Below are 41180 nucleotides of genomic sequence, written 5' to 3'. Positions count from 1 at the left end.
TCCGAGAGCCGGAACGGGTCGGGTGGTGGCCGTGCGCGGTGCCATCCGACCCGTTCCGGCTCTCGGAGCAGGGAGACCTTGCTCCTCCGGCGGCGGCGCCCGCGCAGGCAGATGCCGACGGATCTCAGTCCATGGTGATGCCGAAGCGGTCGGCCTGGCGGCGCACGAAGGCTTCCATGCGCTCGCGCCCGAGATCGGTGAGAACGACGATGATGCGCCGCCGGTCGCGGGCGTCTGGAGTGCGGGTCACGAGCCCGGCCGCCTCCAGGTCATCGATGCGGCGCAAGGCGGTGGTGGCGGGCGCGCCGGAGGCGATGCACAGGCTGCTGACGGAGATCGGCCGCTGGCTCGCCTCCGCCACCGCGAGATCGAGCATCATCTCCCAGGCCGGGTTGGAAAACAGGCCCGCCTGGAAGATGGCGTCGCGGTCGGCGCGGGCGGCCACGAGCACGCGCAGATACTGGACGCGCAGATATTGGGCGCGCAGGTCATCGGGCCGGGCCATGTGCCCCGTCGCTGCCGTCTTGTCCCCGGCAGCCTCGTCCTCCACCAGCGCGAAGGCGCGGGCGATGGCGTGGGCAACGTCTTCGGCGGCGAGCGGCTTCTGCAGGAAATCCACCGCCTGCAGCCGCAGCGCCCCGACGGCGCGGTCGAGGGAGGCGTGGCCAGTGATGACGATGGCCGCCATGGGATTCCTGCGCCGCTGCACCGAGAGCTTCTGCAACAACTCGATGCCATCGATGCGCGGCATCTGCAGGTCGGTGACGATGACCTTGAGGTCATCATTGCGCTGGACGAGATCAAGCGCCTCGACCGCGGTGCCGGCGGTCAGGGCGGCAATGCCCAGCATGCCGAGACCCTCCTGCAACTCCACCAGCATGTCCGGATCATCGTCCACCAGCAATACGCGAGGGGCCGCGCCCGTCTGGCCGTCCATCCTTTCCTCCGGTTTCAGGTCCCGTGCATGGCGTTGGCCGATTTCCACCAGCAGAGCAAGAATGCCACCCGTCCGCTGTCGCGGGGCCGCACCTTCGGCTGCGATTGAATTGTGTTCCCAATCCGATCCAATATGAACTGAATTCGCCTTGACGGCATGACGGCCTCATTGTGCAGTGCATTCCGGTCTCGCAGAGTTCAGGGCGGCTTTTCGATCCGATGGCGGCGTAATCGGGCCGGCAGGGTTGCCTCTCTCCGTCGCTCATACCGTTCAGGTCGGTTCAACCTGATGACGTCCGGCCATGCGCGCCGGAAATGGTCTTGAGCGGTGGCGCATGGACCAGCTTCTTGTCATCGATGACGAGCCCGAATACCTCGCCGAGCTGATCGAGGCGCTCGGCTTTCGCGGTCACGCCACCATTTCGGTCGGACGGGGCGCAGAGGCCATCGCGACGCTTCGGCGCGACCCCGCCATCCGTGTCGTCCTCACCGACATGCGCATGCCGGACATGGACGGCATCGCGCTGATCAAGGCTGTTCAAGACACCTTTCCCGGGCGCAAGATCAATTTCCTGATGATGACCGGCCACGCCGCCCCTGGCGATATGGCGCAGGCGCGCGCAGCCGGGGTGGTGCGGTGCTTTCCCAAGCCGCTGGCCTTCGAGGACCTGTGTGCGGCGCTGGCGGAACTGGATGGCGGCAGGGATGAAGGCGTCTGACACCCGCGGCGACGGCTTGCGGGGCCTCTTCGATCCCGTCACGCTGATGCTGGGCGGCCTCGTCGTCCTCGTGGGTGTCATCCCCTTTGTGGTTGCGCTCGTGCTGTACCAGCTGCACAGCAGCGCCGAGCGGGACGAGGCGGAAGCCAATGCCCGGCGCACCGCGACGCTGCTGATGCGCAGTTTCGAGCAGGCCATCGCGCCCGTCGACCTTCTGCTCTTGAATCTCGTCACTACCTATGATGCCTCCGCCACGCCGGTGCAGGTCCACGCGATGCTGCGCGGCCTGAGCCTTCCCCCGGCCGTGCTGCAGGTGAGCGTCACCGACAGGGCCGGCGCGTTGATCGCGAGCAGTCTGCCCACGGCGGGCATGGAGCAGAAAAACCTGTCGGGGCGCGACTACATGCGCGCCCACCTCGGCCGGGAGCAGGTTCACGCGGGCCTCGATATCAGCAAGCCGGTGCTGGGCCTTTTGTCAAAGAAATGGGGAATCCCGCTCAGCCGGCCGCTTGTCGATGCCTCCGGCCGGTTTGCGGGCGTGGCGGTGGCATCCTACGCCATCAGCGACTTCATCGACTTCTACAAGCAGCTTCGGACCGAGGACGGCATGCTGATCGCCCTCGTCGGCCGGGACGGCATCGTGCGGGCCCGGGCCGCCGAGAGCACCAGCTTCGGCGATGACGTGTCCGCGAGCCCGGCCTTCCAGGCCGCCCTCGCGCGCGGCGGGGCCACCTATGAAGAGGTGAGCGTCGTCGATGGCGTTGCGCGGGTGGGATATACCGTCGCGTCCGGGAAATACCCCATCCTGGTCACGGTGGCCTATTCGATGGCCCATGTGCAGCAACAGTCGAACGAGTTCCGCGCCGCCATCTGGAGCACCGCGCTGGGCCTTTCCATTGCGCTGCTCATCGTGGTTCTCCTGGGCGGGCGCTACCTGAACCTGCAGAAGCGGCTGAAGGCCAATGAAGTGCAGGCCCTGGCGCGCCAGCGCGAGGCGAACGTGCTCGAAGCCATCAGCCGCGTGCCGGGGGTCGCCGTCATGCATGTCACCGCCGCCGGCGCGAGCGAGGTGGGCACCGCCGCCGATCCCACCCTCTCCCCCCTGCTGCGCCGCTATCTCTCCGGCGGCCACTTCCGCGCCCTGGTCCGCGGGCTCAAGGAGCCGCAACTGCGCGACGAGCATCTGTCCGACGGCACCCGCGAACTGGAGGTGGAGATGGTGGTGGCACCGCTCCAGGGCATGGAGCGGGCCTCGCCGCCGGGGGAGGGGGACGACATGGTGGTCTTCGCCGTGGACCGCACCCAGCGGCGGATGGAGGAAAACAAGCTCTACCAGATGTCGAAGCTCGCCTCCCTCGGCGAGGTGGCGACGGGGCTCGCCCACGAGATCAACCAGCCGCTCGGCGTGATCCGGCTGGCGGCGTCCAACGCGCTGGCGGGCCTGAAGATGGGGCTGCCGGCGGAGCATCTTTCCGCCAAGCTCGACCGCATCATCCAGCAGACGGTGCGCATGAGCCGCATCATCGACCACATGCGCATCTTCGGCCGCACGAGCGAGGAGCAGCTTCAGCCCTCGCAGCCCATCCATGCGGTGGATGGCGCGCTGCAGGTGGTGGGCGCCCATTTCCGCCTGGACGAGATCGAGGTGACCACCTCGTCCGAGGCCGACCTGCCCGAAGTGCTCTGCCGCCAGGACCAGCTGGAGCAGGTGATCATCAACCTGTTCCAGAATGCGCGCGACGCCATCAACGAGCGCCGGGCCGCCCTGGGGGAGCACTGCGCCGGCCGCATCGCCGTGCGTGTCGCCCGCGAGGCGAGGGCGGGGGCGGGGGAGCAGGTGCTGATCGAGGTCGCCGACACTGGCGGCGGCATCCCCGAGGCGGTGGTGGACCGGATCTTCCAGCCGTTCTTCACCACCAAACCGCCGGGCAAGGGCACCGGCCTTGGCCTGTCGGTGAGCTTCGGCATCGTCCGCGACCACGGCGGCAGCCTCTCGGTCCGCAACGGGTCCGAGGGCGCCATCTTCAGCATCCGCCTTCCGTCCCGCGCCGCGAGCTGACGAACAGGCCGCGCCGCGAGCCGCAAAGGCTTCCGGCGCCGCGGCGGCCCATCAACACTTCGAGGTCATCTTGGGGGCCACCATCCTGGGGGTCATCTTGCCGGGCGCGATCACTCCGCGGCGGAGCGCATCTCGCTTCCGGCGGGGGCGGCGGCGCGGATGCCGAGGCGGGCGAACAGCGCCGCGTCCTTGTCCCGCTCCGGATTGCCGGTGGTCAAAAGCACGTCGCCGGTGAAGATGGAATTGGCCCCGGCGAGGAAGCACAGGGCCTGCATCTCGTCGCTCATGGCGTCCCGGCCGGCGGAGAGGCGCACGATGCTCTGCGGCATCAAGAGGCGCGCCAGCGCGATGAGGCGCACGAAGGCGATGGGGTCCGGCTTGTCGGCCTTGCCCATCACCGGGGTGCCCTCGATGGCGTTCCACATGTTCAGCGGCACGCTCTCGGGATGGGGATCGAGGGTGGCGAGCACCAGCAGCATGGCGATGCGGTCGTCCACGGTCTCGCCCATGCCGACGATGCCGCCGGTGCACAGGCGGATGCCGCCCGCCCGCACCGAGGCGAGGGTGTCGAGGCGGTCGTCCATGGTCCGGGTGGTGACGATCTCGGGATAGAAGGCGGGCGAGGTGTCGATGTTGTGGTTGTAATAGTCGAGGCCGGCGGCGCCGAGGCGCGTCACCTGATCGGGGGTGAGCATGCCCAGGGTCACGCAGGCTTCCAGGCCCATGGCCTTCACGCCCGAGATCATGGCGCAGACGGCGTCGAGGTCGCGATCCTTGGGGCTGCGCCAGGCGGCGCCCATGCAGAAGCGGGTGGCGCCGCCGTCTTTCGCCGCCTGCGCCTGCGACAGCACCTCCTCCACGCCCATGAGCTTGGTGGCCTTCAGGCCGGTCTCGTGGTGGGCGCTCTGGGAGCAGTAGCCGCAATCCTCCGCGCAGCCGCCGGTCTTGATGGAGAGCAGCGTCGCGGTTTCCACGGTGGTGGGGTCGAAATGGCGGCGGTGCACGCTCTGGGCGCGGAACAGCAACTCGGGGAAGGGCAGGTCGTAGAGCGCCCGGGCCTCGGCCTCGGTCCAGTCGGAGCGCAGCTGGCTCCCCTCCGCCGCGGGGGCGGTTCCGGTCCCGGTGCTCGTGGTCATGCGCTGCTCCTGAAGATGCCTCGATCTGGAGGCTAGGATTACGCCGCAACGCACATGCGGCGCAATCCTCCCCTGGTCGGTCCGTCAGGCGGCGGTCAGGAACGGTACCAGCACGCGGGTGAGCGCGGCAGGCTGCTCCACGCAGGGAATGTGGGAGGCATCCACGATCACCTCCAGCCGGGCACCGGGGATCGCCGCGGCCAGCGCCTCGGCAGAGGCGGGGGGTGTCGCCGGGTCCTGGTCGCCGACGATGACGAGGGTGGGCGCGGTGATGGTGGCCGCCGCCGCGCGCAGGTCGGCGTCGCGCACCGCCATGGCGCAGCCCAGATAGCCATCGAGCGTGGTGCGCGCCACCATGTTGGCGTAGCCGCGCATGAGCTGCGGCGCCTTCTCCCGGAACGGTGCGGTAAACCAGCGCCCCATCACCCCCGGCGCGATGGCGGCGAGGCCGTCGCGGCGGATGCCGGCGATGCGCTCGTCCCACACCGAGGCGGGGCCGATAAGGGCGGCGGTATCGCACAGCACCAGCTTGTTCACCCGCTCCGGCGCGGTCGCCGCCAGGTGCTGGGCCACCATGCCGCCGATGGAGAGGCCGCACGCATGGGCCTTTTCGATGCCGAGGGCATCCAGCAGCGCCAGCGCGTCGGCGGCGAGGAGGGGGATGGAATAGCCGGTGCCGTCCTCGGGCAGCGGCGTCGCATCGGTGAGGCCGTGGCCGCGCATGTCGTAGCGCAGCACCCGGAAGGCGGCCGCCAGGTCGGCCATCACCGGGTCCCACACATGGAAGCTGGTGCCGAGCGAATTTGCGAGCAGCAGCACCGGCGCGCTCTCGGGGCCTTCGAGGGCGTAGTGGGTGGTGATCTCTCCGGCGGCGATGAAGGGCATCCGGCGGTCTCCGGCTGGAAGGGGCGCCCGCCGCTCGGGCGGGGGCAAATCGGGGCGCAAAGGAAAGCCGCCCGGCCGCCCCGGCGCAAGGGGCCGGCCGTGCGACGCAATGGGCGGCCGGGGGCGCCCCCGGCCGCGCCTCGGGCTCAGCTGGCGCGGATCCCGATGCCGGCGCGCGCGTTCAGCGCCTCGAGGCTCAGGCCCGGCGGCAGCAGGCGCGCCACGAAGCCCTCGGGGGTGATGTCGATGACGCCGTGGTCGGTATAGACCCGGGAGACGCAGCCGAGGCCGGTGAGCGGGTAGGTGCAATGCGCCACCAGCTTGGATTCGCCCTTCTTGGTGAGCAGCTCCATCATCACGAACACGTTGCGGGCGCCCACCGCGAGGTCCATGGCGCCGCCCACGGCGGGGATGGCGTTGGGATCGTTGGTGGCCCAGTTGGCGAGGTCGCCGTTCACCGCCACCTGGAAGGCGCCGAGGATGGCGATGTCCAGATGCCCGCCGCGCATCATGGCGAACGACAGGCTGTGGTCGAAGAAGGCGCCGCCGTCCAGCAGCGTCACCGGCTGCTTGCCGGCGTTGATGAGGTCGTAGTCCACCTCGTTGGGCGAGGGCTTGGGGCCCATGCCGAGGATGCCGTTCTCGCTGTGGAGCAGGATTTCCTTGTCCTGCGGCAGGAAGTCCGCCACCAGTTCGGGCATGCCGATGCCGATGTTGACGATGGCGCCGTCCGGGATGTCGGCGGCGATGAGCTGCGCCATCTCGGCGCGCGTCCAGGGCTTGAAGGCGGTGGCGATTTCGCTCATTGGGCGGCTCCCGTGCCGATGGCCACCAGGCGGTCCACGAACACGCCGGGGGTGACGATGTCTTCCGGATCGAGCGCGCCGAGGGGGACGATGTCCTCCACCTGCGCCACGGTGATGGTGGCCGCGGTGGCCATGACCGGCCCGAAATTGCGCGCCGTCTTGCGGTAGGTGAGGTTGCCCCAGCGGTCGCCGCGGTGGGCCTTGATGAGGGCGAAGTCGGCCTTCAGCGGATATTCCAGCACATAGTTGCGCCCGTCGATCTGCCGCGTCTCCTTGCCGTTCGCGATGGGGGTGCCGTAGCCGGTGGGGGTGAAGAAGGCGCCGATGCCGGCGCCGCCGGCGCGGATGCGCTCCACCAGGTTGCCCTGGGGCACCAGTTCCAGCTCCAGCTTGCCCTCGCGATAGAGCTGGTCGAACACTTGAGAATCCGCCTGGCGCGGGAAGGAGCACACCACCTTCTTCACCAGCCCCGCCGCCAGCAGGGCGGCCAGCCCGGTGGTGCCGTTGCCGGCATTGTTGGAGATGATGGTGAGGTCCTTCGGCGCGCGGGCGATCACCGCCTCGATCAGCTCGTGGGGCATGCCGGCGCCGCCGAAGCCGCCCACCAGCAGGGTCGCCCCGTCGGGGATGTCGGCGACGCAGCTTTGCGTGTCGGGCCTGGTCTTGTCGATCATGGGCGCGCTCCTTCAGATCGCCGACGGGTGGCGCGCCAGCGCCGTCACTTTGATGTCCATGAAGGGGAAGAGCGGCAGGGAGGAGAGCAGGGTGTGCAGCTCGTCCACGCTCTCCACGTCGAAGATGGAGACGTTGGAATAGCGCCCGGCCACGCGCCACAGATGCACCCACTTGCCCTGCCGCTGCAGGTCCTGGGCATAGGACTTTTCCGCCGCCTTGATGGCGTCGGCCTTCTCGGCGGGGAAGTCGTGGGGGATCTTCACGGTCATCTCGACATGGAACAGCATGGCGGTGCGCTCTTCTTGAAGGAGGGAGGGGCGGGGGGTCACACCCGCTCGATGATGGTGGCGATGCCCTGGCCGACGCCGATGCACATGGTGCACAGGGCGTAGCGCCCGCCGGTGCGGTGGAGCTGGTAGAGCGCGGTGGTGATGAGCCGCGCTCCGGACATGCCCAAAGGATGGCCAAGCGCGATGGCGCCGCCGTTGGGGTTCACATGGGCGGCGTCATCCGGCAGGCCGAGGTCGGCGAGGACGGCGCAGGCCTGGGCGGCGAAGGCCTCGTTCAGCTCGATCACATCCATGTCGGAGAGGGTCAGGCCGGCCTTTTCCAGCACCTTGCGGGTGGCGGGGGCCGGGCCCATGCCCATGATGCGCGGCGGCACGCCGGCGGTGGCCATGGCGACCACGCGCCCGCGCGGGGTGAGGCCGTGCTTGTCCACCCCGGCGGCGGAAGCAAGCAGCAGGGCGGCGGCGCCATCATTGACGCCGGAGGCGTTGCCGGCGGTCACGGTGCCGTCCGGCTTCACCACGCCCTTGAGGCGCGCGAGGTCTTGCAGCGTAGTGTCGGGGCGCATGTGCTCGTCGCGGTCGAACAGCCGGGGGTCGCCCTTGCGCTGGGGGATGCTCACCGCCACGATCTCGTCGGCGAAACGGCCCGCCGCCCAGGCCTCGGCGGCGCGGCGCTGGCTCTCCAGCGCGAAGGCGTCCTGCCGGGCGCGGCTGATCTGGAAATCCTCCGCCACGTTCTCGGCGGTCTCGGGCATGGAATCCACCCCGTGCAGGGCCTTCATGGCCGGGTTCACGAAGCGCCAGCCGATGGTGGTGTCCTCGATCTTCGCGGCGCGGGAAAAGGCGCTGTCGGCCTTGCCCATGACGAAGGGGGCGCGGCTCATGCTTTCCACGCCGCCGGCGATCATGAGGTCGGTTTCGCCGGCCTTGATGGCGCGGGCGGCGGTGCCCACCGCATCCATGCCGGAGCCGCACAGCCGGTTGATGGTGGAGCCGGGCACCGCGATGGGCAGGCCGGAGAGCAGGGCGCCCATGCGGGCCACGTTGCGGTTGTCCTCGCCGGCCTGGTTGGCGCAGCCGAAGATCACGTCCTCCACCTGCGTCGCATCGAGGCCGGGGCTGCGCGCGGCGAGGGTGCGGATCACGTGGGCCGCCAGATCGTCCGGCCGCACCGAGGAGAGCGCGCCGGCATAGCGCCCGATGGGCGTGCGCACCGCGTCACAGATGAAGGCGTCGCTCATCGTTTCCTCATTTTGTGCGTTATACGAACTTAAGTTCGCAAAATTGATACGAGCGAGCGGTGGGGCGCGTCAAGGGGATTTCGTGCGACCTGTGCGCAGAAGCGTTCAGACAATGCGCTTTATCCCGCCATGGGAGGCGGCGGCACTCAATCCCGCGCCCGCCATCGCGGCCTTTTCGCACCCGCTAGAGATACCAATCTTGTGCGTAATACGAACAAATGCTACATGCGTCCCGGCGGCACCTGCGCAATGGCGCGCCGCATCGGGGGAGGGCGGATGACGAAGGTGCAGGCGAGCGAGGACAAGGACTATGTGCAGTCCCTGGTGCGCGGGCTGGAGGTGATCCGCACCTTCAGCCGCTACAAGCCGCGCATGACCCTGACCGAGGTGGCCCAGCAGACCGGCATGACCCGCGCCGCCGCGCGCCGCTTCCTGCTCACCCTGGTGCGGGAAGAATATGCCGAGACCGACGGCAAGTATTTCGCCCTGCGTCCCAAGGTTCTGGACCTCGGCTTTGCCTATCTCTCCTCCCTGCCCATGTGGGAGGTGGCCCAGCCCATCATGCGCGACGTGGTGAACGCGCTGCAGGAATCCTGCTCGCTGGCGGTGCTGGATGGCCTCGACATCGTCTATGTGGCGCGGGTGCCCACCGAGCGGGTGATGACCATCGGCCTTTCCATCGGCTCGCGCCTGCCGGCCTATTGCAGCTCCATGGGCCGCACCCTGCTGGCCGGCCTGCCGCCGGCGGAGCTGGCCGCCTATTACGACCGGGTGGAGATCGAACGGCGCACCGAGCGCACGGTGGCCAACATGGTGGCCCTGAAGGACGCCATCGAGACCTCGCGCCGGCAGGGCTGGACGCTGGTGGACCAGGAACTGGAGATGGGCCTGCGCTCCATCGCGGCGCCGGTGAAGAACCGCCGCTCGGAGGTGCTGGCGGCGCTCAATGTCAGCACCCACGAGGGGCGCACCTCCCTCGAGACCATGAAGACGCGCTTCCTGCCGGTGCTGCTCGACGCCGCCCAGCGCATCTCCGCCGCGGTGCCGCAGTAAAGTGCTTTCAGGCGGGCGAGGCCGGTTCGCGTGAAGAAAGCCGGCTCCCTGTCAAGGGTGATTCACCGCGCGAATTGGGGCTTGGAGCGTGCGCGCCAGGTCCGGTAGCGAGTTTCGAGCGAGGCCCGCAGCCAGGTTCTCAGTCCCTTCGCCCGTGCCTATTCCACCGCCGGGGCCGCGCGGCCTGAAACGCGGCGATCATAATCGTCCGCGAGCGCGTGCAGGGCGGCGGCGGCGTCGCCGCAGAAGCTCGGACCGTGCATCAGCGCCAATGTACGCGGCGCGAGCGGGGCGAGGCTGCGGATGGTTGCGCCCATGGCGGGGTTGAGCGAGGAATAGCGGAAGATGTCCTCCGCCGCGATCGCCGGCCCCACCACGTCGCCGTCGGTAAGGGCGCGGTCGTCGCCCAGCTGGGTGAACAGGTCGCCGCACATGAGCGTCCGCGTCGATTCTTCGAAGAGAACGCCCGCATCCCAGCCGTGCGGGGTGTGCGGCGTATCGATGAAGCGGACGCGCTTGCCACCGCCGAGGTCGATCACCTCGCCATCGCTCAGGGCGCGCGGGGCCCTGTCCGCGAAGTCGTTGAGCGAGACCATGCACCCGGTCTGGCCGTGTGCCGGTGTCGCCTGCGGGGCGAGGGCGAGCCATTCGTTCATCGCCCCGCACTCGTCGGCCTCGAAATGGCCGAAGGCGAACCAGCGCAGGCGTTCCGGCGGGAGGATGCGGGCGAGCGCGTCGCGGTTGAGCGCGAACATCTTGCGCAGGCCGGTATGGAACATGAGCGGCTCGTCGCCCAGCACCAGGAACTGGTTGAAGGTGAAGCCGGCGGGCGGCGCGATGTCCGGTACATAGGTGGAGAGCCGGAAGATGCCGTCCGCGATCTCGCTGATCCTGGTTTCCATGACGTTCTCCCTGCGATCGTGCTCCCGCGCCGCCGGTGGCTTGCGTGCTCTGGAGCGTCCCACGCCCCTCGCGCTGCGCGGCGGCGTCGGTCCCAGGCTCCACTTTTACCATGATCGCGGAGCGGGTGAGGGCTGCCGCGCCATCTAGGCGATGCCCCTTTTCCCGGTGAGGGGCGCCTCTGGATCAACCCGCCACGGTGGATGGGGCGCGGGCTTCATGGGCCATGGCGGGCACCGCATGACGTTTCGTCGCGAAGCAGGTGGGCGCGGGAGCCCCCGGCGGCGCGGTCGCCGCCCGGGGGCAAGGGCGCGCGATCAGGGCGCGGGGCTGCCGTGGAGCTGGAACACCGCGTTCACCCTGGCCTCGATCTCCGGGGTGATGACCACGTCGAGGGTGGCAAGGGTTTCCTCCAGCTGCGCCATGGAGGTGGCGCCGATGATGTTGGAGGTCACGAACGACCGGCTCGTCACCCACGCCTGCGCCAGTTGCACCGCCGTCAGGCCCAGATCCGCCGCCAGCGCCAGATAGGCCTTGATGGCCGCGTCCACGCCGGGCTTCTGGTAGCGCTGGCCGCGATCGAACAGGGTGGAGCGGGCGCCGGCCGGGCGCGCGCCGTCCAGATACTTGCCGGTGAGATAGCCCTGCGCCAGGGGCGAATAGGCGAGCAGGCCCACATCCTCCCGCGCGGCGAATTCGGCGAGGCCGACCTCGTACTCGCGGTTGATGAGATTGTACGCGTTCTGCACCGAGGCGATGCGCGGCCCGCCGCCCGTCTCGGACGCACGCAGAAAGCGGTGGACGCCCCAGGGGGTCTCGTTGGACAGGCCGATATGGCGCACCTTGCCGGCGCTCACCAGGTCGGCGAGCGCGCCCAGCGTCTCCTCGATAGGCACTTCCGGGCCATCGCCGCTGGTGGGCGGGCCACCTGCCGAAGGCTGGCCGAACAGGGGCACGGCGCGATCCGGCCAGTGCAACTGGTAGAGGTCCACATAGTCGGTCTGAAGCCGCTTCAGCGAGCCGTCGATGGCGTAGGCGATGTTCTTCGCGTCGAGCCGGGTCTTGGCGCCGTTCTCGCGGAGCCAGTTGTTGTCGGTGCGGCCGGACACCTTGGTGGCGAGGATGACCTTGTCGCGCCCGCCGCGGGCCTTCAGCCAGGTGCCGATGATGCGTTCCGTGGAGCCCTGGGTCTGCGGCCGGGGCGGGATGGAATACATCTCCGCGGTGTCGATCAGGTTGATGCCCACGTCGCGGGCGCGGTCGAGCTGGGCATGGCCTTCGGCCTCGGTGTTCTGCTGGCCGAAGGTCATGGTGCCAAGCGAGATGGACGACACGGACAGGCCGGTGCGCCCGAGGGGGCGATAATCGAGCATGGGGGGCAATGCTCCGGGGACGGGCAAAGGAAGGGGAGCGGAGAAAAGACCCTGAGGCGGGCATTCGTCAACGGGTGAGGAGGTACGGCCCGCGCCGGAGGGCCATGGGCCGGATCATGGGCCGGATCATGGGCCGGATCACGGGCCGGCGCCCGCTCACGGCGGCAGCAGCCGGTTCTCGGACAGCTGGAGCCAGTCGGGGCGGTCGGCGTACATCTCGCGGATCAGCTGCTTGATGGCCTCGATGCGCCCCGACGCGTCATTGGCGCGATAGCTCATGATGATGGGCGAGACCAGCTTGGGGTCATCGAAATGGCGATAGGCCACGTCGTAGCTGCGCAGCCGCTGGGCGGCGGCGGGCACGATGGTGACGCCGGCATCCGCCGCCACCAGGCCCAGCGCCATCTGCAGCTCGCGCACCTCGCGGATGGCGCGCGGGCGCACATTGCGGTCGCCGAGCAGGACCAGCACCTCGTCGGCGAAGCTCGGCCGCGGCTCGGAGGGGTAGAGGACGAGCATCTCGTCCTCCAGTGTGGAGAGGGGCAAAGGCCCCTTCTCCGCGAGCTTGGGATGATCCAGCGGCAGCGCCAGCACCAGGCGCTCCTCGCGCAGGGCGATGCGCTCGATGGCCGGATCGGTGACGCGGACGCGGCCGAAGCCAAGGTCGATGCGCCCCTCCTTCAGGGCGGCCACCTGCTGGGTGGAACTCATCTCCTTCAGCTCGATCTCCATGTCCGGCCACAGCCGCCGCATGCGGCGGGCGAGGTCCGGCATGCCGCCATAGAGGGTGGAGGCCACGCACCCCACCACGAACAGGCTGCGGCCGGAGCGGCCGAGCTGGCGCGTGGTGTGGCGGATCTGGTCCATGCGGCCGATCATCTGGAGCGCCTGCTCGTAGAAGAAGCGCCCCGCCTCGGTGAGCTTCAGCGGCCGCTCCGAGCGGTCGATCAGCTGCACCCCCAGCTCCTCCTCCAGCCCCTGGATCTGCCGGCTCAGCGGCGGCTGGGCGATGTGCAGGCGGTCCGCCGCCCGGGTGAAGTTGCGCTCCTGCGCCACGGCCACGAAATAGCGGAGCTGGCGGACGTCCATGATACCCTCGAAGTATAATAAGGAACCAACTCGGTTTTGGATCTGCGCCGTCGCGCGCCTTAGAAAAAGGGCATGACGATCCATGCCCCCCTGTCCAGACAAGCCCCGACGATCGAGCAAGTCGAGACATTTCTCGTCGACCTGCCAACGATCCGGCCCCATCGCCTGTCGGTGGCGACCATGGAGGGGCAGACCCTGATGCTGGTCCGCCTCCACATGTCCGACGGCATCGTGGGGGTGGGCGAGGGCACCACCATCGCCGGCCTGGCCTATGGTCCGGAAAGCCCTGAAGGTATGAAATTGACGATCGACGCCTATATGGCGCCGGTCCTGCTCGCCGCCGATCCCACCCGGATCCAGGCCACCATGGCGACCATCGGCAAGGTGGTGAAGGGCAACAATTTTGCCAAGTCCGCGGTGGAGACCGCCCTGTTCGACGCCCAGGGCAAGCGCAGCGGCCTGCCCCTTTCCGAGCTTCTGGGCGGGCGGGTGCGTGATCGCCTGCCGGTGGCCTGGACGCTGGCCTCCGGTGACACCGCCCGCGACATCGCCGAGGCCGAGGAGATGCTGGCGCGCCGCCGCCACCGCATCTTCAAGCTCAAGATCGGCCGCCACGAGGTGCGCGCGGACGTGGATCACGTTGCCGCCATCAAGGCGGCGCTGGGCGAGCGGGCCAGCGTGCGCGTGGACGTGAACATGGCCTGGAGCGAGGCCGAGGCGGCCTATGGCCTGAAAGCCCTCGCCGATGCCGGCTGCGACCTGGTGGAGCAGCCCGTGGCTTCCGCCGCCGCCCTCGCCCGGCTCACCGCCCGCGGGCTGGTGCCGGTGATGGCGGACGAGATCCTGCAAGGTCCCGCCAGCGCGTTCGAGCTGGCCCGCATGCGCGCCGCCGATGTGTTCGCGGTGAAGATCGAGCAGTCCGGCGGCCTCATCGCCGCCGCCGGCGTGGGCGCCATCGCCGATGCGGCGGGCATCGAGCTTTATGGTGGCACCATGCTGGAGGGCGCGGTGTCCAGCATCGCCGCCGCCCACCTGTTTTCCGCCTTCCCCCGCCTCGGCTTCGGCACCGAACTGTTCGGCCCGCTCCTCATCACCGAGGAGATCCTCACCGAGCCTTTGGACTACAGCGATTTCTCGCTGGCGGTGCCGAAGGGGCCGGGCCTCGGCATCACTTTGGACGAGGAGCGCATCGCCCGCTTCCGCCGCGACGGGGCGCGCCGGACCCTGGTGCTCGCCTCCACCAAGGCCGGGGGCTGAGCCATGGGCCGCCTCCCTACACCCCCTGCCTGCCCACCCGCCGGCCCGCATACGCGGGACCGCCAGATCTGACCCAATTCCGAAGAAAATCAGGAGGAAACCAATGAGCAAGAACATCATGAGCCCGGCTCTCATCGACCAGCTCGCCGACCGCGCGGCGGGGCTCGACGTGGCCGGCGGCGACGCGCGGCTCAAGGAGGTCGTGCGCCGTCTCACCCGCGACCTGATGGTGGCCATCGACGAGCTTGACATCTCCATGGACGAGTTCTGGGCGGGGGTCGCCTACGTGACCGCCGCCGGCCAGTCCAACGAACTGGGCCTCATCGTGCCCGGCATTGCGGTGGAGCATTATCTCGACCTGCGCCTCGACGAGGCGGAGCGCCTCGCCGGCCTTGCCAGCGGCACCCAGCGCACCATCGAGGGCCCGCTCTACGTGGCCGGCGCGCCGCTCTCCAAGGGCACCGCGCGGCTGGACGACGGTTCGGACGATGGCGAGGTGCTGTTCGTGCAGGGCCGCGTCACCGGCATCGACGGCAAGCCGGTGGAAGGCGCCATCGTGGACGTGTGGCACGCCAACACCATGGGCAATTACTCCCACTTCGATCCCACCCAGCCGGCCTTCAACCTGCGCCGCCGCATCGAGACCCTGGCGGACGGCACCTACAGCTTCCGCACCATCATGCCCGCGGGCTACGGCTGCCCGCCCGGCTCGGCGAGCCGCCTGCTGATGGAAGGCCTCGGCCGCCATGCGGAACGCCCGGCGCATGTGCATTTCTTCGTCACCGCGCCCGGCTATCGCAAGCTCACCACCCAGATCAACATCGAGGGTGACCAGTATCTGCACACGGACTTCGCCTTCGGCACCCGCGAGGGGCTGATCCCGGCGGTGCGGCGGGTGTCGGACGCCACCGAGATCCATGCGCGCGGGCTGAACAAGCCGTTCGCGGTCATCGACTTCGACTTCTCCATCGCCCCCGAGGCGCAGGGCGTGGTCGGCACCGAAGTGAGCCGCCCCCGCGCCGCCGCCTGAGGCGGGCGCAACGTCACAGACCTTCCCGCAATGATCCGGACGGCCCGTCGCACCGACGGCGGGCCGAGCCGGCAAAGAGGAAACGCCAATGAACGCCCATAGCCCGGTCCCCGACACTGCCCCGGCCCCTGACACCGCCGCGCTCAAAGCCCGCCTCGAAGGCGCCGTGGTGGAGGATCCGGCCAAGGGCCTCTATCGCTGCCGCCGCGACATCTTCACCGATCCCGACCTGTTCGAGCTGGAGATGAAGCACATCTTCGAGGGCAACTGGATCTACCTCGCCCACGAGAGCCAGATCCCCAATCCGAACGATTATTTCACCACCTTCATCGGCCGCCAGCCCATCGTCATCACCCGCGACCGCAAGGGCGAATTGCACGCCCTCGTCAATGCCTGCTCCCACCGCGGCGCCATGCTGTGCCGGCACAAGCGCGGCAACAAGGCGACCTATACCTGCCCGTTCCACGGCTGGACCTTCTCCAACGCCGGCAAGCTGCTGAAGACCAAGGAGCCGGACGGCGCCGGCTATCCGGACAGCTTCAACGCCAATGGCTCCCACGACCTCACCAAGGTGGCGCGGTTCGAGAATTATCGCGGCTTCCTGTTCGGCTCGCTGAAGGAAGACGTGAAGCCTCTCACAGAACATCTGGGCGAGGCCGCCAAGATCATCGACATGATCGTGGACCAGTCGCCGGAAGGTCTCGAAGTATTGCGCGGCAATTCCACCTACGTCTATGACGGCAACTGGAAGGTGCAGGCGGAGAACGGCGCCGACGGCTATCACGTCACCTCGGTGCACTGGAACTATGCCGCCACCGTCAACCAGCGCAAGGCCGCGGCCGCAGCCGCCGCCGGCAAGGACGACGTGCGCGCCATGGACGCCGGCAACTGGGCCAAGCAGGGCGGCGGCTTCTATTCCTTCGAGCATGGCCACCTGCTGCTGTGGACCCGCTGGGCCAATCCCGAGGATCGGCCGCTCTACGACCGCCGCGTGGAACTCGCGGACAAGTTCGGCGACGCCATGGCCGACTGGATGATCAGCCGCTCGCGCAATCTGTGCCTCTACCCCAACGTCTATCTGATGGACCAGTTCTCCTCGCAGATCCGCACCTTCCGGCCCATCAGCGTGGATAAGACCGAGGTCACCATCTATTGCATCGCCCCCAAGGGCGAGAGCGCGCAGGCCCGCGCCCACCGCATCCGCCAGTATGAAGACTTCTTCAACGCCTCCGGCATGGCGACGCCCGACGACCTGGAGGAATTCCGCTCCTGCCAGATGGGCTTCATGGCCACCTCCGCGCCGTGGAACGACCTGTCGCGGGGCGCCACCCACTGGATCGAGGGGGCGGACGAAGGCGCCGCCGCCATCGGCCTGAAGCCCCTGCTGTCCGGCGCCAAGACCGAGGACGAGGGCCTGTTCGTGGTCCAGCACCGCTACTGGAAGGACACGCTGGCCCGCGCCGTCGCCGCCACCGACGCTGCGGACGCGTCCTGACCGGCCAATGACTTAACCAGAGACGGCGCGCCTTCAAGAGCCGCCGTCCGGGAGGAAACCATGAATGTGACCCACGAGGCCGTGGCGGCCTTCCTGTATCGCGAAGCCCGCCTGCTCGACGACAAGGACTGGGAGAGCTGGCTGTCCCTCTACGCCCCCGAGGCCGTCTTCTGGATGCCCTCCTGGGACGACAATGACGAGCTGGTGGAAAACCCCCAGACCGACATCTCGCTCATCTATTACGGGCAGAAGCAGGGGCTGGAGGACCGGGTGTTCCGCATCCGCACCGAGCGCTCCTCCGCCACCAGCCTGCCGGAGCCGCGCACCTCGCACAATCTCACCAACATCGAGATTTTGGAGGAGACCGGCGCCAGCGTCAGCGTGCGCTTCAACTGGTTCACACTGAGCTTCCGCTACAAGACGACCGACACCTATTTCGGCTCGTCCTTCTACACGCTCGACACCACGGGGAACGACTTCAGGATCACCAACAAGAAGGTGGTGCTGAAGAACGATTACATCCACCAGGTGGTCGACATCTACCACATTTGAGCGGGAGGCGGCGGTGAGCCACAAGATCGCGCTGAGCTTCGAGGACGGGGTCACCCGCTTCATCACCTGCGGCACCGGGGAGACGGTGGCGGACGCGGCCTATCGCTCCGGCATCAACGTGCCGTTCGACTGCCGCGACGGCGCCTGCGGCACCTGCAAGAGCCATTGCGAAAGCGGCGCCTATGACAAGGGCGACTATATCGAGGACGCCCTCAGCGAGGACGAGGCGGCGGAAGGCTTCGTGCTCACCTGCCAGATGCGGCCGAAGAGCGATTGCGTGGTGAAGATCGCCGCCACCTCGGCCCTCTGCAAGGCAGGCCCCTCCACCTTCGCAGCGCGCCTGTCGCGGCTGGAGCGGCTTTCGCCCACGACGCTTTCCTTCGCGCTGAAGATCGAGGGCGGCGAACTCGCCTTCCTGCCGGGGCAATATGCCAATCTCGGCCTGCCCGGCACGCGGGAGGTGCGCGCCTATTCCTTCTCCAGCCTGCCGCGGGACGGCGAGGTGGAATTCCTGGTGCGCAACATTCCCGGCGGGCGCATGTCGTCCTTCCTCGCCGAGCGGGCGCAGGTGGGCGATGCGCTGAGCTTCACCGCGCCCATGGGCTCCTTCTATCTGCGACCGGTGACGCGGCCGCTGCTGTTCCTCGCCGGCGGCACCGGGCTCGCCCCCTTCCTCGCCATGCTGGACCTCCTGGCGCGCGACGGCCTGAACGTGCCGGCGCACCTGGTCTATGGCGTCACCGCCGACGCCGATCTGGTGCTGGTGGACAAGCTGGAGGCATTCGCCGCCCGCCTGCCGGGCTTCACCTTCGCCACCGTCGTCGCCGATCCGGCAAGCGGGCATTCGCGCAAGGGCTATGTGACCCATCACCTCGCGCCCGAGCATCTCAACGGCGGCGACGTGGATACCTATCTGTGCGGCCCGCCGGCCATGGTGGATGCGGTGCGGCACCATTTCCAGGCCGCGGGGGTGACCCCTGCCGCCTTCCATTACGAGAAATTCTCCCCCGGCGCCGAGGCCAAGGCGGCGTGAAAGCATCAGCGTGAAACGGGCGGTGTGAAAACGACGGCGTGCCGCCGCCCGGACCTCGGAACGCATGGTCCAGACCCGCTGCCGCCCACGGCCGCGGGACGGGGACACGCGCGCCATCTGCCTGGCTCATCGCGGCCCAAGACCAGCACGGCAAAGCCGGCACCCCCTTCTATCCCAGAGAGGAAACAGCCATGTCTGCCCCAGCTCAACCGGCCCCGACCCCGGCGGGTCCAAGGCCGGTCAACATCCAGCAGATCATCGATGAGAGCCCGGTTTCGCGGTTCCAGCTGCTCATCATCGTCCTGTGCTTCATCATCGTCGCCGTGGACGGCTTCGACACGGCGGCGGCGGCCTTCATCGCGCCGGCCATCCGCGCCGAATGGCAGCTCACCCCGGCCGTGCTCGGCCCCATGTTCGGCGCCGGCCTGTTCGGCCTCATGGTGGGGGCGCTGGTCATCGGCCCCTTCGCCGACCGTTTCGGGCGCAAGCCCTTGCTGATCTTCTCGGTGGTCTTCTTCGGCCTCGCCTCGCTGGGGGCGGCCTTCTCCCACTCCATCACGGAACTCACCTGGTGGCGCTTCGTCACCGGCCTCGGGCTCGGCGCCGCCATGCCCAGCGCCATCACGCTCACCTCGGAATATTGCCCCGAGCGCAAGCGGTCGTTCCTCGTCACCATCATGTTCTGCGGCTTCACTTTGGGGTCGGCCATGGGCGGCCTGCTGGCGGCACAGCTGGTGGCGGAGCATGGCTGGCGCTCGGTGCTGGTGGTGGGCGGCGTGGTGCCCCTCGTGGTGGCTGTGCTGCTGTGGGCGTTGCTGCCGGAATCCATCCGCTTCCTGGTGCTGAAGGATCCCCGCTCGCGGGCCGCGGCGCGCAACCTTGCCCGCATCGCTCCCGAAGCGGACCTGTCCGGCGCGGTCTTCGTGGGGCCGAAGAAGGCCAAGGGGCTGCCGGTGCAGCAATTGTTCGCGCGCAACCTGGTGGGCGGCACGCTGCTGTTGTGGCTCGCCTTCTTCATGAGCCTGCTGGTCTATTATCTCCTCACCAACTGGCTGCCCACCTTCATCAATTCCGGCGGCGCCTCGATCCAGCAGGCGGCGCTGATCACCATGATGCTCCAGCTCGGCGGCACCCTCGGCGGCGTGGTGCTGGGCCTGTTCATGGACAAGGTGAACCCCCACGCGCTGCTCGCTTCCGCCTATGTGGGCGGCGGCCTGTGCGTCACGGCCATCGGCAATTCCACCGGCGTTCCGGGCCTGCTGCCGGTGGCGGTGTTCGGCGCCGGCTTCTGCATCGCCGGCTCGCAGATCGGCATCAACGCGCTGGCGGCGGCCTATTATCCCACCGCGAGCCGGGCCACCGGCGTCAGCTGGGCCAACGGCATCGGCCGCTCGGGCTCGGTGGTGGGCTCCATGGTGGGCGGGCTGCTGTTGTCCTTCCACTGGGGCTTCGAGACCATCTTCGCCATCGCCGCCGCGCCCGCCCTGGTGGCAGGCCTCGCCATCTTCCTGAAGGGCCGCCTGCAGTCCGGCGCGACGCTGGAGGCCGTGCCGGTGGCGCAGGTCGCGCAGGAGGGCTGAGAGCGCCGGCCGAGATCCCGAACCGGGCGTCACCGGGTGGTCCCGTCGTCACCGGCGGGGCCGCCCGATGCCGTTTCGGGACGGCGCGCGATGCGCGCGCATGTGGGATGATCGCCCCGCGAATCGCGGGGAGGAAGGCGGGAATGGCGGCGGATCTCGATCTGTCCGGGAAAGTGGCCCTGGTGACGGGGGCGGCCAGCGGCATCGGCCTTGCGGCGGCGCAGGTCCTTGCCCGGCAGGGCGCCCACGTGGTGCTGGCCGACCGCGACGGCGTGGCCGCCGAGGCGGCAGCGCAGGCGCTGAAGGCGGAGGGCGCGCGCGCCTCCAGCCTCGCCTGCGACGTGACCGATGAGGTGGCGGTGGCGGAGGGCGTGAAGGATGTTCTCGCCGCCTGCGGCCGTGTGGATATTCTCGTCAACAATGCCGGCCTCTCCATCCGCAAGGGCATTGCCGAACTGGCGCTGGCCGACTGGGAGCGCGTGTTCGCGGTGAATGTCACCGGCGCCTTCCTGTGCGCCCGCGCCGTGGTGCCGGCCATGCGGGCGCAGGGCGCGGGCGCCATCGTCAACATCGCTTCCATCATGGGGCTGTCGGGGGGTGGGCCTTATCCCAACCCGGCCTATCAGGCCAGCAAGGGCGCCATCGTGAACCTCACCCGCGCGCTGGCGGTGGAGCTGGCCCCGGCGGGCATACGGGTGAATGCCGTGGCGCCCACCTGGGTGCGCACGCCCTTCATTGCGCCCCTGATGAACGACGCGGAGCAACTCGCCAAGATCGAGGCGCTGATGCCCATGGGCCGCATTGCCGAGCCGGAGGAGGTGGCCGACGCGGTCCTGTTCCTGGCAAGCTCCATGGCTTCCATGATCACCGGCCACATCCTGCCGGTGGACGGCGGATTCCTGTGCCAGTGAGACCCGCGGGCGATGCGCTTTTCTCAGTGGCCGTTGGCACGAGCCCGCGCGGCGCCTGAGCGGCACCGGTCGGAGACCGGGGTGGTGGCATGAGCCTGCGCGGCGCCTGAGCGGCACCGGTCGGAGACCGGGTCGGTGGCATGAGACGCCCGCGCGGCGCGTGTCCGGGCCGTGGGCGCCTTATGGCCCGCCCAGAGCGCGCGCCGATCAGCTCGCGATGCAAGCTGATCGGACAACGACTTCTCGATCTCTGATTGAGCGGGCTACTCGCCGAGCAAACGGGTCCAGTTTGCTTGGATCGCGCTCTTTGGATCGGGCTTTAAAGCGACACGTAGATGAACTTGTCGCCCTGCAGCGCCGGATAATTGGCGCGCAGCGCCGTGGCGATCTTGCCCACCAGCGTCTTGTCGCCTGCCGCCGAGGGGCCGACGAAGTCCGTGCCGGACATCCAGGTTTCAAAAAAGCAGTGCAGGCCCTCGTCATAGTCCGCGCCGGTGGGGTTGGCGGTCTTGTCGGCGAGGGTGGCGACACCCTCCTTCGTCACTTCCAGCCGCCAGTCGCGGTCATCCACCACCGAGCCGATGAGCTTGGCGAGGTCGGCGTCGGTCCAGTCGCCGTTGATGTCGAGAGCCATGTCGCATTCCCTACCCGTGAAGGTGTCCCGGGGCAGGAGAAGCAAGAGCCGATCCACGCGCGGATTCGAATGCCCGGAACGGGGGCGCGAGGGAGGCAAAGCAAGGGAAGCAAAGACAAAAACGGCCGCTTGCGCGGCCGAACCCTGAGCCCGCTCTGCGCCTATCCGGCCAGTGCGGCGTGGCCAGATCGAACATTCGTCGGGCGAGCCCAGGGATAACGGCTCCGGGACCTGCCCCGGCAGCCGTTGGCCATGCGCGATCAGCTCAGCGGCGCTGCGGCTGGGTGTCGGCCTTTACCGCTTCGTCGTGATACCAGCTGGAGCCGATGACCGCCTGGGTGGCGCCCATGGCCGCGATCTCGGCCGCCCATTTCGCCTCTTTGGAAGGCATGCCGCCATTCGCGCCATTCTTCATCGGGAAGGGATAGATTTTAGCCGTCTCGCGCTTCTGCATCACAGTCATCATTCAAACTCCGGTCGATGAGCCTCCTGGGCGCCATCCATTGATCCGTTCTTAGCAGAGTTTTGGATCTGGATATACATAAATTGCCTAAAAAATTAGTATAATGCCTAATTTATAGGCGTATATAAATTAAAGACAGATATTGGATTTGTTTGCGCGCATGGTGCATGGCATCCGCGCGTCTATCGCAGTGCAGCGAGGGTGTCCGTATCAATCGCCTGTGGCGCGTATTTGTTCCGTCGAAATCGCGGCGGTGGCGTCCCGATAGCGCGATGGTCCGGCATTGCCTTCACTATGGGCGAAGCGCCCAAGCGTAAGGCCTAATCCTGATGCACAAATGGGCAGGCCCTGCCCGGGCAGGGCGCCGCGCGCCCTTGTGTGGCGGTTACGTGAACGCTGGCACGCAGCTTGCTAAGGAGTGGACGGCCCAAACGGTCAGTGGATTCTTCGCGGCCGGACGCTCTGTCACGAGTTCCAAAATCTCACGTCATCGGCTTATGAGAGACTGCAATGGCAAAGTTTAAACTCGAGTATATCTGGCTGGACGGTTACACCCCGACCCCCAATCTGCGTGGCAAGACGCAGGTCAAGGAATACGACGTGTTCCCGACCCTCGAGGAACTGCCGCTGTGGGGCTTCGATGGCAGCTCCACCCAGCAGGCCGAAGGCCGCAGCTCTGACTGCGTGCTCAAGCCCGTGGCGGTTTATCCCGATCCGGCCCGCACCGACGGCGCCCTGGTCATGTGCGAAGTGATGATGCCCGATGGCGTCACGCCGCACCCGACCAACAAGCGCGCCACCATCCTCGACGATGCCGGCGCCTGGTTCGGTTTCGAGCAGGAATACTTCTTCTACAAGGACGGCCGCCCGCTCGGCTTCCCGGAGAACGGCTTCCCGGCTCCGCAGGGTCCGTACTACACCGGCGTCGGCTACAAGAATGTCGGCAACATCGCCCGCCAGATCGTCGAGGAGCACCTCGACCTCTGCCTCGCGGCCGGCATCAACCACGAAGGCATCAACGCGGAAGTCGCGAAGGGCCAGTGGGAATTCCAGATCTTCGGCAAGGGCTCCAAGAAGGCGGCCGACGAAGTCTGGATGGCGCGCTACCTGCTGCTCCGTCTCACCGAGAAGTACGGCGTGGACATCGAGTTCCACTGCAAGCCGCTCGGCGACACCGACTGGAACGGCTCGGGCATGCACGCCAACTTCTCCACCACCTATCTGCGCGAAGTGGGCGGCAAGGCCTATTTCGAGGCGCTGATGGCGGCCTTCGATGCCAACATCGAGGAGCACATCGCGGTGTACGGCCCGGACAACCACATGCGCCTCACCGGCAAGCATGAGACCGCGCCGTGGAACAAGTTCTCGTATGGCGTGGCCGACCGCGGCGCGTCCATCCGCGTGCCCCACTCCTTCGTCAAGAACGACTACAAGGGCTATCTTGAGGATCGCCGCCCCAACTCCATGGGCGACCCCTACCAGATCGCCTCGCAGATCCTGAAGACCATCGCGTCGGTTCCCACCGGCGTCTCGGCTGCGGCCTGATCTTGAAAGCCACGGCGCGTCCTGCGCGCCGTGGCACCCTTCCGGGTGTCGTTTGGTGATATGGTTCCGGTGCCTTCGCAGGCTGCCAACCCTTTGATTACCCATCCGGCATGTGGCAAGCCACCGGCAAGGCCAGGCACGGACCCATGTTCCGGATCGGCATGGCGCATGGCCTGATGCGCTGAAAGACCATTCTTCCCGTGGTCCCCGGGTTGCGCGGGTGGACCCGGCGGCTTCATTTTCATTTCCCTCCAGAACTCTGGCGTCCGGCGTCGCACCCGGTCGCGGGCGAACCCGTCATGGTCGCGCCCCAGCTGAGGGCCGCTGAGCCAGGCGTCCCCCCGCCATTGGCATGGCCGCCATCTTCCCCGCTTTTCCCGCCTGACCGGGCCGCTCACTTTGCTAAGATCAGGACCGGATTCGCCTCGGGGCTCGATCAGCCCGGGCGGCGCATCCGGCTCAAGGGAAGGTGATCCATGCCAGCCGATTGGAATGCCCGCCAGTATCTCAAGTTCGAGGACGAGCGCACCCGCCCGTCCCGCGATCTGCTGGCGCAGGTGCCCCTTGCGGATGCCGCCTTCGTGGTGGATCTCGGCTGCGGCCCCGGCAATTCCACCCAGCTTCTGGCGGAGCGCTTTCCCGGCGCCGAGGTGCTGGGGCTCGACACCTCGCCGGACATGCTGGCGGGCGCCCGGCAGCGCCTGCCGGCCGCCCGCTTCGAGACCGGCGACGCTTCCACCTTCACGCTGGACAAGCCGGCGGACCTCATCTTCGCCAACGCGGTGCTGCAATGGGTGCCCGACCATGCGGTGCTGCTGCCGCGGCTGGTATCGATGCTGGCCCCGGGCGGCGTGCTGGCGGTGCAGATGCCGGACAATCTGGACGAGCCGTCCCATGTGGCCATGCGGGAATCGGCCATGTCCGGCCCCTGGGCGGACCAGCTTTCCGATGCCACCCGCGCCCGGGCGGTGCTGCCGGAGCCCGGCGGCTACTACAATATGCTGGCGCCCCACGCCACGCGCGTGGACATCTGGCACACCATCTACAACCATCCCCTGGACGGGATTTCGGCCATCGTGGAGTGGCTGAAGGGCACCGGCCTGCGCCCCTTCCTCAGTCCGCTGGAAGGCGACGAGCGCGCGCAGTTCCTGGAGGATTATGCGGCGCGGCTCGCCGATCTCTATCGGCCGCGGGTGGACGGCAAGGTGTTGCTGGCCTTCCCGCGGCTGTTCATGGTGGTGGTGAAGTAAAGCCGGCGCGCGTTCACCAGCTCGGCAGCACGGCGCCCTTGAAGGTCTCCAGGATGAAGGTCTTGGTCTCGGGGGACTGGTAGGTCTCCACCAAAGTCTTCACCCAGGGCTTGTCCTTGTCTTCGGCCCGCACCGCGATGATGTTCACGTAAGGCCCCTTGGGCTCTTCGCGCAGGATGGGGTCCTTCACCGGATCGAGGCCGGCTTCCTTGGCATAATTGGTGTTGATGCCGGCGGCGGCCAGATCCGGCAGGGAGCGCGGCAGCTGGGCGGCGTCGATCTCCACGAACTTGAGCTTTTTCGGGTTCTCCACCACGTCCACCACCGAGGCCTTCACCCCGATGCCGTCCTTCAGCTTGATGATGCCCTTGTCGGCCAGCAGCAGCAGGACGCGCCCGCCGTTGGTGGGATCGTTCGGAATACCGATCGATGCGCCGGCCGGAATCTGGTCGAAGCTCTTGTACTTCGTCGAATAGACGCCGATGGGGAAGTTCACCGTCAGGCCCACGGGCACGATCTTGTAGCCGCGGTCCTTGATCTGGTTGTCGAGGTAGGGCTGGTGCTGGAACGCATTCGCCTCCAGGTCGCCGGAGGCCAGCGCGGCGTTGGGCACCACATAGTCCGAGAACTCGATCACCTTGATATCAAGGCCTTTTTTCGCGGCCTCGGCCTTCACCTTCTCCAAAATCTGGGCGTGGGGGCCGGGGGTGACGCCGACCTTGATGGTCTCGGCGGACGCCGCGGTGAAGAGGCCGGCGGCAAGCGCGAGGGCGAGCGCGCCAGCTGTCGCGAGGGCTTTCATGGAAGTCTCCGTGCAGTGAAGATGGTGTGAAGTTCAGGAGCGGCTGCGCTTGTCGAGGCGGCGGGCGATTAGGTCGCCCAGCGTCTGCACCCCCTGCACCAGCAGGATGAGCACGATGACCACCGCCGCCATCACCTCCGGCATGAAGCGCTGGTAGCCGAAGCGGATACCGAGGTCGCCCAGCCCCCCGCCGCCCACCGCGCCCACCATGGCGGAGTAGCCGAGCAGCGACACCGCCGCCAGCGTAAGGGCCAGCGTGATGGCCGGCAGCGCCTCGGGCAGCAGCACCTTGGCGACGATCTGGAGGGGGCTGGCGCCCATGGCCCGGGCAGCTTCCACAAGCCCTTGATCCACCTCGCGGATCGCCGCCTCGATGAGGCGGGCGATGAACGGCGCGGCGGCCACCGTGAGCGGCACGATGGCCGCATTGGTGCCGATGGAGGTGCCCGCCACCAGCCGGGTGAAGGGGATGATGGCCACCACCAGGATGATGAAGGGGGTGGAGCGCGCCGCATTCACCACCAGGCCGAGCACATGGTTGGCAAGCGGCGCGGCAAACAATTCGCCCTTGCGGCTGGTGGCGAGGAAGACCCCCAGCGGCAGTCCCGCCAGGGTGCCCAGAACGCCGGAAACCGCAACCATGTAAAGGGTTTGCCGGGTCGCATCGATGATCAGGTCGACGATGGCGGGCGGCAGCAGGCCGAAGCTGAGATCAAACATAGCCGAGCACCTCCGCCGACAGATGAAGCCGTTCCACCGCATTGACCACCGCCGAGACGGTGGCGGCATCGCCGGGGACCGAGACGATGATGACGCCGAAGGGCGCGCCGGCGATCTCGTCCACCTGCGCCTGGATGATGTTCACATCCACCGACAGCAGCCGCGACACCCGCGACAGCACCGGATCGGTGGCATGGGTGCCGGTGAAGACGATGCGCAGCACCGCGTCGCGGCCTTCTGCCGGCTCGGGTTTCAGGCGGTTGGCCAGTTCCGGCGGCAGGCTCTGGCCGGTGAGGGCGGAGAGGAAGGAACGGGTGGTGGCGTGCTGCGGCGCGGCGAAGACGGAGTAGGTGGCGCCTTCCTCCACGATGCGGCCGCCGTCGATCACCGCCACCCGGTCGGCCACCGCCTTGATCACCGCCATCTCGTGGGTGATGAGCAGCACGGTGAGGTTGAGTTCGGCATTCACCTTGCGCAGCAGGGCGAGGATCTGGTTCGTGGTCTCGGGGTCGAGGGCCGAGGTGGCTTCGTCCGAGAGCAGCACGCGGGGCCGGGTGGCCAGCGCCCGGGCGATGCCCACGCGCTGCTTCTGCCCGCCGGACAATTCGGCGGGGTAGCGGTCGCGCTTGTCGGAGAGGCCCACCAGATCCAGCAGGGGCTCCACGCGGGCCTTGATCTCGCGGCCGGGCACGCCGGCGATCTCCAGCGGCAGGGCCACGTTGTCGAAGGCGGTGCGGCGCGCCAACAGGTTGAAATGCTGGAAGATCATGCCGATGGAGCGGCGCTCGGCGCGCAGCGCCTTCTCGTCCAGGGCGCTGATGTCCACCCCGTCCACGGTGACGCGGCCGGAGGTGGCCCGTTCCAGCCCGTTGACGAGGCGGATGAGGGTGGACTTGCCCGCGCCCGACCGGCCGATGACGCCGAGGATGGCGCCTTCCGGCACGTCCAGCGTGATGTCGGAGAGGGCGGCGACCTGCGCGTTGCTGCCGCGCGCGGCAAAGATCTTCGCCACCTTCTCGAAGCGGATGATGGGGCGCGCGACTGTCGGGTCCGGGGCTGGCGAGGCGGGGGAGGGGGTCTGCACTTGATCCGCCGATAGGATGAGTGGGGCGTTCACGGGAGGCTCCGGGCTTGCCGCCTGTTCGCTAGACCGGTCCCCTTGTCCTGGCACGCAAGACGGCGGAAGGGGTGCGCGAATGAAGGCGAGCGTCACGTTTCAGGGACGACGTGGCAACCACGGGTCCGCAAGAGCTTCAACAAGCTGTGCGTTCCGGCGGGTTCCAGCTGCTCTCAGCGACACATCATCATGGCGACGCCCGTCCGTGATGGGGCAATGTTCCGGCCCAATATCGTTCTCTTTATCGAACGCGTCAAGTCTGTTATTAATCCGATGAATTTAGTTTGGATCGGACGGCCCGCCAAGACCCTGCAGCAGGCGCCGTTCCAGCCGCGCCAGGGTACGGGTGAAGACGGCGTCGTCGTCCAGCGCGCGAGCCAGCACCAGGGCGCCCTGGATGGCGAGCACCGCGTCCTCGGCCTCCTCGCCCGCCACCGTTGCCGGATGGCCGATCCGGATCAGCGCGCCGGCCAGCGCCTCCCGCCAGCGGGCGAAATAGCTCTGCACCGCCTGCGAGAAGCGGTCGCGCACCTCGCCCAGGGCAAACACGCCCACCAGGCACACCCGCCGGCCGGAGCGGAAATAGGCGTCGGTGCGGGCCAGCATCTCGTGGATGGCGGCGGCGCCGTCCTCTTCGGTTCGCAGCGGCGCGAACACGTTGGTCTCGAACCACAGGTCGATATCCGCCAACACGGCGGCCGCCATCTCCTCCTTCCCGCCGGGGAAGAAGTGATAGAGGCTGCCCTTGCCCAGCCCGGTGCGGGCGGTGATGTGGGCAAGGCTCGCCCCCTCGAAGCCGTGCTCGCGGAACACCTCGCCCAACAGGGGCAGGATGTCCGCGCGCTCGCTCACCGTCCGTGCCATGGCGGTCCTTTGTCCCTGTCCCTGCAGGTCACACCCTGAAGCTCACACCCTGAAGCTCACACCCTGAAGCTCACATGCCCAGCTCCGTGAGGCCGGGATGGTCGGCCGGGCGCGGACCCAGCGGCCACAGGAAGCGCCGCTCGCTCTCGCGGATGGCCACATCGTTGATGGAGGCCTCGCGCCGGCGCATCAGCCCGTTCTCGTCGAATTCCCACTGCTCGTTACCGTAGGAGCGGTACCACGCCCCATCCGCATCGTGCCACTCGTACTGGAAGCGCACGGCGATGCGGTCGTCGTTGAGGCCCCAGAGTTCCTTGATGAGCCGATAGTCCTGCTCCTTCTGCCACTTGGCGGTCAGGTAGGCGACGATGGCCGGCCGGCCCACCAGGAAATCCGAGCGGTTCCGCCAATGGCTGTCGGGGGTATAGGCGAGGGAGACCCGCTCGGGGTCGCGGCTGTTCCATGCGTCTTCGGCGAGGCGCGCCTTCTGGGCGGCGGTCTCCACGGTGAAGGGGGGCAGGGGTGGGCGCTGGCTCATGATCTTTTCCTGTACTGATCAGTCAATTATGTACTGAATCGTACAGGAGATGGCGCGAGTCAAGCGGGGCGGGATCTCTCCCGCCCCGACTGGGTTCATGCCCCTGGTGTCCTGCCCTTGGGGTCATGCGTCCGGGTTTATTCCGCCGCGCGCGGCAGGCCCGGGCTCGCGTGGGGCGGGGCGGTTCCGGAGTGGTGGTCTCCGGGCTCGTCCCTGGCGCCGATGAAGCGGCCGAAGATGCGCCCGAGGATGTGGCTCAGATCGTCCATCACCGAGAACACCGCCGGCACGAACACCAGCGACAGCAGCGTCGAGGTGATGAGGCCGCCGATGACCGCGATGGCCATGGGCGCGCGGAAGGCGCCGCCTTCGCCCAGCGCCAAGGCCGAGGGCACCATGCCCGCCACCATGGCGATGGTGGTCATGACGATGGGCTGCGCCCGCTTGCGCCCCGCCTCGATGAGGGCGGTGGTGCGGTCCACGCCCTGGTGCATGGCCTCGATGGCGAAGTCCACCAGCAGGATGGCGTTCTTGGTCACGATGCCCATGAGCATCAGGAAGCCGATGATCACCGGCATGGACACCGAATTGCCGGTGATGAGCAGGGCGATGAAGGCGCCGCCCACGCTCAGCGGCAGCGACACCAGGATGGTGATGGGCTGGAGCAGGTCGTGGAACAGCAGCACAAGCACCGCCAGCACCAGCATCAGGCCGGCGGCCATGGCCATGGCGAAGCCGGTGTTCACCTCCTCCATGATCTCGGCGTCGCCGGCCTCCTTCAGGGTGACGCCGGCGGGCAGGCTTTGCGCCGTGGGCAGGGCCTTCACCCGGGCGAGGGCGTCGCCCAGCGGGGTCTCGCCCACGAGGTCCGCCTCCACCGCGATGCGCCGGGCGCGGTCGTAGCGGTCGAGCGCGGTGGGGCCCTTGCCGAAGCGCACGTCCGCCACCGCCGAGAGCGGCACCGCGCCGCCCGCCCCCGTGGGCACCTTCAGCGCGTCGAAGGTGGCAAGGCTGGTGCGGGCCTTCTCGTCGAGCTGCACGCGGATGTCGATCTGCCGGTCCTTGGCCGAGAACTTGGCGAGGTTGGCGGAAATGTCGCCGATGGTGGCGATGCGCACGGTCTCGGCGATGGTGTCCACCGAGACCCCCAGCTCCGCCGCCTCGTCGAGCTTGGGCACGATGCGGATTTCCGGCCGGTCCAGCGCCGCCGAGGAGACCACGTTGGCCAGCTCCGGCACATGGGCGCGGATGTCCTTTTCGAGCGCGACGCCTGCATCCTCCACCGCCGCCCCGTCATTGCCGGAGAGCACCACCTGGAAGCCGCGCTGGGTGTTCTGCCCGTTCTGGCTCCAGGAGAAGCGCGCGTCGGGAATGGCGGCAAGCGTGCGCGAGAATGCGGTCTCGAACGCCTTCTGGTCCATGTCGCGCTCGGCGCGGGGCTTCAGGTTGATGACGATCTGCGCCTTGCGCACCTCGCCGGCGGTGAGCGACAGGCCGCCCGAGCCGCCGGAGCCGGCGGTGGCATAGACGCTCCTCACCTCCGGCAGCTTCAGCAGGGTGCGGGTGATGTCGTCGGACACCTTCTGGGTCTCGGCCAGCGTGGTGCCCGGCGGCAGTTCCACCGAGAGCAGGGCGCGGGAAATGTCGTTGGTGGGCAGGAAGCCGGACGGCAGCAGGCTGGAGAGGAAGATGGTGCCGATGAAGATGGCGATGCCCATGCCGATGGTGGCGAAGCGGTGCCGCACCGACCACGACAGCAGGCGCACATAGCCCCGCATCACCGGCCCGTCGCCGGCTTCCCGGTGGCCGGTGTCGCGCAGGAAATAGGCCGCCACCAGCGGGGTGATGAGCCGCGCCACCGCCAGAGAGAACAGCACCGCGATGGCCACCGTCAGGCCGAACTGCTTGAAATACTGCCCGGCGATGCCGCCCATGAAGGACACCGGGGCGAACACGGCGGCGATGGTGAGGGTGGTCGCCACCACCGCGAGGCCGATCTCGTCCGCCGCCTCGATGGCCGCGCGATAGGGCGATTTGCCCATGCGCATGTGGCGCACGATGTTCTCGATCTCCACGATGGCGTCGTCCACCAGGATGCCGGTGACCAGCGTGATGGCGAGCAGGCTCACCGCGTTCAGGGAGAAGCCCAGCATGTCCATGACCCAGAAGGTGGGCAGGATGGACAAGGGGATGGCGAGCGCCGTGATCAGCGTCGCCCGCACGTCGCGCAGGAACAGGAACACCACGATCACCGCGAGGATGGCGCCCTCGATCAGCGTGTGCATGGCCGACTGGTAGTCCGACTTGGTGAAGCGGACCGTGGTGTCGATCTCGGTAACGGTGATGCCGGGGTTGGCGGCCTTGAGCCGTTCAAGGTCCTCGTTCACTCGGTCATAGACCGTCACGTCGGAGAAGCCCTTGGCGCGGTAGACGCCGAAGGCCACCACGCTCTTGCCGTCGAGGCGCGCGAACACGCGCTGCTCGGCGGCGCCGTCGACCACCTGGCCGAGGTCGCCGAGGCGCACGAAGCGGCCGTTGGACAGCACGATGCGGGTCTCGGCGAGGCTTTCCATGGTGGTGGCGCCGGCCAGCGTGCGGATGGACTGCTCCTGCGTGCCCACCTCGCCGCGCCCGCCGGACACGTCGAGATTGGTGGCGCGCAGCTGCCGGCTCACCTCGGCGGCGGTGATGCCCAGGGCCATCAACCGGTCGGGGTCGAGGGCGATGCGGATCTCCCGGTCCACGCCGCCCTGCCGCTTCACCTGCGCCACCCCGCGCACGCCCTGGAGGGCGCGGGCGATGGTGTCGTCCACGAACCAGGAGAGTTCCTCCGTGGTCATGTTGGGAGAGGACACCGCATAGGTGACGATGGGCAGGCCCTCGATGTCCACCCGCTGCACCTGCGGCTCGTCGATGGAGCGCGGCAGGTCCTGGCGGATCTTGGTGACCGCGTCGCGGGTGTCGTTCACCGCGCGGTCCACCAGCGTCTCCAGATGGAATTCCACCGTGGTGATGCTGGCGCCCTCCGAGATGGAGGAGGTGATGTGCTTGACCCCGGAGACGCCGGCGATGGCGTTTTCCACCTTCTTGGTCACCTGGGTTTCCAGCTCGCTCGGCGCGGCGCCGGACTGGGTGACCGTGACCATGACGATGGGCACGTCGATGTTCGGCATCTGCGTTACCGGCAGGCCGCGGAAGTGCACGATGCCCAGCACCACAAGGATGAAGAAGAAGACGAGGGAGGGGACCGGCTTGCGGATCGCCCAGGCGGAGACGTTGAGGGCCATCAGCGTGCCTCGCCCAGGGAGAGCGGCTGGGTGACCGGGGTCACCCGGTCGCCGTCGCGCAGGAAGCTGCCGGCGCGCGCCACCACGGCGTCTTCGGCGGCAAGGCCGCTGGCGACAAGGATGCGCCCGCTCTTCTTGAGGCCGGGGACGATGCGGCGCACGCCGACCATGCCGTCGGTGACGGTCAGCACATAGGCCCCGTCGGCATCGAACATGACGGCCGACTGGGGCACGGTGAGCCCCTTCACCTCGCCCAGGTTGATGACGGCGCGGCCATAGGCGCCGGATTTCAGGCGCGGGTCGTCGGGCAAAGCTATCTTCACCGTGCCGAGCCGCGAGGCGCGGTCCACCTCGGCGGAGACGAGGCGCACCTTGCCGTCCAGCGGCGCATCGAAGCCGGCGGGCTGCACCTGCGCGATGAGGCCGTCCCGCATGCGCGGCATGGCGCTTTCGGGCACGTCCGCCTGGAGGTCCATGGAGCCGTCCTCGGCGATGCGGAACAGGGGCGAGGCGCGGGTGGACAGGGCGATGGCGCCGAGCCGCGCCTCCCGCGACAGGATGAGGCCGGCGGCGGGGGCGCGCACGTCGGTGCGCTTCATCTTCACGTCGAGCTCGTCGCGCTGGGCCTTCACGAACACGGCTTCCGCCTCGGCGGCGATCAGGGTCTCGCGGGCGGCCGCCACCTGGGCGGTGGCCACCTTCACGGCGCGCTCGCGCTCGTCCAGCTGCTCCTGGGAGGAGGTGCCGGTCTTGCGCAGCTGCCGGGTGCGCTCCACCGCGGCGGTGGCCTCGGTTTCCTGGGCGATGACCTGGTCGAGGGCGGCGCGCTGCTGGGCGATGGCGGCGCGGGCCTTGGCGGCGGAGGCGGTGTTCTGGGCCAGCTGGGTCTCCAGCACCTCGCGGGAGAGGCGGGCCAGCACCTGGCCCTTCTCCACCTTGTCGCCGGCCTCCACCAGGATTTCCATGAGCCGGTAGCCCTCGATCTCCGGCCCCACCTCGATCTCCTCGCGCGGCCTCAGGGTGCCGGTGACGAGGATTGTATCGGTCATGGTGTCCGGCTTCGGCTTCACCACCGTCACGGAGAGCGCGGGCGGGGCCTTGGGCATCGGGCTTTCGGCGGCCTTGGCCGGCTCCGCCGCCAGAGCGCCGCCGCCCGGCGCCACGGCGCAGGCGAGGAGAACGGCTGCCGCCAGCGCGGCGCGGGTCGCAGGACGAACGGTCGCGGACATGATGAAGGAAGCCTCTTTCCGGATCGGGGCGGGACCGTGGGGCGAGACCACGGCATTAACGTGACGGCAGGCCGGTGCGGCGCCGCTAGCGGGGGGCTGTGGCATTGCGGTCACGCTTCAGCCTCCGCCGGCGTCCGGGCATCGGGCGCGAGCATGCGCTTGACCAGCTGCGCGAAGGCCGGCAGCCGCTCGGCGAGCTTCCACTGGGGATGCAGCTGATGGTGGAGCAGCACCCCGTCGCCGATGATCTGGAGCAGCACCACCACCGTGTCGAGGTCCAGCGCCGGGTCGACCTCGCCTTGTTCCACCGCATTGGCGAGGGCCGCCCTCAGCTGCACGCGGCTTTCTTCCTCATGGGGCTCCACGGCGGCGCGCAGGTCCGCATTGCGGATGGCCTCGGCCATGACCTCGGGGCCGAGCCGCGCCGTGGCGAGGCAGCCTTCCTCCATCATCGCGGCGGTGCAGTCGGTCAGGGCGTCGAGCACGGACGGCGCCTTGGAGACGGTGTCGAAGAAGGCGAGCCGCTCCGCCCGCTCCCCCTCCACGATGGCGGCGATGAGGGATTCCTTGGAGGGGAAATAGCGGTAGAGCGCGCCGGGGCTCATGCCGGCCTCGGCGCAGATCTTCTGCATGGAGGCGCCGTGGAAACCGTCGCGGGAGAAGCAGGCCACGGCAGCGGCGAGGATGCGCTGGCGCTGCTCCGTGCGATGGTCGGCCCGGGTCGCGGGTGCGGGCCTGGCCGATGGGCGAGATTTGCCGGGCAGGGGCGACGCGAGCGGCGGGACGGCGGTGGAAGAGGTCATGGGCAAGGGGTCCATCCGGCAAATGCGCGCCGAAAGTCATGAGAGCGAATGTTCGTTCGCATTTATCATGAGGGGGTCCGGCGAGCAAGAGTGAACGTTCGTTCGCGTCTGGGCCGCGCGAAATGCCGCTGGAGCGGGACGGGCAGCTGGCGGGAGGGGTCAAACGGCGCTGGCGTCCAGCGGCTCCGCGCATTTGTCCCCTGCGGGAGAGGCGCGGGTGGGACAGGGGAGGGGCCGAGTTCGCCCGGCGGGGCCGAGTTCGCCCGGCGGGGCCTTGAGCCGCTGCGGCCGGCGCATTACCTCTCGCTTGGTTCGAACCGGGACGGTGCCATGCTCGCGGCTGCATTAGACGCCTTTCGCCAGACCTTCTCGCCGCTGCTGCGCGGCTTGCTGCTGAAATCCATGGCGCTGGCGGCGCTGCTGCTGGTGGGCCTCGCCATCGGCCTGGAGGCGGCGCTCACCCATTTCGTGCACGTGCCGTCCTATCCCTGGGTGGAAACCACCCTCGCCATCATCGCCGGCTTCGGCCTGGTGTTCGGCATCATCTATCTGATGCCGGCGGTGTCCTCGCTGGTGGCGGGCCTGTTCCTCGATGACGTGGCCGAACGGGTGGAACAGGCGAGCTACCCCGCCGACCCGCCGGGCCGGCCCCAGCCGGTGCTGCGCTCGATTTTGTATGCGCTGCGCTTCTTCGGCGTGGTGCTGGCGGTGAACCTTGCCGCCCTGCTGCTGCTGCTGGTACCGGGGGTGAACATCATCATCTTCTACGTGGCCAATGCCTATCTCATCAGCCGGGAATATTTCGAGCTGGCGGCCATGCGCTATCGCACCCCGGAAGAGGCGCGGCGGCTGCGGCAGGCCCATGGGGTGAAGGTGTTCGTGGCCGGGCTGCTGATCGCGCCGATCCTGTTCGTGCCGATCCTGAACCTCATCCTGCCGGTGTTCGGCACCGCCTTCATGGTGCATTTCCACCGCCGCATCGCGCCGCTCCCGGTGCTGCGCGACCGCGACGGCGCGCTGGTGATCGAGGGGCGGGCGCTCTAGATTTTTTCGTGACGCGTTTTCTTCACGCGAACCGGTACCCACTTCGCTCGAAAACGCTCTAGCTGGCCTTTAAAGCCCCGCTGCCGTCAGCGCATCCGACTGGCGCGCGGCCACCTCGTCGACCGAGAAATCGCCCATGGCGGCCTCGAACAGGCGGTGGAAATTCAGCTCCGCCTTCAGGTGCAGGAACACGGCGCCCAGGCCCACGGCGGCACGGTCCATGAACACGAACTCGCGCGGCACCGTCACCGGCCCCAGCTCCTTCAGGGCCTTGTGCACCGTGAAGGCCTCCTTGCGGCCGTAGTGTCCCGGCGCCACGCCGTCGGCGATGGAGCGCACCCGGTCGTCCATGAGCGGGCCGTAGATGAAGCGGGCCCAGATGTTGAGCACGTCGATCAGCTCGCGCTTCAGCCCCTTGAAACCCCAGGTCTCGTAGGCGTGGACCACGCGGGCCTCGTCGCCGGCCATGAGGCCGCGATAGAGGTCCACCACCCCGGCCACGAAGCGCGGCGGGAAGATGCGCACGCAGCCGTAATCCAGCAGGTTGATGCCGGCCGGGCGGCCACCCTCGGAGAACACCGTGTAATTGCCCAGGTGCGGGTCGCCGTGGATTACGCCGAACCGGCTGAAGGGCAGCCACCAGGCAGCGAACATGGCCTCGGCCAACTGGTTGCGCTCCGCCAGCGGATGGTCGGTGAAGGTGAGGATCTTCTCCCCCTCCAGCCATTGCAGCGTCAGCAGGCGCCCGGTGGAGAGGTCGTCGCGCACCCGGGGCACCCGCACCCGGCTCTCGTCCGCGAGCATGAAGGCGTAGAGGGCGGCGTGGCGGGCCTCGCGGCGATAGTCCAGCTCCTCGCGCACCCGCTCGCCGATCTCGGTGGCGATCTCGCGGGTATCGATGGCCCCGTCCATGCGGCGCTGGATGGAGAACAGGATGTCGAGCTGGGAGAGGTCCGCCTCCACCGCCGCCTGCATGTCCGGATACTGGAGCTTGCAGGCCACGTCCTCGCCATCCAGCGTCACCGCCTTGTGCACCTGCCCGAGGGAGGCGGCGGCGGCGGGCTGGTGCGAGAAGGAGGCAAATCGCGCCTCCCAGTCGCGGCCCAGCTCGGCCATCATGCGGCGGCGCACGAAGGCCCAGCCCATGGGCGGGGCATCGCTCTGCAGCTTCTGCAGCTCGGCGGCATATTCGGGGGGCAGCGCGTCGGGGATGGTGGCCATGAGCTGCGCCACCTTCATCAGCGGACCCTTCAGGGAACCGAGCGCGGCGGTGAGGGCCGCGGCGTTGGAGCTGTCGCGGTCGAGGCCCATGAGGCGGGTGCCGGCGATGCGCGCCGCGACGCCTCCCACATTGGCGCCGACGCGGGCATAGCGCGCGGCGCGGGCGGAAAAGCGGTTGCGTTCGTCGTCGGCGATCTTGTCGGACATGAGCCCCGGCTCGCTGGTTCCGTCGGGGTTCTACGCTCAGGCGGCCCGGCCGGATCGATAGGTGAGGGCGAGCAGGATGGGGAGCAAAAGCGGCGTCAGCACGTCGGTGTAGGGGATGGGTCCGGCATTGCCTGCGGCAAAGTTGCCGGTCCGGGCGATCTCGACCAGGTGGGTGACCGCCGCACCGCCGAGGAAGCCGGCGGTCACCGCCACCGCGAGGCGCAAGCCCCGGTTCGGATAGAAGGCGCCCATGAGGCCGGCGAGGCCGATGCCGAGATTGGCGGCGCCCACCTCGGTCTGGAACGGGCTGGTCGCCCAGCCGATGCTGGCCGCCGACCGGGCCGGAAACACCATGTGCCCGAGCGCGGCCCAAAGGCCCATGAGGCCCACGGGAAGCAGGCAGATGTAGCGCAGCAGCAGCTCCGCCACGAGGCCCGCCCCGCGCGGCGGCGTGGCGCGGGCAAAGGACAGGGCGGTCAAAAACACCACCGCCACGTAGGAGAGGACTAGGCCAGTTCAGGCCCGGCCGCGCTTCAGCCGTGCATGAGCGCGGAGACGTGGGCGGCGGCCGAGGAGGCGAGGCCTTCCAGGTCGTAGCCGCCTTCCAGCACCGAGACGACGCGGCCGGCACACTTCTCGTCGGCCACTTCCATCAGCCGGCGGGTGACCCAGCCGAAGTCGGTGTCCACCAAGCGCAGGGAGGCCAGCGGATCGCGGATATGGGCGTCGAAGCCGGCCGAGATCAGGATCAGGTCCGGCGAGAAGGACTTGATGCGCGGCAGGATGCGCGTCTCCATGGCCTCCTTGAACACCGCGCCGTCGTCGCCCGAGCGCAGCGGGGCGTTGACGATGGTGTTGGCGTCCCCGGTCTCGTTCACGGCGCCGGTGCCGGGATAGAGCGGCATTTCGTGGGTGGAGCAGTAGAGCACGCTGTCGTCGGCCCAGAAGATGTCCTGGGTGCCGTTGCCGTGGTGCACGTCGAAATCCACGATGGCGACGCGGCTCAGGCCGTATTTCGCCTGGGCGTGGCGGGCGGCGATGGCCACCTGGTTGAGCAGGCAGAAGCCCATGGGCTTGCGCGTCTCGCAATGGTGGCCCGGCGGGCGCATGGCGACGAAGGCGTTCTGCACCTTGCGGTCCAGCACCTCGTCCACCGCATAGCAGGCGCCGCCCACGGCGCGCAGGGCCGCTTCCCAGCTGCCGGGGGACAGCACGGTGTCTGAATCGATGCGCACCAGCCCGTCCTTGGGCGAGGCCTCTCCGAGGGCGTCCACGAAATCGGCCGGATGGACCCGGATGATGTCCTCGCGCGCACCGAGGGGGGCGAGGTCGCGGATGAGGTGGGAGAACTTCTCCTGCTCGAAGATACGGTCGAGGGCGCGCAACCGGTCCGGCCGCTCGGGATGTCCGGGCGGGGTCACATGGTTGAGGCCGGCAGGATGGGTAACGAGCAGCGTGTGCATTTGCCTTGGCGTCTCCCTGGGCCGTGCATCTTGGCCGTGGCTTGGGTTCCGGCGTTTTCGCCTGTTGTTCTTGACATACCATATTCCAGCGCGCCGGGGAGGATGTTGCGCCGGATCAAGAAATGCGTCCGACCAAAGGCGCGGGTGCCCTCTGCGCGCGGCTCAGCCTTCCGCCCGCTGGGGCCGGGCCATGAGCGCCTCGATGGCGCCGTCGATGGACAGGCGGCCCTGCAGCACGCCGTCCACGGCGGCGCTCACCGGCACGTCCACGCCCTTGGCGCGGGCCATCTCCACCAGCACCGAGGCGGTGAAGGCGCCTTCCGCCAGTCTGTCGCCGGTGGCCGCGCCCGCCCCCAGCGCCTGCCCGAAGGCGAAGTTCCGCGATTGCGGGCCGGAGGTGGTGAGGATGAGGTCGCCGAGGCCGGACAGGCCGGTGATGGTCTCCGCCTTTGCCCCATAGGCGCGGCCGAAGCGCATCAGCTCGGCGAAGCCCCGCGCCACCAGCGCCGCCGCAGCGCTCGCCCCGAGCCGGCGGCCGGAGACGATGCCGGCGGCGATGGCCAGCACGTTCTTGGTGGCGCCGCCGATCTCCGCCCCGCGCACGTCGGTGGAATGATAGAGCCGCAGCGTCGATGAGCCGAGTGCAGCGGCGAGGTCCGCCGCCAGCTGCGCGTCATGGGCGGCGAGGGTGACGGCAGTGGGCAGGCCGGCGGCCACATCGGTGGCGAAGCTGGGGCCGGAGAGCACGGCGGGGCGCGCGCCGGGCATGGCCTCGCCGATCACCTCGCTCATGAAGGCGCGGGTGCCGCGCTCGATGCCCTTGGCGCAGGAGATCACCGGCAGGCCGTCGCGGGCCAGCGGGGCGAGCCGCGCCAGCACTGCGCGGCAGGCCTGGGCCGGCACCACCAGCAGCAGCGCCTCGGTTGCGGCCACGGCGGCGAGATCCGCGGTGGGGGTGACTGCGGGATCCAGCGCGATGCCCGGCAGGTCCGGCCGGTTCTCGCGCAATTGCGCCATTTCGGCCATGGCGGCGGCGTCGCGGCCCCACAGCACCACCTCATGGCCGCTTTGGCGGCCGGCGCGGGCGGCGGCATTGGCGAGCGCGGTGCCCCACGCGCCCGCGCCCATGACGCCGATGCGTCCGTAAGCAACAGCCATTGCGCGTCAGGCCCGGGCGGTGGCGGAGGCGGCGGCCACCGGGTCCAGCGGCCAGCGGGCGCGGGGGCTGAAATCGAGCCGGTCGCGCATCCCGCGCGACAGCCGCTCGGCCCCGGCCCAGGCGATCATGGCGCCATTGTCGGTGCACAGCTCCGGCGCCGGCAGGGCGAAGCGGGTGTTCAACTCGGCGGCCACCTTGACCAGGGTCTCGCGGATCATGCCGTTGGCGGCGACCCCGCCGGCCACCACCAGGGCGGTGGGGCCGCGGCCGAGCCGGTCGCGGAAGGCGCGGGCGCCGGCGCGCACCCGGTCGGCGATCAGGTCCACCACCGCCGCCTGGAAGCTGGCGCACAGGTCCGCCACGTCGTCGTCGGAGAGCGGGGCGATGCGGTCCGCCTCCAGCCGCACGGCGGTCTTGAGGCCCGAGAGGGAGAAGTCCGGCTCGCGCCGGCCCATCATGGGGCGGGGGAAGGCGAAGCGGCCGGCATAGCCGAGCTTGGCCTGCGCCTCCACCTGCGGCCCGCCGGGATAGGGCAGGCTCAGCATCTTCGCCACCTTGTCGAAGGCTTCGCCCACGGCATCGTCCAAAGTGGTGCCGAGGCGGGTGTAGCGGCCCACGTCTTCCACCGCCAGCAGCTGGGTATGGCCGCCGGAGACCAGCAGCAGCAGATAGGGGAAGGCGACGCCGTCGGTGAGGCGGGCGGTCAGCGCATGGGCTTCCAGATGGTTCACCGCCACCAGCGGCTTCTTGGCGGCGAGCGCGATGGCCTTGGCGGTGGTGAGGCCGACGATGACCCCGCCGATGAGCCCCGGCCCCGCCGCCGCCGCGATGCCGGACAGCTCGGAATAATCGGCCTTGGCCTGGCGCATGGCCTCGGCGATCACGTGGTCGAGGATCTCCACATGGGCGCGCGCCGCGATCTCCGGCACCACGCCGCCATAGGGCGAATGGATCTCCACCTGCGAGCGGATCACGTTGGAGCGGATGTCCGACGCCCCCGAGGGCGAGCGCGCCACCACCGCCGCCGATGTCTCGTCGCACGTGGTCTCGATGCCGAGCACCAGAAGATCGGCCACGCCCTCACCCTCCCGATCCGTTCTTTTGCGGTATCTCGCTATGGCGCCGCTGCGCCCGAACGCCGCTCTATCCCATTTCGATTCCGTCGCGCATTGTACGCCGCCATGAGTGAGAATACGAAATCCGTTTACCATTCCGTCCACCCCCGTTTGCGCATCGGCACCCGTGGCAGCCCGCTGGCCCTGTGGCAGGCCCATGCGGTGCGCTCGGCGCTCGCGGCCGCGCTGGGGGTTGAGACCGAGGCCATCGCCGTGGAGGTCATCAAGACCTCCGGCGACCAGATCCAGGATCGGGCGCTGTCCGAGGCGGGGGGCAAGGGGCTCTTCACCAAGGAGATCGAGGAGGCGCTGCTGGACGGCCGCGTGGACCTCGCCGTGCATTCCGCCAAGGACGTGGCGACGGTGCTGCCCGATGGCCTGCATCTGGCCGGCTACCTGCCGCGCGCCGATGTGCGCGACGCCCTCATCCTGAAGGCCGGCGCGGCGCTGGCCGACCTGCCGGCGGGCGCCAGGGTGGGCACCGCCTCGCTGCGGCGGGAGGCGCAATTGCGCCGCATCCGTCCGGACCTGAAGGTGGAGCTGCTGCGCGGCAACGTCCACACCCGCCTCGCCAAGGTGAAGGATGGCGATTTCGACGCCACCCTGCTGGCGCTGGCCGGCCTCACCCGCCTCGGCATGGCGCAGGCGGCGAGCTGCGTGCTGGCGACCGATGATTTCCTGCCGGCGGTGGGGCAGGGG

At 68.8% G+C, this 41180-nt stretch carries 39 protein-coding genes; 14 read left to right on the top strand and 25 right to left on the bottom strand.

Features of this window, described 5'->3' with window-relative positions; genetic code table 11:
• Window positions 1–124 precede the first annotated feature (124 nt).
• Window positions 125–937 carry a response regulator gene (locus tag K9U41_RS06120; RefSeq protein WP_282639970.1) on the bottom strand — a complete coding sequence of 271 codons (813 nt, stop codon included), beginning with the start codon at window positions 935–937 and terminating at the stop codon, window positions 125–127.
• A 334-nt stretch (window positions 938–1271) separates the two neighbouring features.
• On the opposite strand from K9U41_RS06120, the gene K9U41_RS06115 reads away from it, so the two are divergent.
• Both K9U41_RS06115 and K9U41_RS06110 read left to right on the top strand, forming a co-directional pair.
• Window positions 1272–1655, top strand: coding sequence for a response regulator (locus K9U41_RS06115; RefSeq protein ID WP_282639969.1), 384 nt, complete (start codon window positions 1272–1274; stop codon window positions 1653–1655).
• On the top strand, window positions 1642–3714 hold the full coding sequence (locus tag K9U41_RS06110) for an ATP-binding protein (RefSeq protein ID WP_282639968.1): 2073 nt from the start codon (window positions 1642–1644) through the stop codon (window positions 3712–3714). Before K9U41_RS06115 ends, K9U41_RS06110 begins: the two co-directional genes overlap by 14 nt.
• 110 nt (window positions 3715–3824) lie before the next feature.
• Here K9U41_RS06110 and bioB read toward each other — a convergent pair whose 3' ends face one another.
• From bioB to pcaF, 6 genes are all read right to left on the bottom strand, one after another.
• A complete protein-coding gene (gene bioB / locus K9U41_RS06105; RefSeq protein ID WP_282639967.1) occupies window positions 3825–4850 on the bottom strand; it encodes a biotin synthase BioB in 1026 nt (341 codons plus the stop codon).
• Between the two features lie 84 nt (window positions 4851–4934).
• Window positions 4935–5735, bottom strand: coding sequence for a 3-oxoadipate enol-lactonase (gene pcaD, locus K9U41_RS06100; protein WP_282639966.1), 801 nt, complete (start codon window positions 5733–5735; stop codon window positions 4935–4937).
• Window positions 5736–5881: 146 nt separating this feature from the next.
• Entirely contained in the window at window positions 5882–6541 is a 660-nt protein-coding gene (locus K9U41_RS06095; protein ID WP_282639965.1) for a 3-oxoacid CoA-transferase subunit B, read from the bottom strand.
• The gene (locus tag K9U41_RS06090; RefSeq protein WP_432715739.1) at window positions 6538–7212 is read right to left on the bottom strand and encodes a 3-oxoacid CoA-transferase subunit A; all 675 of its coding nucleotides are present in this window, start codon (window positions 7210–7212) and stop codon (window positions 6538–6540) included. The genes K9U41_RS06095 and K9U41_RS06090 overlap by 4 nt, the downstream gene beginning before the upstream one ends.
• Window positions 7213–7227: 15 nt before the next feature.
• Complete coding sequence (gene catC, locus K9U41_RS06085; protein WP_282639963.1) at window positions 7228–7503, bottom strand: muconolactone Delta-isomerase; 276 nt, start codon at window positions 7501–7503, stop codon at window positions 7228–7230.
• Window positions 7504–7541: 38 nt separating this feature from the next.
• Window positions 7542–8747, bottom strand: coding sequence for a 3-oxoadipyl-CoA thiolase (gene pcaF / locus K9U41_RS06080; RefSeq protein ID WP_282639962.1), 1206 nt, complete (start codon window positions 8745–8747; stop codon window positions 7542–7544).
• Between the two features lie 276 nt (window positions 8748–9023).
• On the opposite strand from pcaF, the gene K9U41_RS06075 reads away from it, so the two are divergent.
• On the top strand, window positions 9024–9800 hold the full coding sequence (locus tag K9U41_RS06075; RefSeq protein WP_282639961.1) for an IclR family transcriptional regulator domain-containing protein: 777 nt from the start codon (window positions 9024–9026) through the stop codon (window positions 9798–9800).
• A 158-nt stretch (window positions 9801–9958) separates the two neighbouring features.
• Here the strand turns inward: K9U41_RS06075 and K9U41_RS06070 are convergent, their stop codons facing one another.
• The 3 genes from K9U41_RS06070 to K9U41_RS06060 all read right to left on the bottom strand — a co-directional run bounded on the left by K9U41_RS06070 (window position 9959) and on the right by K9U41_RS06060 (window position 13162).
• Window positions 9959–10702: an MBL fold metallo-hydrolase gene (locus K9U41_RS06070; protein WP_282639960.1), complete on the bottom strand. Its 744-nt coding sequence runs from the start codon at window positions 10700–10702 to the stop codon at window positions 9959–9961.
• Between the two features lie 315 nt (window positions 10703–11017).
• On the bottom strand, window positions 11018–12073 hold the full coding sequence (locus K9U41_RS06065) for an aldo/keto reductase (RefSeq protein WP_282639959.1): 1056 nt from the start codon (window positions 12071–12073) through the stop codon (window positions 11018–11020).
• 156 nt (window positions 12074–12229) lie between these two features.
• Window positions 12230–13162: a LysR family transcriptional regulator gene (locus tag K9U41_RS06060; protein ID WP_282639958.1), complete on the bottom strand. Its 933-nt coding sequence runs from the start codon at window positions 13160–13162 to the stop codon at window positions 12230–12232.
• A 72-nt stretch (window positions 13163–13234) separates the two neighbouring features.
• Here K9U41_RS06060 and K9U41_RS06055 point away from each other — a divergent pair, with 72 nt between their 5' ends.
• The 7 genes from K9U41_RS06055 (at window position 13235) to K9U41_RS06025 (ending at window position 21020) form a co-directional block, all read left to right on the top strand.
• Complete coding sequence (locus tag K9U41_RS06055) at window positions 13235–14419, top strand: muconate/chloromuconate family cycloisomerase (RefSeq protein WP_282639957.1); 1185 nt, start codon at window positions 13235–13237, stop codon at window positions 14417–14419.
• Window positions 14420–14522: 103 nt separating this feature from the next.
• A complete protein-coding gene (catA, locus tag K9U41_RS06050) occupies window positions 14523–15449 on the top strand; it encodes a catechol 1,2-dioxygenase (protein ID WP_282639956.1) in 927 nt (308 codons plus the stop codon).
• Between the two features lie 88 nt (window positions 15450–15537).
• Window positions 15538–16944, top strand: a complete 1407-nt coding sequence (benA, locus tag K9U41_RS06045) for a benzoate 1,2-dioxygenase large subunit (protein ID WP_282639955.1) — start codon at window positions 15538–15540, stop codon at window positions 16942–16944.
• 60 nt (window positions 16945–17004) lie between these two features.
• Window positions 17005–17496, top strand: a complete 492-nt coding sequence (gene benB / locus K9U41_RS06040) for a benzoate 1,2-dioxygenase small subunit (protein WP_282639954.1) — start codon at window positions 17005–17007, stop codon at window positions 17494–17496.
• A 13-nt stretch (window positions 17497–17509) separates the two neighbouring features.
• Window positions 17510–18529 carry a benzoate 1,2-dioxygenase electron transfer component BenC gene (gene benC / locus K9U41_RS06035; RefSeq protein WP_282639953.1) on the top strand — a complete coding sequence of 340 codons (1020 nt, stop codon included), beginning with the start codon at window positions 17510–17512 and terminating at the stop codon, window positions 18527–18529.
• Window positions 18530–18720: 191 nt separating this feature from the next.
• Window positions 18721–20109, top strand: a complete 1389-nt coding sequence (locus tag K9U41_RS06030; RefSeq protein WP_282639952.1) for an MFS transporter — start codon at window positions 18721–18723, stop codon at window positions 20107–20109.
• Between the two features lie 143 nt (window positions 20110–20252).
• A complete protein-coding gene (locus tag K9U41_RS06025) occupies window positions 20253–21020 on the top strand; it encodes an SDR family NAD(P)-dependent oxidoreductase (RefSeq protein ID WP_282639951.1) in 768 nt (255 codons plus the stop codon).
• Between the two features lie 319 nt (window positions 21021–21339).
• Here the strand turns inward: K9U41_RS06025 and K9U41_RS06020 are convergent, their stop codons facing one another.
• Both K9U41_RS06020 and K9U41_RS06015 read right to left on the bottom strand, forming a co-directional pair.
• Complete coding sequence (locus K9U41_RS06020; RefSeq protein ID WP_282639950.1) at window positions 21340–21654, bottom strand: hypothetical protein; 315 nt, start codon at window positions 21652–21654, stop codon at window positions 21340–21342.
• A gap of 265 nt (window positions 21655–21919) precedes the next feature.
• A complete protein-coding gene (locus K9U41_RS06015; RefSeq protein WP_282639949.1) occupies window positions 21920–22108 on the bottom strand; it encodes a DUF2735 domain-containing protein in 189 nt (62 codons plus the stop codon).
• Window positions 22109–22627: 519 nt separating this feature from the next.
• Here K9U41_RS06015 and K9U41_RS06010 point away from each other — a divergent pair.
• Together K9U41_RS06010 and tam are read left to right on the top strand one after the other, a co-directional pair.
• Complete coding sequence (locus K9U41_RS06010; RefSeq protein ID WP_282639948.1) at window positions 22628–23662, top strand: glutamine synthetase beta-grasp domain-containing protein; 1035 nt, start codon at window positions 22628–22630, stop codon at window positions 23660–23662.
• A gap of 476 nt (window positions 23663–24138) precedes the next feature.
• On the top strand, window positions 24139–24912 hold the full coding sequence (tam, locus tag K9U41_RS06005) for a trans-aconitate 2-methyltransferase (protein WP_282639947.1): 774 nt from the start codon (window positions 24139–24141) through the stop codon (window positions 24910–24912).
• Window positions 24913–24925: 13 nt separating this feature from the next.
• Here the strand turns inward: tam and K9U41_RS06000 are convergent, their stop codons facing one another.
• The 8 genes from K9U41_RS06000 to K9U41_RS05965 form a co-directional block, all read right to left on the bottom strand.
• A complete protein-coding gene (locus K9U41_RS06000; protein WP_282639946.1) occupies window positions 24926–25714 on the bottom strand; it encodes a MetQ/NlpA family ABC transporter substrate-binding protein in 789 nt (262 codons plus the stop codon).
• A 33-nt stretch (window positions 25715–25747) separates the two neighbouring features.
• Window positions 25748–26434 (bottom strand): methionine ABC transporter permease, encoded by a 687-nt coding sequence (locus K9U41_RS05995; RefSeq protein WP_432715738.1) that lies wholly within the window; start codon window positions 26432–26434, stop codon window positions 25748–25750.
• Entirely contained in the window at window positions 26427–27551 is a 1125-nt protein-coding gene (locus tag K9U41_RS05990) for a methionine ABC transporter ATP-binding protein (protein ID WP_432715737.1), read from the bottom strand. Before K9U41_RS05990 ends, K9U41_RS05995 begins: the two co-directional genes overlap by 8 nt.
• Before the next feature lie 279 nt (window positions 27552–27830).
• The gene (locus tag K9U41_RS05985; RefSeq protein ID WP_282639945.1) at window positions 27831–28415 is read right to left on the bottom strand and encodes a TetR/AcrR family transcriptional regulator; all 585 of its coding nucleotides are present in this window, start codon (window positions 28413–28415) and stop codon (window positions 27831–27833) included.
• Window positions 28416–28485: 70 nt separating this feature from the next.
• Window positions 28486–28953 (bottom strand): nuclear transport factor 2 family protein, encoded by a 468-nt coding sequence (locus tag K9U41_RS05980; RefSeq protein ID WP_282639944.1) that lies wholly within the window; start codon window positions 28951–28953, stop codon window positions 28486–28488.
• A 137-nt stretch (window positions 28954–29090) separates the two neighbouring features.
• A complete protein-coding gene (locus K9U41_RS05975) occupies window positions 29091–32240 on the bottom strand; it encodes an efflux RND transporter permease subunit (RefSeq protein ID WP_282639943.1) in 3150 nt (1049 codons plus the stop codon).
• Entirely contained in the window at window positions 32240–33469 is a 1230-nt protein-coding gene (locus K9U41_RS05970; protein WP_282639942.1) for an efflux RND transporter periplasmic adaptor subunit, read from the bottom strand. The genes K9U41_RS05975 and K9U41_RS05970 overlap by 1 nt, the downstream gene beginning before the upstream one ends.
• Before the next feature lie 110 nt (window positions 33470–33579).
• Complete coding sequence (locus tag K9U41_RS05965) at window positions 33580–34272, bottom strand: TetR/AcrR family transcriptional regulator (protein WP_282639941.1); 693 nt, start codon at window positions 34270–34272, stop codon at window positions 33580–33582.
• Window positions 34273–34602: 330 nt separating this feature from the next.
• Between K9U41_RS05965 and K9U41_RS05960 the strand changes: the two genes are divergently transcribed.
• Entirely contained in the window at window positions 34603–35316 is a 714-nt protein-coding gene (locus K9U41_RS05960; protein WP_282639940.1) for a sulfate transporter family protein, read from the top strand.
• Window positions 35317–35385: 69 nt separating this feature from the next.
• On the opposite strand, the gene K9U41_RS05955 is transcribed toward K9U41_RS05960, so the two are convergent.
• The 5 genes from K9U41_RS05955 to tsaD all read right to left on the bottom strand — a co-directional run bounded on the left by K9U41_RS05955 (window position 35386) and on the right by tsaD (window position 40442).
• Window positions 35386–36744, bottom strand: a complete 1359-nt coding sequence (locus K9U41_RS05955) for an ABC1 kinase family protein (RefSeq protein ID WP_282639939.1) — start codon at window positions 36742–36744, stop codon at window positions 35386–35388.
• Between the two features lie 36 nt (window positions 36745–36780).
• Complete coding sequence (locus K9U41_RS05950) at window positions 36781–37239, bottom strand: DUF6790 family protein (RefSeq protein WP_432715736.1); 459 nt, start codon at window positions 37237–37239, stop codon at window positions 36781–36783.
• 38 nt (window positions 37240–37277) lie between these two features.
• Window positions 37278–38207, bottom strand: coding sequence for a histone deacetylase family protein (locus K9U41_RS05945; protein ID WP_282639937.1), 930 nt, complete (start codon window positions 38205–38207; stop codon window positions 37278–37280).
• A gap of 162 nt (window positions 38208–38369) precedes the next feature.
• Window positions 38370–39365, bottom strand: a complete 996-nt coding sequence (locus K9U41_RS05940; RefSeq protein ID WP_282639936.1) for an NAD(P)H-dependent glycerol-3-phosphate dehydrogenase — start codon at window positions 39363–39365, stop codon at window positions 38370–38372.
• 6 nt (window positions 39366–39371) lie between these two features.
• Complete coding sequence (gene tsaD / locus K9U41_RS05935; protein ID WP_282639935.1) at window positions 39372–40442, bottom strand: tRNA (adenosine(37)-N6)-threonylcarbamoyltransferase complex transferase subunit TsaD; 1071 nt, start codon at window positions 40440–40442, stop codon at window positions 39372–39374.
• 105 nt (window positions 40443–40547) lie between these two features.
• Between tsaD and hemC the strand changes: the two genes are divergently transcribed.
• On the top strand, window positions 40548–41180 hold a 633-nt coding region (gene hemC / locus K9U41_RS05930), incomplete at its 3' end, for a hydroxymethylbilane synthase (protein ID WP_282639934.1).

This window comes from Xanthobacter autotrophicus (assembly GCF_029991245.1).
Classification (GTDB): Bacteria; Pseudomonadota; Alphaproteobacteria; order Rhizobiales; family Xanthobacteraceae; genus Xanthobacter; species Xanthobacter autotrophicus_C.
This window is presented reverse-complemented; position numbering and strand designations above follow the sequence as displayed.

What these genes read in the sequence shown, in the direction of transcription:
- K9U41_RS05955 (WP_282639939.1), bottom strand. Translation starts at nt 36,744, where the DNA reads ATGTCCGACAAGATCGCCGACGACGAACGCAACCGCTTTTCCGCCCGC.
- K9U41_RS06000 (WP_282639946.1), bottom strand. Translation starts at nt 25,714, where the DNA reads ATGAAAGCCCTCGCGACAGCTGGCGCGCTCGCCCTCGCGCTTGCCGCC.
- K9U41_RS06110 (WP_282639968.1), top strand. Translation starts at nt 1,642, where the DNA reads ATGAAGGCGTCTGACACCCGCGGCGACGGCTTGCGGGGCCTCTTCGAT.
- K9U41_RS06095 (WP_282639965.1), bottom strand. Translation starts at nt 6,541, where the DNA reads ATGAGCGAAATCGCCACCGCCTTCAAGCCCTGGACGCGCGCCGAGATG.
- catC (WP_282639963.1), bottom strand. Translation starts at nt 7,503, where the DNA reads ATGCTGTTCCATGTCGAGATGACCGTGAAGATCCCCCACGACTTCCCC.
- benB (WP_282639954.1), top strand. Translation starts at nt 17,005, where the DNA reads ATGAATGTGACCCACGAGGCCGTGGCGGCCTTCCTGTATCGCGAAGCC.
- K9U41_RS06120 (WP_282639970.1), bottom strand. Translation starts at nt 937, where the DNA reads ATGGACGGCCAGACGGGCGCGGCCCCTCGCGTATTGCTGGTGGACGAT.
- K9U41_RS06025 (WP_282639951.1), top strand. Translation starts at nt 20,253, where the DNA reads ATGGCGGCGGATCTCGATCTGTCCGGGAAAGTGGCCCTGGTGACGGGG.
- K9U41_RS06065 (WP_282639959.1), bottom strand. Translation starts at nt 12,073, where the DNA reads ATGCTCGATTATCGCCCCCTCGGGCGCACCGGCCTGTCCGTGTCGTCC.
- benA (WP_282639955.1), top strand. Translation starts at nt 15,538, where the DNA reads ATGAACGCCCATAGCCCGGTCCCCGACACTGCCCCGGCCCCTGACACC.
- K9U41_RS06015 (WP_282639949.1), bottom strand. Translation starts at nt 22,108, where the DNA reads ATGCAGAAGCGCGAGACGGCTAAAATCTATCCCTTCCCGATGAAGAAT.
- K9U41_RS05945 (WP_282639937.1), bottom strand. Translation starts at nt 38,207, where the DNA reads ATGCACACGCTGCTCGTTACCCATCCTGCCGGCCTCAACCATGTGACC.
- K9U41_RS05995 (WP_432715738.1), bottom strand. Translation starts at nt 26,434, where the DNA reads ATGTTTGATCTCAGCTTCGGCCTGCTGCCGCCCGCCATCGTCGACCTG.
- pcaF (WP_282639962.1), bottom strand. Translation starts at nt 8,747, where the DNA reads ATGAGCGACGCCTTCATCTGTGACGCGGTGCGCACGCCCATCGGGCGC.
- K9U41_RS06010 (WP_282639948.1), top strand. Translation starts at nt 22,628, where the DNA reads ATGGCAAAGTTTAAACTCGAGTATATCTGGCTGGACGGTTACACCCCG.
- K9U41_RS05975 (WP_282639943.1), bottom strand. Translation starts at nt 32,240, where the DNA reads ATGGCCCTCAACGTCTCCGCCTGGGCGATCCGCAAGCCGGTCCCCTCC.
- K9U41_RS05980 (WP_282639944.1), bottom strand. Translation starts at nt 28,953, where the DNA reads ATGAGCCAGCGCCCACCCCTGCCCCCCTTCACCGTGGAGACCGCCGCC.
- K9U41_RS06070 (WP_282639960.1), bottom strand. Translation starts at nt 10,702, where the DNA reads ATGGAAACCAGGATCAGCGAGATCGCGGACGGCATCTTCCGGCTCTCC.
- K9U41_RS05965 (WP_282639941.1), bottom strand. Translation starts at nt 34,272, where the DNA reads ATGACCTCTTCCACCGCCGTCCCGCCGCTCGCGTCGCCCCTGCCCGGC.
- K9U41_RS06060 (WP_282639958.1), bottom strand. Translation starts at nt 13,162, where the DNA reads ATGGACGTCCGCCAGCTCCGCTATTTCGTGGCCGTGGCGCAGGAGCGC.
- K9U41_RS06055 (WP_282639957.1), top strand. Translation starts at nt 13,235, where the DNA reads ATGACGATCCATGCCCCCCTGTCCAGACAAGCCCCGACGATCGAGCAA.
- tam (WP_282639947.1), top strand. Translation starts at nt 24,139, where the DNA reads ATGCCAGCCGATTGGAATGCCCGCCAGTATCTCAAGTTCGAGGACGAG.
- K9U41_RS05970 (WP_282639942.1), bottom strand. Translation starts at nt 33,469, where the DNA reads ATGTCCGCGACCGTTCGTCCTGCGACCCGCGCCGCGCTGGCGGCAGCC.
- bioB (WP_282639967.1), bottom strand. Translation starts at nt 4,850, where the DNA reads ATGACCACGAGCACCGGGACCGGAACCGCCCCCGCGGCGGAGGGGAGC.
- K9U41_RS06075 (WP_282639961.1), top strand. Translation starts at nt 9,024, where the DNA reads ATGACGAAGGTGCAGGCGAGCGAGGACAAGGACTATGTGCAGTCCCTG.
- K9U41_RS06020 (WP_282639950.1), bottom strand. Translation starts at nt 21,654, where the DNA reads ATGGCTCTCGACATCAACGGCGACTGGACCGACGCCGACCTCGCCAAG.
- K9U41_RS05960 (WP_282639940.1), top strand. Translation starts at nt 34,603, where the DNA reads ATGCTCGCGGCTGCATTAGACGCCTTTCGCCAGACCTTCTCGCCGCTG.
- K9U41_RS06115 (WP_282639969.1), top strand. Translation starts at nt 1,272, where the DNA reads ATGGACCAGCTTCTTGTCATCGATGACGAGCCCGAATACCTCGCCGAG.
- K9U41_RS05985 (WP_282639945.1), bottom strand. Translation starts at nt 28,415, where the DNA reads ATGGCACGGACGGTGAGCGAGCGCGCGGACATCCTGCCCCTGTTGGGC.
- catA (WP_282639956.1), top strand. Translation starts at nt 14,523, where the DNA reads ATGAGCAAGAACATCATGAGCCCGGCTCTCATCGACCAGCTCGCCGAC.
- pcaD (WP_282639966.1), bottom strand. Translation starts at nt 5,735, where the DNA reads ATGCCCTTCATCGCCGCCGGAGAGATCACCACCCACTACGCCCTCGAA.
- K9U41_RS05940 (WP_282639936.1), bottom strand. Translation starts at nt 39,365, where the DNA reads ATGGCTGTTGCTTACGGACGCATCGGCGTCATGGGCGCGGGCGCGTGG.
- K9U41_RS06030 (WP_282639952.1), top strand. Translation starts at nt 18,721, where the DNA reads ATGTCTGCCCCAGCTCAACCGGCCCCGACCCCGGCGGGTCCAAGGCCG.